This is a genomic window from Nocardia fusca NBRC 14340 (assembly GCF_001618425.1).
In the GTDB taxonomy this organism is placed as follows: Bacteria; Actinomycetota; Actinomycetes; order Mycobacteriales; family Mycobacteriaceae; genus Nocardia; species Nocardia fusca.
On sequence record NZ_BDCU01000052.1, the window covers coordinates 1 to 51,847 of the forward strand.

Below are 51,847 nucleotides of genomic sequence, written 5' to 3' on the forward strand. Positions count from 1 at the left end.
GCGACCATTGAGCACCTTCGGCCAAGGGCGAGACGGGCCTCGACCCTTCGAGGTGCCTCGTAAGACTCGGCTCATGCGGGTTGTGTCTGTTCTGTGCGGCTGCACGATGTGGACGGTGAGCCGGGTCGGGTGCTCGGGGGACCTGCCGCCACCATCGGTGCACGGCGGACGTTCGCTCGGGAAAGAGTGCCCGCCGGCCCCGAGTACGACAGAGAGTAGGACCCGGACGACCCGGGTTCGGCGGACGGTTTACGATTCGAGAAGCGCAAGCTAACCGTTGGCCGCCCGGTTCGCCGGGTAGCGGGCAAAACAGTGGAGCCTGCGGAGCGACCTAAAGGCACCTTCAGGAGGATCAGTGACTGCGGTAGAGCCCAAGCCAGTCCCGCAGGGGGTGGAAGCGACTCGGCCATTTCCGGCGCGAACAGGGCCGAAGGGGTCGTTCATCTACAAGATGGTGACCACCACGGACCCGAAGGTTCTGGGTGTCATGTACTTGACCACCTCGATGGCGTTCTTCCTCATCGGTGGCCTGATGGCCCTCATGATGCGTGGTGAGCTCGCTCGTCCGGGTCTGCAGTTCCTCTCCCCCGAGCAGTTCAACCAGCTGTTCACCATGCATGGCACGATCATGCTGCTGTTCTACGCGACCGCGATCGTGTTCGGCTTCGCCAACATCATCCTGCCGCTGCAGATCGGCGCCCCCGACGTCGCCTTCCCGCGCCTGAACGCCTTCAGCTACTGGCTGTACGCGTTCGGCGCCACCATGGCGACCGCCGGATTCATCACCCCGGGCGGCGCCGCGGACTTCGGCTGGACGGCCTACGTGCCGCTGACCGATATCCTGCACTCGCCGGGTGTCGGCACCGACCTGTGGATCATGGGCCTGGCCGTCTCCGGTCTGGGCACCATCCTCGGCGGTGTGAACATGCTGACGACCGTGGTCTGCCTGCGCGCTCCGGGTATGACCATGTTCCGGATGCCCATCTTCACCTGGAACATCGCCGTCACCAGCGTGCTGGTCCTGCTGGCCTTCCCGCTGCTGACCGCCGCCCTGATGGGCCTGGCCTACGACCGGCACCTGGGCGGCCACATCTACGACCCGGGCACCGGCGGCATCCTGCTCTACCAGCACCTGTTCTGGTTCTTCGGGCACCCCGAGGTCTACATCATCGCGCTGCCGTTCTTCGGCATCGTCTCCGAGATCTTCCCGGTCTTCAGCCGTAAACCGATCTTCGGTTACACCACCCTGGTCTACGCGACCCTGGGCATCGCGGCCCTGTCGATCGCGGTGTGGGCACACCACATGTACGCCACCGGCGCGGTGCTGCTGCCCTACTTCTCGTTCATGACCTTCCTGATCGCGGTCCCGACCGGTGTGAAGTTCTTCAACTGGATCGGGACCATGTGGAAGGGGCAACTGACGTTCGAGTCGCCGATGTTGTTCTCGGTGGGCTTCCTCGTCACCTTCCTCTTCGGTGGTCTGTCCGGTGTCATCCTGGCCAGCCCGCCGCTGGACTTCCACGTCACCGACTCCTACTTCGTGGTCGCGCACTTCCACTACGTGCTCTTCGGCACCATCGTGTTCGCCACCTACGCCGGTATCTACTTCTGGTTCCCGAAGATGACCGGCCGCATGCTGGACGAGCGGCTCGCGAAGTGGCATTTCTGGACCACGTTCCTCGGTTTCCACCTCACCTTCCTGGTCCAGCACTGGCTGGGCGCCGAAGGTATGCCCCGCCGTTACGCCGACTACCAGGCCGGTGACGGTTTCACCACGCTGAACACCGTCTCCACCATCGGTGCGTTCATCCTCGGCGCCTCGATGCTGCCGTTCCTGTGGAACGTCTTCAAGAGCTACCGGTACGGCGAAGTGGTCACGGTGGACGATCCGTGGGGCTACGGCAACTCCCTGGAATGGGCGACCACCTGCCCGCCGCCGCGGCACAACTTCTACGAACTGCCACGGATCCGCTCCGAACGTCCCGCCTTCGAACTGCACTACCCGCATATGATCGAGCGGATGCGCAAGGAAGCGCACGTCGGATTCACGGGCGGTGCCAAGCACCATCCCGAGGAGGCGCTGGTCAAGTCCTGACCTCCCGTTTGTCGCAGGTACACCCGTCGGTTTCGGCCGGCGGGTGTACTTGTTTGTGATGGGTGTCGGGCGGGGGATCCCTGGTTGCCTTGTGAAGGGACTGTGTCCCGGGACGGACGAGAGTGCACTGGCAGGCCAGTTCGTGAAGGTGAGAGATGCCCGCTTGTTCGTGAAGGTGCTGTGTTTTCGGCGCGCTGGCGCGCGCGGGGTCGAGGCCCCTTTGGTCTCGCCGTTCAGGCCTCGAGACTCGCGCTTCGCGCATGCACTTCGAGGCCTGAACGGCGAGACGGGCCTCAACCTTGGAAGTGTCTCGTAAGACTCGACGCATGCGGGTTGCGTCGGCATCAGATGTCCAGGTCGGTATGGGGCCCGGCGAGTGGTGGTGGGCTTCTCAGTGGGGGTGCGGGAAGGGGGCCGTCCGCAGACGAGATGGCGCGTGTACTTACATTGTTGTGGGCAGGCCCGCGAGTCCTGCGATCGTGCGCAGCGTGGCGCTACTTCCTTGTGGTCGACATCCATGGTCGGGGCCCGCCCCCGGTTCTGGAGCGACAGAGCGAAGGAGCGCAGCGACTGAGCGGCGGAGTGAAGAACCGGGGTCACAGGGCCCCGACCCGCGGCGCCGAAGGCGCCGCCAAAGATAGGGGTTTTGTTTTGGCCGAGACCACCGTGCTGGTCACCGTTACCGGACCCGACCGTCCCGGTGTGACGTCGGTTCTGCTGACGGCCATGTCGCGGCACCGGGTGAGTCTGCTCGATATCGAGCAGGTGGTGATCCGCGGCCGGCTCACCTTGGGTGTGCTGATCAGCTGTCCGTCCGACCCCGAGTCGCTGCAGGACGAGCTCGAGGAGGCGATGAACACCGTCGGTATGCAGGTGGACGTCGATATCGACGCCCAGGTCGCGCGGGCCCCGGTGTCCACGCACGCCGTCGTGGTGCTCGGGTCGCCGGTGACGGCGCGGGCGTTCAGTACGGTGTCCCGGGAACTGGCCGGGCTCGGTGCGAATATCGACACCATCCGCGGTATCGCCGACTATCCGGTGACCGGGATGGAACTCATGGTCACGGCGCCGGATCACGGTGGGGATACCGATTCCCGGTTGCGGACCGCGCTGGCCGATGTGGCGGTCATCGAGCGGGTCGATATCGCGGTGGAGCGGGCCGGACTGGCGCGGCGGGCCAAACGACTGATCGTCTTCGATGTGGACTCCACCCTGATCCAGGGCGAGGTGATCGAGATGCTGGCCGCCTACGCGGGCGTCGAGGAACAGGTGCGGGAGGTCACCGAGGCGGCGATGCGCGGGGAGATCGACTTCGCGGAATCGCTGCGGCAGCGGGTGGCGACGCTGGCCGGACTGGACGAATCGGTGATCGGGGAGGTGGCGGCGACGATCGAGCTCACCCCCGGCGCCCGGACCACCATCCGGACACTCAAACGGCTCGGTTTCCGATGTGGGGTGGTCTCCGGTGGATTCCGGCAGGTGATCGACCCGCTCGCCCGCGAACTCGATCTCGATTTCGTCCAGGCCAACGTCTTGGAAGTGGTCGACGGGAAACTCACCGGCCGGGTGGTCGGGCAGATCGTGGACCGCGCCTACAAGGCGACCGCGTTGCGGGCCTTCGCGGCCGAATCCGGGGTGCCGATGGAGCAGACGGTCGCGGTGGGCGACGGCGCCAACGATATCGATATGTTGAACGCGGCCGGCCTGGGCGTGGCGTTCAACGCCAAACCCGCGTTGCGGGAGGTCGCCGATACCGCGCTGTCGCAACCCTACCTGGATGCCGTGCTGTTCATCCTGGGCGTGACCCGCGACGAGGTGGAGGCCGCGGACGCCGAGGACGGGCTGCTGCGGCGGGTACCACTGGGGTGAATGGTATTTGTCTGCGGCCGAGCCGGACTCGGCACCGCGGAGGGTGCGGTGCCGGTGCGTGGGTAGGCTGTCGTCCGGTGAAGCTCGGGTGTTGGGAGGGTTGGCGGAATGCCGGATAGTGGCGTGACGGAAGTAGCGGCGAACGGTCGCGAGATGGATGCGGAGCCGGACTTCCCGGACGACACCGATCCCGAGTTCCTCGCGGACCCAGGGTTTTCCGAACGTCACGCCGAACTCGCCGCGGGATATGGGAAGCTGGGCGATCCCGAGGATCCCGCACAGGTGCAGGCGATGCAGATGGTGCTGCACCTCCCCAAGACCGATCCGCCCGCGCGCAGCGATGTGCTCGCCGCCGCGGCGGCCGCGGCGGTCACGCTGTGCCTGGACCCGCGCGTCGGGTACGAGGGCGAGTGGGAGCAGCGGTACCTGGCGTGGAAGCGCGCCCGGATCAGGAAGGTCGCCCGGCGGGCGCGCGGGGCGCAGTGGGCGGCCGCGAACGAGGTCCCCGGGGTGACCGTCGAAAGCGGCGGCGCGCTGGTGCGGGCCCTGGTACCGGGGCCCGTGGGAGAGGTCGATCCGCGGATCCGGCGCCTGCAGATCGGCGGCACCGATCTGGAATCCGACGATCCCGGGCCGGTGCCCCTCGATGTGCCGGTGTTCTGGGTGAACGCCGAACTCGGTATGACCGTCGGTAAGGCCGCCGCGCAAGTCGGGCACGCGAGCATGCTGTTCGCCGGCGCGCTGCCGGTGGAACAGGCCCGGACCTGGGCGCAGCGCGGGTTCGCCTGCGCGGTGCGTGAGGCCGGCCCGGACGAGTGGCAGATGCTGCGCGCGGCCGTCACCCGCAGCGCGGCGACCGCGGTGCGCGACGCCGGTTTCACCGAGGTCGCGCCGGGCTCGACGACCGTGATCGCCACCCGGCCCGCGCGGCCGGACCAGTGGTAGGAGATGCGCACCGGCGTACGGCCGTGAGTGAACGCGCCGCGGCGGCCGTCGCGCCTGCGCTGCGGTCGTAGATCCCCGCGGCACCGGCGCCGAAGCGTTCTCGCCCGTCCTGTTTGTCGGATACTCCCGGTCTGGGCGGTCTTCCGCGCCGGGGCCGCGGCGAATCGCGGGTGCCCGGTGCCGCGAGCATGTTCGCCTCGAGACAAGATGGAGCGCGTGGCGCACCCCGATCCAGATCTGCTCATCGACTTCACCAATGTTTCCATCCGCCGCAACGGGCACAATCTCGTCGGCCCGGTGACCTGGCAGGTAGAACTCGACGAACGCTGGGTCGTCCTGGGCCCCAATGGAGCCGGTAAGACCTCGCTGTTGCAGGTCGCGGCAGCCGAGACCCACCCCTCCTACGGCACCGCCTACGTACTCGGTGAACGGCTCGGTAAAACGAACGTCAGCGAACTGCGCCCCCGGATCGGCCTGTCGTCCGCGGCGCTGGCCGCGCGTATCCCACCGGAGGAGCGCGTCGCCGATCTGGTCGTTTCCGCCGGTTACGCGGTACTCGGCCGCTGGCGTGAGAAATACGACGACGTCGACACCGACCGTGCGATCGACATGCTGGAAAGCCTGGGCGCCGAACATCTTCTGGACCGTACCTACGGCACGCTGTCGGAAGGCGAACGCAAACGGGTCCTGATCGCCCGCGCCCTGATGACCGACCCGGAGCTGCTGCTGCTGGACGAACCGGCCGCGGGCGTGGACCTGGGCGGCCGTGAGGAACTGGTGGAGAGTCTGGGCGATCTGGCCTCCGACCCCGACGCCCCGGCGCTGGTGCTGGTCACCCACCACGTCGAGGAGATCCCGCCGGGATTCACCCACTGCATGCTGATCAGCGAGGGCGAGATCGTCACCCAGGGTTTGCTAGACGATGTGCTCACCGCCGAGAACCTGAGCGAAGCGTTCCGCCAATCCATCGCACTGGACCGCATCGACGGCCGGTATTTCGCTCGGCGAGCCCGGCGGTTGGGGCGGCACAGATCGCGGTAGGGGATAACGGAATAGCGAAGGACCCCGCAGAACGGTGGTGAGGCCCGTGAGCGAACGACAACCGTTACGGAGGAAGGCGCCGGCACACAGGCGCCGCGCCGTCCGGGCCCAGGCTCTGCGTGGCCGACCAGGAAACGGTGGTCAGCGGCGCAGTCGGGTCCACATGCCGATCCGCACATCGAACTCCGACGTAACCGCATGCGTCGAGTTTTACGAGACACCTCCAAGGGTTGAGGCCCTTCTCGCCGTTTCGGCCTCGAAGCGCATGCGCGAAGCTCGAGTCTCGAGGCCGAACGGCGAGACCCAGGGGGCCTCAACCCCGCGCGCGCCAGCGCGCCAAAAACACAGCACATCCACGAGCAGGTCTACATCTCTCACCTTCGCCACTCGCCAGCCCTCCTCATCTCTGCGAACCGTCGCGCTCATCCCCACGCACCGGCGCACCGACACCACAGCTAGTGTGCGAAGGGTGAGTGAGACGACTGTGCCGGATTCGGCGGCGGGGGTGCCCGAGGCCAAGGACGCCTCGACCGTGATGCTGGTGCGTGACGGCGCCGCCGGCCCGGAGGTTTTCCTGCAGCGCCGGGCCGGTGCGATGGATTTCGCTGCCGGGATGACCGCCTTCCCGGGTGGCCGGGTGGATCCCGTCGATGCCGAGGTGGCGATCGACTGGGCCGGGCCGTCGCCGCGCTGGTGGGGGGAGCGGTTCGGGGTGTCCGAGGCCCGGGCCAAGGCGCTGGTCTGTGCGGCGGTGCGGGAGACCTTCGAGGAGTGCGGGGTGCTGCTGGCCGGGCCCACCGCCGATACGGTCGTCGCCGATACCACCGGTTACCGCGGGGAGCGGGAGCGGATCGAGGGCCGGGATCTGACGCTGTCGGAGTTCCTGGCCGAGCAGCGGCTGGTGTTGCGCGCCGATCTGCTGCGGCCGTGGTCGCGCTGGATCACTCCGACGGTGGAGCGCCGCCGTTACGACACCAATTTCTTCGTGGCGGTGCTGCCCGAGGGGCAGTTGGCCGACGGCGCGACCACCGAAACCGATCTGGTGCTGTGGTCCACTCCGGCGGCGGCGCTCGAGACGTGGCGGGCGGGCGAGCATGTGCTGCTGCCGCCGACCTGGTCGCAGCTGACGTCGCTGGCCGGCTATGCCGATACCGCGCGGATCCTGGCGGCCGAACCGCTGATCGATCCGATCCAGCCGGTGTTCGGTGAGATCGACGGTAAGCAGCTGTTGCAGTTCCCGGACAATATGCGCTACTTCGCCGATCTGCCGGACCCGTCGCGGTTGGTCGGGTCCAAGGGCATGCGCGATACCGATCCGTCGCTGCTGGGCGGCTCCGGGAATGCGGGCGGCGCCGCCGGCGGCCGGTAGCGTAACCGTCCATGGCGGAATTCGTAACTCTGTCCCGTGCCGGCGACGCGAGCGGGTCCGGGCGTGGTGTGGCGGTGCTGCGTATCGCCCGCCCGCCGATGAATCTGTTCGATACCCAGCTGATCCGGGAGATCGCGGAGACGGCCACCGTCTGCGGCGCCGATCCGGAGATCGCCGCGCTGGTGGTCTACGGGGACGAGCGGGTGTTCTGCGCCGGTGACGAGCTGGCCGAGCTGGCCGAGCTGCCCGCCGAACAGGCCGCCGCCATGGCCGGCGATCTGCAGACCGCGCTGGGTTGCCTGGCCGCGGTTCCGCAGCCCACGGTCGCCGCGATCAGCGGCTACGCCCTCGGGTCGGGGCTGGAGCTGGCGCTGGGGGCGGACCGGCGGATCATCGGCGACAATGTGAAGCTCGGATTTCCGCACATCGATGCGGGGCTCATTCCGCTGGCGGGGATCCGGCGGCTGTCGCTGCTGATCGGCCCCGGGGCGGCGAAGGATCTGGTGTACAGCGGACGTTTCGTGGAAGCCGACGAGGCGGCGCGGCTGGGTCTGGTGGATCAGGTGGTCGCGCCCGACGATGTCCTGGGTGCGGCGATCGAGTGGGCCCGCCGGTTCGTCGACGGCCCGGCGCGGGCGCTGGCCGCCGCCAAGGCGGTGTTCGAGGCGGGGCCGCAGGGTCCCGAACGGGCCCGGACCGAGTGGGCGCAGTTGTTCACCACCGCGGACCAGCGCCTCGGAACCCGCTCCTACCTGCGTGACGGGCCGGGGTCGGCCGTATTCACCGGGCGCTGACCGAGTCGCGGGTCACCCGAACCTACCCGGCGGTATCGGAAGTCCGGCCAGGAAAGGATAGGCTCTCCGACCATGACGGTACGCCCCGACGACCCCGCACCCCATCCGCACGCCACCGCCGCGGAGGTCGAAGCTGCATTCGAGGACACCAAGCTCGCCCAGGTGCTGTATCACGACTGGGAAGCCGAGACCTACGACGACAAATGGTCGATCTCCTATGACGAACGCTGTATCGATTACGCCCGCGGCCGGTTCGACGCCGCGGTCGGCACCGACGCGGAGTTGCCGTACGAGCGCGCTCTCGAGCTGGGCTGCGGTACCGGTTTCTTCCTGCTGAACCTCATGCAGTCCGGTCTGGCGAAGAGCGGATCGGTCACGGACCTGTCGCCCGGCATGGTGAAGGTCGCGCTGCGCAATGCCGAACACCTGGGCCTGGATGTGGACGGCCGGGTCGCCGACGCCGAGACCATCCCCTACGACGACGACACCTTCGACCTGGTCGTCGGACACGCGGTGCTGCACCACATCCCGGATGTGGAGCAGTCGCTGCGGGAATGCCTGCGGGTGCTGAAACCGGGTGGCCGTTTCGTCTTCGCCGGCGAACCCACCACCATCGGCAATTTCTATGCCCGCAACCTGGGCAATATCACCTGGAAGGCGACCACCGCCGTCACCAGGCTCCCGTTCCTGCGGGACTGGCGCCGCCCCCAGGCGGAACTGGACGAATCGTCGCGGGCCGCCGCGCTGGAGGCCGTGGTCGACCTGCACACCTTCGATCCGACCCAGCTCGAGGACATGGCGCGCTCGGCGGGCGCGGTGGACGTGGCCGCGCACACCGAGGAATTCGCCGCCGCGCTGTGGGGCTGGCCGGTACGGACCTTCGAGGCGGCCGTTCCGGACGAGAAGCTCACCTGGGGTTACCGGATGGCGATGTATCGCGCCTGGCTCGGGCTGAGCTGGGTGGACGAGAACGTGATGCGCCGGGTGGTGCCGCGGCAGTTCTTCTACAACGCCATGATCACCGGGGTGAAACCGGCCGCCGCCGGAAAATAGTGGGCTACGGTTTCAGCGCGGCCGATATCGGCTACCTCGGCTCGTCCGAGGGTACGGCCGCGCTGGCCGGGGTAGCGGAGCTGGAACTCACCTCCGCCTCGCAACTACGTGATGTGGCCGCGGTGCGCCGGGCCTACGGTGACCGCGCCCCGGCCCTCCTCGAGACCGTCCGCCTACGCCGCCGGGCCGCGGCCAAACTGTCCGGCGCGCAGGATTGGCTGTTGACCGACGACGCGGTGCAGCAGGCCACCCCGACCCTGGTCGCCCGCCACCGCGCGGGCCGGCTGGCGGGTCGCGATGTCCACGACGTCACCTGCTCGATCGGCGCGGAGCTGGCCGAACTGGCCCGCGTGTGCCCGCGGGTGGTCGGCAGCGACCTCGATCCGATCCGGCTCGCCATGGCCCGGCACAACCTGACCCACCCGGTCCCGGCGCCGGCTGCTCCCGCGACAGCGGCACCCGCGCACTCCGGGGGAATCGCTGCGGCCGGTGCCGCCGAAGCGACAGCGCGGAGAGGTGGCGAACCGGGGTCACGAAGGCTCGGCTCCCGCGGTGCCGCGGGGGACGTGGATGAACACAGCTCTCCGGCGCCCCGACCCACGGTGGTGTGGGCGCCGCCGGAGAACACCGTGCTCGTGCGCGCCGACGCCCTGGCGCCGTGCACAACCGGCACGGTCGTCGTGGCCGATCCGGGCCGGCGGGCCGATGGGAAACGCACCCACGATCCGGCCGCGCTGCAACCGCCGCTACCGGATCTGCTGTCGGTGTACGCGGGCCGTGATCTGGTCGTGAAATGCGCTCCCGGACTGGATTTCGACCGGCTGGGCTGGGACGGTGAGATCGAGGTCGTATCGCTGGACGGTGGGGTCCGGGAAGCGTGCCTGTGGTCGGCGGGCCTGTGCGAGCCCGGTGTCGGCCGCCGGGCCACCGTCCTCACCTCCGCCGGCGCGGCCACCACTCTCACCGATGCCGATCCGAGCGAGATCCCGGAACGCGCACCGGGGGAGTGGATCGTGGACCCGGACGGTGCGGTGGTCCGTGCCGGGTTGGTCCGGCACTACGCGGCCCGCCACGGTCTCTGGCAACTGGATCCGCGGATCGCCTACCTGACCGGCGACCGTCCCCCCGCGGGGGTGCGCGGCTTCCGGATCATCGAGCGCTGCGTACTGCGGGAGAAAGTCTTGCGGGCCGAACTGCGCCGCCGGGACTGCGGGCCGCTGGAAATCCTGGTCCGCGGTGTGGATATCGATCCCGATGTCCTCCGGCGACGCCTCAAGCTCACCGGATCCCGGCCCTATACGCTCGTGATCACCCGCATCGGCACCACGGCAACTGTCTTCCTGTGTGAGGCTTCGCGGGCCTGAGCGGATGATCGGGGCTCCGCAACGGGTTACGGGAGTTCGACGTAGCGCGGTGGCTCCCCGTCCAAGGCCTCCAGGATCGGAATGGGTTTGTCCGTCGGTAATCCGTTCTCGTCGAACGAGAGCACCCCGCTGGCCCCGCGGACGGCGGTGACCCCGTGCAGCCGTTTCATCGCCTGTAGTACCTGGTCGGAGTGCACGGTGTTCCCGGCGTACCCGGCCGCCTGCCGGATCGCCTGGACAGCCGTCACCACCGCGTCGTGTTCCATGACGGCGGCGAAGTCGTCCAGGGTGTCGTCGGAGAACGCGCGATAGCAGACCGGGCCCGCGCAGCCGGGCGAGAACTGTTCGACGGAATGCAGGTTGAACCGATCCGGGTGGTCGCGCCAGGCCTGCGGATGGACGAGCCCGGTGTACAGCACCGATACTCCGGTCGTGAGCGCCACCCGGGCGGGGCTCTCCGAGAGGCGGTAGTACGGCATATCGTCACCGGTGACCACCCGGATCGGGAGTTTCCGGCACCGGCGCTCGGCCAGCGCGGTCAGGAAGGTGAGCGCGTGGGCGGCCCGGCCCGCGAAGTAGATGGTGTCCGGGGCGTTCTGGCAGATGTTCGGCATCATGTAGTGGAACGCGTTGGCCACATTGCCGATTTCGGAGTCGTAACCCTCCACCGTGCCGGCGAAGCGCTGCGGATCGTCGGGGAAACTCGCCGCGAACGCTTCGGCGAGGGTCCGGCCGTAGTGGTCGACCGGACTGTCGTCGCGGACGATCAGGATTCGCCGGCTGCGGGTGGCGAGATATTCGGCGGCGGTTCGCGCGTGATCCGCGGCGGACGGGGAGACCCGCAGGAAACCGCGGAGGACCGGCAGATCGCCGGCGGTCAGGGTGGAGCCGACGACCGGGATATCCGATCCGGTGAGACGTTCGATGGCCCGGACCGCGCTCTGGACGCTGAATGCGATGCCGGTGACCGCGACGATCCGATCGGAGTCGCGCCGCGCCTCGATTTCGCCGACCGTGGTTTCCCATTCGGCGAAATCGCTTCCGGGATTGGCCAGCAGCAGTCTGATCTTGGGAGTGTTCCCCCAGATATCGCTCCGGTTCGCCGCGAGCTGTGCCAGATGCGCGCCTTCGAGCCGGTGCCGGATACCCGACATGGTCACGATGCCCTCGGCCTTGTCGCCCGGTGTCATCGGCGACAGCATCACGATGCTCACATACGGATCCGCGGAACTCTCGACCGCGCGGTTCTCGTCGAGGATGCGTTTTTCGATATCGGCGAGTTCCGGGGCGAAGACCACCCCGCCGTCGGTGACTCCGGCGCATTCGCCGTGCGGTCCGCTGTGGACGACGCCCGCACCGCAACTGTTGTCCGCCCGGAAGACCGTGGGTAACCAGATCACCGCGGTGACCACCAGTGCCACCACCACGATCGTGGCGGGAACCCACCACCATTTCCGATAGCCGGGTGGCGGCGGCTGGATCAGCGTGCTCATCGATACCTCTCCGCCCGTTCGTACAGCAGCAGGGCCCCGCGGCCGAGACCCCGGGCCAATTGCCGGAATTCGTTCTCGATGGTGCGATCCAGGGTCCGCTGGGGGTCGCCCAGCGGGTCGTTGGAGACCCACAGCGCGGCGATCAACCACGCCAGTTCGTGTTCGGGTTCCAGGCCGTTGGCCCGGACGATCGCTTCGACCTGTGCGAACGGGGTCCCCTCGTCGTCCGGGCGGCGCGGGGCGCCGGTGATCAGGTCCAGATCGGACAGCCAGGCGGCGGCCGTGGCGCGGCCGAACTCGGCGTGGCCGGGTACGAACGGCCGCCCCAGGTACTCGATGGCGCCACCGAGTCGGCCGAGCGCGAGATCGTGGTAGAGGGCCTCGGCCTCGTCGTCCGGATCGCCTTCGGCGACCCTGCGCCGGTACACCTCCCGGCACAGCGTGTGGGTGCGCTGCCAATCCCGCGGGTCTTCCGGACCGCGGCCGGCGAGTTCACAGAGCAGGATGCGGCGCAACCAGGGATCGAGCACCATCTCCGGTTCCGGCCCGTCGACGGTGCGGATCCACAGCCGATTGCGCAGTTCCTGGAGCAGCGCCTCACCGTCGGACAGGGCGGAATCCAGGATCTCCGGCCGGTAGATGACATCCACGGTGCGTCCCGCGGCGGCGGTCACCAGGTCGCGCATGCTCTCGGTGTCCCGGAAATCGCCGAGCAGCCGTTCCCGGGCACGGTCGAGCACGGTGCCCGGTAGCTCGACCGGTTCCGGCAGCGGATCGTGCGCGGTGCCCACGGTCGCGGTGAGGACGGTGCGCGCGCCGGTGAGCGGATCGTCCGCATCGGCCCGGTCCAGCGCGGCGATGACATCGGCGGTTCCGGCGGCGTTCCCGCCGGTGAGCGACCGGACGAAGGCCGCGACCCGGGAGATCGAACGCATCCGCCGGTCGGCGACGAGGTCACCCGTGGTCTGTTCGCTCAACCGGCTCAGATCCACCAGATACCAGGGAAACCAGGCCGTCGCCGGATTGTCGGCCGCCGCCCAGTCGGCGGGGATATCGGGCGGGTTACGCGGGGCCGGCCAGTCGATACCACCGGTGCGGTGTTCGGGTTCGCGGCGTTCGGTGTCTTCGCTGAAGCGGTGCATTCCGGGGCGGTGCCAGCATTCGCTCCAGGCCGGTAGCCACTGCGCGCTGGTGGCGACGACCACCAGCGGATCGGGTTCGGCGCCGTTGCGCCGGCGCGCCTCGCGCAGGGTCTGCAGGAACTGCCGGCCCGCGGGAGTATGCGCATTGTCCAGTAGCAGTACGGAATTGAGCGTTCGGCGCGCTCCGCGTACGCCGCTGTAGGCCTGGCGCAGATCGTGCAGGAAGGCCATACCGAAGATGGCGTCGGCCTCGGTACGGGACTCGTCGTCGCCGTGCGCCCATTTGGCGAGATCGATGAGCATGTCTTCGCGCCGGATCTGATCGCCGGTCAGCCGTGGGCCCTGTGTGATCCGCCGCCTGATGTTGAGCCGGTTCAGGCTCTGCAGCAGGGTTTCCACGGTCACGGCCACCCACGGGGACAACCCTTCGGGCACCTGACCGGCGGCTTCGAGGATATCGGCCACGCCCTGACTGCGCGCCTCCATCGGCTGGGCGCTGGAGACGACCCGGCGCAGATTCCGCAGCGCCTCCCGGCGGTTGTCCTCGTGCATGTGCAGGGTGCTGCCCACCGCCACCAGGCACAGCCACAGCTGCGGAAAGGCGATCCGGCCGAACTGGCGCCGATACCGGCCCAGCTCGAACGCGAGTTCGCCGAACACTTCGCGCGGCGCGCGTTCACCCTGGCGCAGATCCACCTGGGCGAGTGGAAGTTTCGCGCAGCGTTGCGCGAGTTTCTGCAGTAGAACGGTTTTTCCACTGCCGGGCGGCCCCACTGCCACCACCACCGGCAGCGATCGGCTCCGGCCCTGCGGCCGCTGGACCAATTGTTCGATCAACCCCCCGGTGATCGGCTCCAGCCCATGCAATTTCGGACCTTCTCCAGGCATCGCCCCTCCCGGTTCGGCATCGATATCCGGCATATCGATTTCCCGGCACCTCGTGGACACCCCGGTCATCCCGGCCTGAGCTGGGCAAACCGGTCGAAGATATCGATCGGTACAGCCATCCTATGCAATTATCACGGCGCCGACGGGCGCACTGGAAAAAGCGAAATGTGAAACGGGGACGTACGAATCGGCCACCCGTGATCGATTGCGATGTGCCGGGAACAGCCACGGATATTCGAAAACCGGCAGTCCGGTAACCTCGCGGACTCGGTGGACACCCCCTGCTTCGGCCGCGGCTCGCCGCGAGCGGTCGGCTCTCCCCAGCAGTGCGGCTCGCCCACACCGAGGCCGACAGCGACGACAGTCGGCAGACCGGACTCGGCGGGTACCGCACGGCACACGAGACCGACTCGCCCATCCGATTCGCGACGGCCGGTAGTGGTCGTGGCCCGAGCGAGGGGCCGTAGGACGTGGTGGGGTGGCGCGCACGTTTGCGGCGCAGTCCCCGGCTGCCCGGCCCGTGGTTCTCCGGGCAGCCGGGCCGGCCGGAGTGGGTCGTGGGCCGGTGTCGGAGCGCCGGGGTACGGTCGCTCCATGACCATGTACGCCGCACTGCTGCGGGGGATCATGCCCAGCAATCCGAACATGAGCAACGACAAGCTGCGCGGCGTGTTCAGCGGACTCGGATTCGAATCGGTGTCCTCTGTGCTGTCCAGCGGCAATATCGTCTTCGCCACCGCGGATACCGATATCGCCGAGCTCGAGGATCGTGTCCAAGAGGCCCTGAACGCCGAACTCGGTATTCCGGGCGGCACCATCATCCGCAGCGAGTCCGAACTGCGGGACCTGCTCGATCGCGACCCGTTCGCCGGTTTCACCCACGGCCGCGGCACCTACCTCACCGCGACCTTCTTCAAGAGAACCGGTGAGGCACCGCCCGTCGCGCCGGCCGACGGCGACCCCCTCACCACGGTCATCGGTTACGACGAGCCGGCCCGGGTCTTCCTCGCAGTCGTCGACAACAGCACGCCGAAAACGCCGAATTTCATGGCTTGGCTCGAGCGCGCCTACGGCAAGGACATCACCACCCGCACCTGGCTGACGGTGCAGCGGGTCGTCAAGAAGATCGATGCGGTGAAGTAGCGGCTCACGCCTCCTGCGCGACGCCGCTCTTCTTCCGTGCGATATCGGCCAGCGCCGCCTCCCGCGCCGCCCGCTGGGCCGCACCGGCCTCCCAGGTGGATTTCCGGTTCTTCACCACCCGTGCCGGTGCGCCGACCGCGATGCTGTAATCCGGGATCTCACCCTTGACCACGGCGTGCGCACCGAGCACACAGCCGCGGCCGACCCGGGTCTCACGCAGCACGGTGACCTTGGCCGCGATCCAGGTGTCGGGGCCGATCCGGACCGGGCTCTTCACGATGCCCTGGTCCTTGATCGGCAGGGTGATGTCGTCCATGCGGTGATCGAAGTCGGTGATATAGCACCAGTCGGCGACCAGAGTGGACTCGCCGATCTCGATATCGAGGTAGGTGTTGACGACATTGTCCTTGCCGAACACCACCTTGTCGCCGATCCGCAGCGAGCCCTCGTGGCAGCGGATGGCGTTCCCGTCACCGATATGGACCCAGCGCCCGATCTCGAGCCGGCCGAGTTCGGGGGTCGCGTGGATCTCCACATTGCGCCCGAGGAACACCATGCCGCGCAGGATCACGTGCGGGTTGGCGAGCCGGAATTTGAACAGGCGGTAGTAGCGGACCAGATACCAGGGTGTGTAGGCGCGGTTGGCCAGCACCCAGCGCAGCGAGTCGAGGGTGAGGAACCGGGCCTGCCGCCGGTCGCCGCGCCGGGAGCCCTGCCAGCGTGAGCGCAACGGTGCGCCCCACATGCTCGTCACGAACGTTTCTCCTCGTATTCTGTCCTGCCCAGTACTGCCGAACAGCCTACTTTCGTGCTCGGGAGTCCTGGCCTATACCCTTCCGTTAATCTTCCACACACGTGGGCCCGGGGAGACAGGACGACAGAGGAGACCAGCAGGTGCGTATCGGCAGCGGCGTACGGACCGTGTCCTGGCTTGCGGCGGCGGTGGCCGCCCTGGGGGTGCTCACCGCCTGCGGTACCGATGTCGACGACATCACCGTCGGCCGCGGCCTGGGCTGGCCCGCGCCGGGGCACGAGAGCCGCAACAGCGGCACCACCGCGGTGACCGGTTCGCAGGACCTGAGCCTGCAGTGGTCGCGGCCGGTGGGCGGGCCGGTCGTGCAGCCGCTGACGGTGGGGTCGGACGGGCAGATCTTCGTCACCAGCCGCACCGACGCGGAATGCGATATCTTCTCCTACCAGATGCCCACGGGACGTAAGCGTTTCTGCAATCCGCTGGGTCCCCATGCCATCTATTCGCCCACCCTGCTCGACGGCGCGAACAATGTGTACGTCGGTCTCGACAGCGGCGTGGAATCGGATAACCTGCTCGGCCAGCCGCGCTGGCGGACACCGGTGGCGGGCGTGCCGGTCGGGATGCAGTTCACCGGGGACGGTCATCTTCTGGTGATCACCCAGTCCGGCCAGGTCGACGTGCTGGAACGGCAGACCGGCAAACGGATCGTCCCCACACAGCAATTGCTGCCGCAGCCCGATTTCCTGCAGTCACCGAATCAGGACTGGCCACCGGCCGGCGCCGGCCTGGAGGATTGCCGTACCGGCGGCCCGGACTGCGCGGTCGCCACGGTGGCGGCGATGGATATCGGCACCGGGCGGATCTACGCGACGGTTCGCAAGCCCGGGGCGCCCAAGGCCGCTCTGGTGGCGCTGCGCTATGGCGACGGGAAGGTCCGGCAGGAGTGGAGCCGGGAGATCCTGGCCGGGGGTAGTGCCACCGATCCGGCCCTGTCCGCCGACGGCGCGACGCTCTACGTCGGTGACAACAGCAAACGCCTGATCGCGGTGAACACCGCCGACGGCACCCCGAAGTGGGAGGCGCAGCTGGACTGGGAGCCGCGCCGCGGGATCTCGGTCTCCGACGACGGCCTGGTCATCCCGGCCGGTGACGACGGCTATCTGCTCGCCCTGCGGGACACCGGCAACAGTTTCGAAAGGGTCTGGGAGCGTAAGGATCTCGCGCTGCGGGGCAGCCCGGTGCAGACCGCGGGTGGGATCGGCTACGTCACCGCCGCCATCGGCAGCGGACTGAACCTGGTCACCTTCGATACCGGTACGGGCGCCACCCTCGACTCCGATGTTCTGCCGGGAGCACAGGGCACCACCACCGGCACCGCGGTCGGCGCCGAGGGCGAGGTCGTGGTCGCCACCCGGATCGGGGAGATCTTCGCCTTCGCGGACAACGACTGACACCCCGGCGTCACGCCTGCGCAAGGGGAGTTCGTGCGAACCGGGCGGAGTTCCGCGGCGAGGACCCTCCGCGAGAGCGGATCATCACTCCCGCGGCGGTGCGTACGCTGGGGCTACGTCGGATCCCGTTCCGGTAGCGGGCGTTCCACGATCACCGGACGGCCCAGTGGATTGCGCACCCGCCGTTTCGCGTCCGAATAGATATCGGCTGTTTCGGCCGCCACCACATCCCAGGCGAAATCGGCGGTCAGCCGCTCCCGCGCGGCGAACGCACGCTCCTGGGCGGCCACCGGATCGTCGAGCACCGAGATCACCGCGTCCACCAGACCATGCACATCGGCCGGTTCGAAGGAGGCCCCGGTGACACCGTCGATCACGGCCTCACCGAGTCCGCCGGCGGTCGAGGTGACCAGCGGCGTCCCGGCCGCGGCCGCCTCGAGCGCCACGATCCCGAACGGCTCGTAGCGGCTGGGCAGCACGATCGCGTCGGCGCCGTGCAGCCAGCCGAGCAGTTCCGTGTGATCGAGCTGCCCGGTGAAGTGCACCGCGCGCGCCACCCGGTGCGTCCGGGCGCGTTCGCGCAGCCATTCGAACTGGGTCCCGACCCCGGCCACGGTGAGGACGGTCCCGGGATGGGCCCGGCGGATTCGGGGCAGGGCGGCGATGGCGTCCTGCACACCCTTCTCGTATTCGAGGCGTCCCACGTAGAGCAGCCGGGGCGGGCCGCTGCGCGGCGAGCGGGTGCGGAATGTCCACGCGCCCACGTCGATTCCGTTCCGGATCACGTGCACCGGGATCCGGTCGGGCCGGTAGAGCCGCTCCACCTCGTCCTTCATCGAGGTGGAGCAGGTGATCAGCGCATCGGATTCGTTGGCCAGCCACCACTCCACCGAATGCACCTGCCGGTTGACCCGGCCGGCGACCCAGCCGCTGTGCCGGCCGGCTTCGGTGGCGTGGATCGTCGACACCAGCGGGACGTCGTAGTACTCGGCCAGCGCGATCGCGGGATGGGCGACCAGCCAGTCGTGCGCGTGCACCACATCCGGTGTCCAGCCCTCGCCGATTCCCGGTTTGTCCAGTGCCACCCCCGCGCGCACCATCGCATGCCCCATGGCCAGGGTCCAGGCGAGCATATCCTCGCCGAAATCGAAGATCGGCGGATCCTCGGCGACCGCCACCACCAGCACCCCCTCGGCGATGAACGAATGGGTGGGGTGGGTGGCCGGGCTGGTGCCGGTGGGCCGCCGGGCGAGTACCACCACTTCGTGACCGGCCGCGGCCAGTGATGTCGCCAGGTGATGGACATGTCTGCCCAGCCCGCCGACGACCACCGGTGGGTACTCCCACGACACCATCAAGATTTTCATCGCGGTCCTTCTGCAGGGGTGACGCGTAGCCTACGCGCGTCCAGGGCCGGGAACACTCCGTCGGCCACCGCCCATCCTGCCGCCAGATCGTGCGCTCTGCCGAGTTGACCGGCTTCGACCGCACCGGCGATTTCGCGAACCGCGTGCGCGTGCTGATGGGCTCGGTCGCGGGCGTAACCGGCGGCAGAGTCCTTGCTGACCATGAACGCCCAGTCGCTGGACACGGTCAGGATCGCTTCGCGCAGTAGCTGGTCGGCCACCGGATCGCGACCGGTCGGCGCGCCGGCGCGCATCTTGTCGGCGGTGTCCAGCGCGAGCCGGACGATCTCGGAGTTCAGCTCCACCAGATCGCGGACCTGATCGCCGGCCCAGACCCGCCAGTCCTTCCCGGATCCCCAGGAGGAATCGGCGAGCGGAACCGGGTCTCCGACGAAGCCGCGGTCGCGCGCGTCGGCCAGGGTGCCGACGGTGATCCCGGCTTCCGGCAGCGCCCGCAGCACCTGCGCCAGCCACTGCGGGCCCTCGTGCCACCAGTGCCCGTAGAGTTCGGTGTCGAATGCGGCGACCACCAGCGCCGGGCGACCGATCCGCTCGGATTCGGCGATCAGCCGTTCCCGCACCGTCTGCACGAAGTCCTCGACATCGCGGCCGATCTGTACGGCGGCGAGGTCGGGATCGTAGGGGGCCTTGTCCGGCCCGGCCACGGTTTTCCCGGTGACCCGGGCGGGTTTGAGTCCGGTCGCGTGATCGTAGTGATGGAAATCCCGGTAGGCCCCGTGCCCCGGATAACCCGATTTGGGGGACCACACCCGGTAGCTGACCGTGAGGTCGCGGCCGAACGCCAGAACCGGAGATTCGCGCACCGGGCGGCCCAGGGTCGTATCGCCGCGCAGCGCGGGCCCGTCGACCATGAAATGCGTCACACCGGCGTCCGCGTAGCCCTGTTCCATCCCGGGGGTGAAGCCGCATTCCGGCGCCCAGATCCCGGACGGGGTGTGTCCCCAGCGCAGCCGGGCGTCGGTGAGGCCCTCGCGGAGCTGGAACTCGCGCAGCCGCTCGTCCAGCAGCGGCTGGAACGGGTGCGCCAGCGGACCGCCCAGCAGTTCGATGACGTCGCCGTCGAGCAGTTGCCGCCAGATCGGCGCGGCCCCGTGCCGCCAGTTCTGCTCGAATTCGGCCAGTGCCGCGGCCGCCAGCCGGTGTTCGTGTGCGCCGAGTGCGCGGTTTCCGGCCTTCGCGGCCTCGTCGGCCCGCAACCGCCAATTGCCCAGCCAGTGGTGCATACCCGCCAGGCAGTGCGGATCGTCGAGCTGGGCGGCCAGCACCGGGGTGATCCCGAGGGTCAGCAGATGCGATCGGCCCTCGGCGGCCAGTGTGCGCAGTACTTCGACGACCGGGAGGTAGGACGCGGCCCAGGACTGGTAGAGCCATTCCTCGCCGACCGGCCAGCGACCGTGGTGGGCGAGCCAGGGCAGATGGGAGTGCAGGACGAGCGTGAACTGTCCGGGTACGACGTCGGTTCGCTTGCCGCTCAAGGCTTCACCGCGAGCGCGACGAGATCGAGACTGGTGTCGATGGCTTCGGGGGTCAGCGCGAAATCGTCGACGGTGATACCGGCGACGTCGGCGGTGAGTTCGGCGGGCCAGGGTTCGCCCGCCAGGGCGCGTTCGATCTGGGCATCGATGAACGAGCCGCCGTGCTTGGCGTCGAGCGCGCGCAGCGTCGGCCCGTGGTGCACGCCGGTCATCAGCTCCACCCGGAAGCCGGCCGCTTCGAGGAGTTCGGTGAGTTCGGCCGCGTTCAGTTCGCGGGTGTGGAAGGGGTTGAGCGGGGTATCGCGACCGGGCGAGAAGGTGATCCGGTTCGGGGTGCTGATGAGCAGTTCCCCGCCGGGGCGCAGGACTCGCAGGCATTCGCGGAGAAACTCTGCCTGATCCCAAAGGTGTTCGATCACTTGAAAATTGACCACCGCGTCCACCGCGGATTCCGGGAGGGGGAGCGCGGCGAGATTGCCGCGGACCATATGGACCGCCGGGTAGCGAGTGCGTACATGCGCCGCGGCGGTCCGGTCGTAGTCCAGGCCGACCACCGCTTTCGCGACCGCCGCGATCATATTCGCGCCGTAGCCTTCGCCCGATCCCGCCTCCAGGACGATCTTGTCCGCGCAGCGCGGCAGCAGCCGGTCGTAGACGATCTCGTGCCGGCGGAACCAGTAGTTCTCCTCCGCGATACCCGGCACCGTGCGCTCGCCGGTCAGCGGCAGCGGCTCCGGTGCGTCGTCGGTGGCCGGTGCGGCGGGAATCACAGCCTCGCTCATTGCGACGAGGTTACTGGTACGGCCCGGTACGGGAGACGCCCGGTAGGGCCTCGGAGTGGCTCGACACGTAAGTTACCCACGAGTAACTTAACGTAGGGTAATGTCTCGGCCTGAGCTACTCACATGGACGTACGGCCGCTGGAGATCGTGCGACCGCCAATACAGGTAACCAGAACAGGAGGTCGACGAAGACCGATGCCGAATATCGTCGTACTCATCAAGCAGGTGCCCGATACCTGGTCCGAGCGCAAGCTGACCGACGGTGACTTCACCCTCGACCGTGAAGCCGCCGACGCGGTGCTCGACGAGATCAACGAGCGCGCCGTCGAGGAAGCCCTCCTGATCAAGGAGGCGCAGGGTGGCGAGGTCACCGTGCTGGCCGCCGGCCCCGATCGCGCCACCGAGGCCATCCGCAAGGCCCTGTCCATGGGCGCCGACAAGGCCATCCACATCAACGACCCGGCCATCCACGGCTCCGACGCGGTGCAGACCGCGTGGGTGCTGGCCGGTGCGCTGGGCCAGGTCGAGGGCGTCGAACTCGTCATCGCCGGCAACGAGGCCACCGACGGCCGCGCCGGCGCCGTCCCGGCCATCATCGCCGAGTACCTGGGCATTCCGCAGCTCACCCACCTGCGCAAGCTGACCGTCGACGGCGAGAAGATCACCGGCGAGCGGGAAACCGACGACGGTGTCTTCAAGCTGGAGGCCACGCTTCCGGCCATCGTGAGCGTCACCGAGAAGATCAACGAGCCGCGCTTCCCCTCCTTCAAGGGCATCATGGCCGCGAAGAAGAAGGAAGTGCAGACCTTCACCCTGGAAGATCTGGGCATCGACCCGTCGACCGTGGGTGTCGAGAACGCGGGCAGCAAGGTCACCGCGTCCACCCCGAAGCCGCCGCGGACCGCGGGCGAGAAGATCACCGACGAGGGCGACGGCGGCACCAAGATCGCCCAGTACCTGGTCGGCCAGAAGATCATCTGAGTCCCGCACCCGCAGCAACTTCTAGGAGAACAGACAAATGGCAGAAGTACTTGTGCTCGTCGAGCACGCCGAAGGTGCGGTCAAGAAGGTCAGCACCGAACTGCTGAGCGCCGCCGCCGCCCTGGGCGAACCGGCCGCGGTGGTGCTGGGCGCGCCCGGCACCGCGGACAAGCTGTCGGACGCGCTGGCCGCCGCGGGCGCCGCCAAGATCTACGTCGCCGAATCCGATGACGTGGAGAACTACCTGGTCACCCCGAAGGTCGATGTGCTGGCCGGCCTCGTCGAATCCGCTTCCCCGGCCGCCGTCCTGGTCGCCGCCACCGCGGAGGGCAAAGAGGTCTCCGGCCGGCTCGCCGCCCGCATCGGCTCGGGTCTGCTGGTCGACGTCATCGACGTGAAGGCCGACGGCACGGCCGTGCACAGCATCTTCGGTGGCGCCTTCACCGTCGACGCCCAGGCCACCGGCGACGTGCCCGTCATCTCGGTGCGCCCGGGTTCGATCGAGGCCAAGCCCTCGGCCGGCGCCGGCGAGAAGGTCACCGTCGAGGTCCCGGCGCAGGAAGAAGGCGTCGTCAAGGTCACCAGCCGCGAGCCCGTCGTGGCCGGCGACCGTCCCGAACTCACCGAGGCGAACATTGTCGTCTCCGGTGGCCGCGGTGTCGGTTCGGCCGACAACTTCTCCGTGGTCGAAGCCCTCGCCGATTCGCTCGGCGCGGCCGTCGGCGCCTCCCGTGCCGCGGTCGACTCGGGCTACTACCCGGGCCAGTTCCAGGTGGGTCAGACCGGTAAGACGGTCTCCCCGCAGCTGTACGTCGCCCTGGGTATCTCGGGCGCCATCCAGCACCGGGCCGGTATGCAGACGTCCAAGACCATCATCGCGGTCAACAAGGACGAGGAAGCCCCGATCTTCGAGATCGCCGACTACGGCATCGTGGGCGACCTGTTCAATGTCGCCCCGCAGCTGACCGAAGAGGTCAAGAAGCACAAGGGCTGACCACCCGCGGGCTCGTCCGCAGGCAGTCGTGGCTGTGCCCCGGCCGGGTGATCCGGCCGGGGCACAGCTGTATTCAGGTCCCGGCCCGGGTATACAGTGCGGGCGGAGCCGCGCCGGCCGGGCTCAGCGGCCGAGGGTGTCGCCGAGGAATGTCCGGATCGAGGGTTCCAGTGCCGCGGCCAGATCGTCCGCGGTATCGACTCGGTCGGGGAAAACACCGCGCTCCAGGCGGCCGTTCGGCAGCAATCCGGCGACCTCCTCTGCGAACTGTGCGGGATGACGGTGGTCGACACCCGGGATCACCAGGGTCGGTACGGTCAGCGCGGTGAGGTCGGCCGGTGCGTGGAACGCGCGGTCGCGGCCGATGGCGGCTGCGGCGGCGATACTGGCCGGATCGCTGCGGGGAATCGCCTCCCGGACCAGCGTCCCGATCACCGGGGCCAGCCCTGGCAGGATCGGCGCCCAGGCCGCTTCGATACCGCGGGTGGTGACGGTTTCGGCGAAAGCGTCCAATAGGGCGGTTTCGGCCTGTTTCGCCGTATCGTCCTCGATATCCTCCAGGCTGATCAGGACCGTGGCGTCGAAGCGTTCCGGATGGGCTGTCGCCGCGCGAGCGCTGATGGTCGCGCCGAGGCCTATCCCGCCGATCGACGCCCGTTCGGCGCCGAGGTGGTCGAGCAGCGCCGCGACATCCTCGGCGTAGCGGAACCAGGTGTGAGCGGCCGGATCCGGGCACGGCGACTGCCCGTACCCGCGGATATCGGGAAGGACGACGCGGTAGGTGTCGGCGAGTCGATCGGCAAGGGGGAGCAGACTGCGATGATCCGGCCCGCCGCCGTGCAGCAGTACCACGGTGGCGCCGGCGCCGCGGGCCGCCGCGCGCAGGGGGTGGCCGTCACGGCCGAGATAGGTGAACATGTGAACCTCCGAATTCCTTCTTCTCCGATACGCCGGCGCGACCGCTGATACCGGTCAGCCGGCGCGTCCGGGCGGGGGCAGCAGGAACGCGAGCGCGGCGGCCGCCGCCGGGACCACACAGAGCGTGGTCAGTACCGCCTGCGGACCGTGCTGGTCGGCGAGCCGTCCGAGTAGGGGCATGAACAATCCGCCCGCGCTCACCGCGATGCCGAGTGTGACTCCGGCGGCGGTGCCGGGCCGGGCCGGGAGGTAGTCCTGGCCCAGTTTGACCAGCACCGCGAACGGAATATTGGCGGCCACACCGGCCAGCGCGACCAGTACGACCGCCGGCCGTGGGTCCTCGCACAGCCGGAGCGCGACCAAGGCCGGGACCGCGACGACGCCACCGAGCCGGATGGTCGCCCGCATCCCGATCCGGTCCGCGATGCGCCCGCCCGAGATGGTTCCGACCACGCCACCGACCAGGAACGCGGTGAGCGCCAGCCCGCCCATGAGGCCGCTGGATCCCAGATGCCCGATCCAGTACAGCGCGATGAAGGTGTTCATGCCGAGGAAGAGCATCGAGCGGATGACCGCGACCACGGTGAGTACGAGAAAGGGTCCCCAGCGGTCCCGCCCCGCGGCGGTAACCGCGGTCGCGGTGTGGGCGGTGCGCCGTAGCTGGTGCCGCCACAGCACGAACGCCGTCAGTACCGCCGGTGGGACGAACAGCGCGGTGGCCCCGACACCCAGCGTGGACAGCAGCGGCGTGGCCAGGGCGGGCGCCAGGAAGAACCCGACGCTGCCGCCGGCCGCGAAGAAACTCATCGCCACCGTGCTGTCCCCGGCGGCGCGGCGGGCATCCCGGCCGGCGGCCGGATGAAATGCGGCGATACCGATTCCGGAGATCAGGATCAGCAGCCAGACGACCGGATACGCCGGTGCGAGACCTGCCAGCCCCGCTCCGGCCCCGGCCACCAGCAGCCCGGCCGGGGCGAGCCACAGCACCGACCGGCGATCGACCAGCACCCCCAGCAGCGGCTGGGGTAGTGAACTGCCCAGTGCGGCCGCCAGCGCGAGACCGGACGCGGCGACGTAGCTGTAGCCGCGTTCCAGGACGAAGAACGGGAGAGCGGCGGGGATCAGGCCCTGGTAGAAGTCGTCGACGGCGTGCGCGATCACCCAGTGCCGCATACGGTTCCATACCTTCTCCGGACCCGCCGTGGTGGCGGGAGCGGTCGTCGGGATGTCCACAGCCGGGTCCTCCTGCTCGTCGGTCGTGGACCAGCGTAGGAAGCGACCACCTGTGACTTCTTCCGATAAAATGCCAAGATGTGTCGATAACCCGCCGAACCGTTCCCACCCCTACCCGGGTGCAGGATCTGCCGGGGGGATCGCATATCGATCCGCATCGCCATCCCGACCATCAGCTGATCTACTGCAGCGGCGGGGCGGCGGAGGTCCGCACCGATACCGGCACCTGGATCGCGCCACCGGACCGCGCGATCTGGATTCCCGCGGGATATCGGCACGAGCACCACTTCTTCGGACCCACCCGTTTCCACTGCATCGCTTTTCCGATCGCGCCGGAGGGGGACCGGGAGGCGCCGGTGGTGCTCGCGACCTCCACGCTGGTGCGGGAACTGATCATCGCCTGTTCCGCGCCGGGCGAATTGCCGGACCACGAACTGGGGCGGTTGCGGCAGGTACTGCTCGACCAGTTGGGCCGGATGCCGCATCAGCGCCTGCTGTTGCCGGTCGCCCGGGACGAACGCCTCCGGCGCGCCTGCGCCCTCGTCGAGGCGGATCTGGAAAACACCCGGACGCTGGCCGAACTGGGTCGGCGGGTGGGCGCCGGGGAACGCACCCTCACCCGGTTGTTCCGGACCGAGTTCGCCATGACCTATCCGCAGTGGCGGACCCACCTGCGGCTGCACCGGGCGGTGCGATTGCTCGCCGAGGGGTATTCGGTGACCGCGGTGGCCGGTCGCTGCGGCTGGGCCTCGCCGAGCGCTTTCATCGATGTGTACCGGCATGCGTTCGGACGCACCCCGGGCAGTTCGCGGCGGGGCAACGGTCGATAGCCGCGATTCCCGCCGGGTGATATGCGGCCGACGGATAGGAATACAGGGGTCGAAATGCCGCCGCTTCCGATTCGGTCTATGCCAATTACGTTGTAGGGGAGCGTTTTCCGTGTCGATACCCCTTTCGCCGAGTGCTGTTACGAGCCGAGGAATTGGCTAAGCTGTGCGCGCCGATCGACGAGTCTGCGGTGCGGGGTGATCGGCCGGGGTCGCCGAATTCGGACAATTCAAGAATGGCCGCCGCGGCGGCAGGAAATGGGGAACTGTGCACGGCCGTAGGAGGTTCGGTCCATTACCGGACAGCCGAGTCGTTTCGACAGTGTTCGCCCGGGCGGCGCAATTCCGGACGGTCGGAGCGGCCGATTTCGGCTGCCCCATGCTCACCTCCGTCGCGGGCCTGGTGGACGCCCATCGGCGCCTGGCTGCGACGCGGCCGGACTGGGACGAGGTGGTGATGACCTGGATCCCGGGCCGGTTCGAACCGGAACTGCCCGGGATGGACCTCGCCGCCGACCCGTTCACCGGAGCCTGGAGGACGCGCAGCGGCATCTTCTCGTCATCGACTTGGAGGCACACCGCGTTCTCGGTGCACCGGGCAGCCGTGCGGTGGAACATCACGAGGGCTTGGGCGCGGTTTTCGGCCGCCTGGCGCATCTGTACACGATTTCGTTCGACCGCTACATCCGGGACGGGCCGGAGGCGGCACACCGGCGGCAATTGGCGCGCGCGTATTTCTCCTACGAAAGCCTCGCGCGTGAGCTGGCCTGCGGGGAAAAGTGTCTGCCCCCGCCGCCCGGCGGGTCCGCCACCGGCTCTGGGGATCGATAACCGGCCGGGCGCACGGTGTGGCCGGACCACCGGTCTGCGCACCGCAACCCGTGTACGACAGTGCTTCTCGTACTAGGGGGTGGCGTGCGCCCTTCGGGTCGCCACCCGTGACCGTCGAGAAATCACTCCGTGGGTCGATGCGGTGGTCCGACGTGAGGGTGAGGATGGTTCCGTCCGCCACAGGGTGGACAGGGTGGAGTGGAGGTTTTATGAAATTGGAAGCCGGGCAGGTCGCTGTCGTCACCGGAGCCGCGAACGGCATCGGCAGGGCTGTGGCCGCCGCGCTGGTCGATCGGGGGCTACAGGTGGTTGTGGCCGATGTCGAGGCCGGGACACTGGCGGGGACCGCCGCGGAACTCGGTGGCCAGGTGCTCGCCGTGCCGACCGACGTCGCCGATATCGATCAGGTCCGGGCCCTCGCCGACCGCACACTCGCCGCCTTCGGCCGGGTGGACCTGGTCGTCAACAATGCGGGTGTGGGTGCGGGCGGGCCGAGCTGGGATATCGCCCCCGCGGAATGGGACCGGGTCTGGTCGGTGAACGTGGGCGGCGTGGTCAACGGTATCCATGTGTTCACTCCGCATCTCATCGCCGGCGGTGGCGGCCATATCGTCAACACCGCTTCGCTCGCCGGGCTGACCGTCGGCCTGTTCGGGGCGCCGTACGCGGCGAGCAAGAGCGCGATCATCTCGATCTCGGAATCGCTACGAGGCGAACTGGACATCATCGCCCCGAATATCGGGGTGACCGTGGTGTGTCCGGGCCCGGTGGATACTCGGATGTTCCGAGGTCTGGCGGAGATGGCCGCACCGCCTGCGAACGGGGCGCCGGAGGCGGAGACGCTGTCCCCGGAGCTCCTGACCGCACTCGCACCCATGCGGGAGGCTGTGGGTGAGATGGCGAAGGAGATGCTGCCCACCGCGCGGGCGGCCGAGATCATCCTCGCTGCCGTGGAGGCCGGAAAGCTGTACGAGACCACGCATCCGGTGATGGCGCGCGCGGCGCAGGAACGCATCGAGGCAATTCTGGAATCGTTCGGTTCCTCCGCCGCATAGCGAGGAACGATCGGTGAAGAGAGGCGGTGGTATGACACAGCCCGAAGCGCTGGCCCGACCCGCATGGCGCCGCACCGGAAACGCGCGTTTCCCGCTGGCCGCCGACGTAGGTGGCCGCTGGTGGATCCTGCGCCTGAATCCCTTTCCCGATCACTGCCTGTGGACGCTGTTCGTCGACGCGGCGGTCCGCTACGACATCGAAGAAACACCTGCCGCCTGGGGGAAGCTGTCTCCGCGGTCGGCCCCACCACTGGATCCGGCCGTCGCCGAGACAGTGCTGGCTCCGGTGCGCCACCTGGCCGTCTACGGCAGTGAGGTGGGCCGGCCCTGTGATTGCCTGTTCTGCGACGGCTGAACCGGCCCGATTCCCAGCAGACTCCCAGCTGTCTCACCGGCCTGGGCACAGCGATACGAACTACTGTCGCCGTTATCCGAGGTCCGATCCGGTGTGGTCGGCAAAAACGCGGTATGACAAGGAGTTTCACGGTGAAGCTGAAACCTGCGAGTAGAGCTTTCGCGGCCCTGGTCTGTGGAGTAGGAGTAGCGGGCGCGGCTGTGGCCGGCGCCGGCGCGGCCGGCGCCGACCCGGGACTCGACAAAAAGATCATCATCAACGGGCAGGAGCGGTCCGATATCGACCGGGTGATCCTGCGCGAGAACATCGAGCGGGAGCTGCCGGGTTACCAGCTGCCTCCGGGCAGCCCCGGGGTGATCATCCTGAAGAGCGGCGAGGTGCAGCCGGTGCCCGAGGGGGCGGTGCTCCGGCATCGTGACGATCGGGTGCCCCCACCGCGGTAGTACTTTCGCCGTCCTACGACGGCAGCCCGAACCGACCCGAGCCGGGCCCCTCGCCACTCGGGTTGCCGGTGGACCGCCGAGCCGAACCGGCGATGCCACCGATGTTCCGGTAGCCACTGCCCGGCTGCCGGAGCCCGTCGGCCCGGTGCGCAGCGTGCGTGCCGGGCCGACGGCGTTTCCACCCCCTGGGTGGACGGCCGGGACGACCCCGACCGGTGGGGGCTGTGGCTAAGCGCAGTGCAGGCCCGCGAGCAGCGAATCGAGGATGGGGGTCCGGCCGGTGTCGGCGCGCAGGACGGCGGAGACGGGGATGCGGAGGCGGTGGTCGGCCAGCGGGAGCGCGGCGATGCCCTCGGTGGAACTGTTGGCGTAGAGAACCGTCCAGGCGTCGGGGTGGTTGATCAGCTCCATCGTCGCGGTGTGGTCCGGCGGGATGGGCGGGCCGAAGGTCGGGCCGGTGGGCAGATCGGCGAAGGCGGTCCGGATGACGTTGTGCAAAAGGAACTGCTCGGACTCCGGAGGGAGGAGCAGCGGGTAGGCGCTGAGTTCGGCGAGGGTGACGTCGGTGCGGCCGGCCAGCGGATGCGCGGGAGCGGTGGCCAGCGTGAGGTCTTCCACCCACAGTTGCTCGACGACGAGTCCGGCCTGCTGCACACTGCCGCGGATCAGCGCCAGATCGCAGTCTCCGTCCGCGACGGCCGCGACCCGCTGACGGAACGGTTTGATGACGAATTCGATCTCCGCGCCGGGATGCGCCTCGCGGGTGCCGGCGATGGCCGACAGCGATCGGGTGGCGAACGACATATTCGCCGCGAGCCGGATACGGGGACCGGTGGTACGAATCGAGGCGCGGATGGCCGATTCCAGACCTAGCATCTGCTTGGCGAGCGGTAGTAGCCTGGTGCTCGCGTCGGTGGGGACGACCGAACGGGTCGAGCGCTCGAAGAGCTGGACGCCCAGGTCGTGTTCGAGCCGGGCGATCTGGTGGCTGATCGCCGATTGCGAGATGAAGCACCGGGCCGCCGCCCGGCTGAAGCTGAGCTCCTCGCACACCGCGACGTAGTACGTGAGCTGGCGAAGTTCCACCTCGATCTCCATTCATGACCAGAATAGATAAGAGTCATCTCAATTATGCGCCCTGAACCCTGAAATATCTTCCTTACGGATGACGGTTCCTAATGAGTGAAGGAGGCTGTCATGCACAAGGTCACTGATATCGGCGCCGGCGTCGAGTACGCGGACGTCGTGATCATCGGTTCGGGGTTCGGCGGACTCGCCGCAGCCAAACAACTGGCCAAAGCGGGAGTGGACTATGTCCTGATCTCGAGCACGCCGGAACACCTGTTCCAGCCGCTGCTCTATCAGGTCGCCACCGGGGTGTTGGCGTCCGCGGAGATCGCACCCCCGATCGCGAACATTCTGCGCCGGCACAAGGAGGCCGACGTCCGGCTGGGCGAGGTCACCGCCATCGAGCCCGACGCCGCCGTCCTGACCTACCGCACCGGCGAAGAGGTCCGCCGGATCCGTTACGGATCGCTGATCGCGGCCACCGGGGCGAGCCAGTCGTACTTCGGTCGCGACGACTTCGCCGACAAGACCTACTCGCTCAAGACCATCGACGACGCCAAGCTGCTCCGGGCCCAGATCTCGCGGGTGTTCCGCGAGGCGGCCCAGGCCGACGAGGAGACCCGGCGGCGGCTGCTGTCGTTCGTTGTGGTCGGCGCCGGGGCCACCGGTGTGGAGGTCGCGGGACAGCTGAAGGAACTGGCGAAGCGGTACTACCACGAGGAAGTCTCGGTGACCCTGGTGGAGGGCGCCGGTGCGGTCCTACCGCCGTTCGGCGGCGGGCTGTCGGAGTACGCGAAGAAATCGCTGACCCGCAGCGGGGTCGAAGTGCTGCTGGGCACCTTCGTCACCGATATCGAAGACGGGCACGTCACGGTCAAGGACAAAGAGGGCGCCGAGCGGCAGATCGACGCCGAGACCATCGTGTGGTCGGCGGGCGTACAGGCGGGCGGTTTCGCGAAACTGCTGGCCGAGGCCACCGGTTGCGAGACCGACCGCGCCGGACGGCTACTGATCAACCCCGACCTCACCGTGGGCGGCTATGCCGATATCTATGCGATCGGCGATATGACCTCGCTGAACGGCTACCCGGGCCAGTCGCCGGTCGCCATGCAGGAGGGTCGGCACGCGGCCGACATCATCAGCCGCGACAAGCACCCGGGCACTCCGTTCGTGTACTGGGACAAGGGCAGCATGGCGGTGATCAGCCGGTTCAGCGCCGTCACCAAGCTGAACGACAAGATCACCTTCCGCGGTGTGTTCGCGTGGTTCATCTGGCTGGCCGTGCACCTGTTCTATCTCGTGGGCTTCCGGAACCGGTTCGCCGCGGTGCTGTCGTGGCTGGTGGCGTTCATCGGTACCGGGCGGCCGGGGTTCGAGGAGGTGGACCGGCGACACCTGGAACGGGTGCGCGAACCCGAACGTTTCGTCGCGTAGCGCCGCGTGTGGCGGGCCCGTCGGACGGGCCCGCCCGCGGTGCGTCCGAGCGGCGAACTCCAGGTTGCGCGCAGTCCAACGGCGGGGCCTTTTTCGCTGTTCACGCGAACGCGCGGGGACCGGTCGGTGAACGTCCGGTGTGACCTGCGTCTCGTTAACCGAACCGGCATGTCCGCGACACGTGACGGACGCCCGGACGCCGTGTCGGGCTGGCCTGCTTGGCATCATGGCTATTACGTCCGTGCTGACGGCTCCGGCTCGACCGGCCGCCGGCGAGGATCACCGGTCCCGATACGCACTGATCGTCTCCTCCGACACCGACCATCGCATCGCGGCGCAGCGATTGCGGTACAACGTATTCGCAGGCGAGCCGGGTTTCCGGATCCCCGACGACGGCACGGGCCTGGACGCGGACCGGTTCGACGAACACTGTGACCATATGCTCGTCCGCGACGAGACCACCGGCGAATTCGTCGGGTGCTACCGGATGTTGCCGCCGGACAGGGTCGCCGCCGCCGGCGGGTACTACACCGCCACCGAGTTCGACCTCACGAATCTCGACCCGGCGGGTTTGCGGATCGTGGAGATGGGCCGGGCCTGCGTGGTCCCCGATCATCGCAACGGTTCGGTGCTCACCCTCATGTGGGCGGGAATCCTGCATTACATCCAGCTCACCGGTTACGACCGGGTGATGGGATGCGCCTCGGTCCCCATGCAGAACAGCCCCGGTGACCCGGCCGGGGTCAATGTGCGCGGCGTCCGCGATTTCCTGCTCGGCAAACACGCCTGCGCCCCCGAGAAGCGCGTCCGCCCCTATCGTCCTGTGGTGGTCGACGGGGTGGCCCTGGACGATCTGCCCGCCCCCGGACGCCCCAAACTGCCGCCGCTGCTGGGCGGTTACCTGCGGCTCGGCGCCGAGATCTGCGGAGAGCCCGCGCACGATCCGGATTTCGCCGTGGCGGATTTCGTGGTGTTGCTGGGGCTCGACACCATCAACACCCGATATCTGGATCGGTTACGCGGCGCGGCCGCGAATTTCGAGGGCGGGCGGTGACATCATGGAAGCCGTCGCGCAGCAGGTGGACCAGGCGCAGGTGAAGGCTGCCGCCCCGCACGCCTGGATGCCGGTGAGTCCGTGCGGGACCGGTTGTGTGCAGCAGCGCCCCGAGCTCGGTGTCGCCCGGGCCGGGTTGCGGGCGGCGGGGGCCGTATCGGTGCTGCTCGCCTATCCATTCGTGCACCTCGTCACGCCGCCGTCCCGGCGTTCCGGGGCGCAGCGGCGGTTCGCCCGGACCCTCCTGCGTGCGTGCGGGATCCGGCTGCGGGTGGTGGACCGGCGCGCGGGAGCCGCGGCGATCGGGCCGCGGTACGCCGCACCGGGCACGGGAGTGCTCGTCGCCTGTGGGCATATCGGCTGGGCGGATATCGTCGTGCTCGCCTCGGTGCAGCCGCTCGCGTTCGTGGCGCGGGCGGATCTGATCGATTGGCCGGTGCTCGGCACGCTGGCCCGGGTGATGCGGGTCATCCCGATCGAGCGGGAACGCCTGCGCCGTCTGCCGGATGCGATCGAGCAGGTCGGGCACCGGCTCGCCGCGGGGGAGCGGATCGGATTCTTCCCGGAGGGCACCACCTGGTGTGGCCGTGCCTACGGGTCGCTGCGGCCCGCGCTGTTCCAGGCCGCGGTCGATACCGCGACCCCGGTGCAGCCGGTCCGGCTGCGGTACCTGGACGCGCACGGTAACCGGTCCACCGTCCCGGGTTTCGTCGGGGACGACACCCTGGTCGATTCGATCGTGCGCGTGCTGCGTGCCCGGAATCTGACCGCTGAGGTGGTCTTGGCGCCGGTGGAACAGGCGGGCACCGACCGGAAAGAGCTGGCCCGGCGGTGTGAGCGAGCCGTGCGTGCGGAAGAGCTCTCGGACGCCGCGCACGCGGTGCTGGCGGCAGCGGACCGGCAGCTGACGAAAGCGGCGGTCACCTCGGTCTGATCCGAGCGGTTCCGGCCGGGCCCACCCGGGGCGGACCCCCCTTCCTGCTGCTGGATATCGACTCGCTCATCTATGTACCGCTAGGCAACGGCTCCTTGCCCGCTGTATCAGCGTGCGCTGCCCGTACCCGGCAGGGCGGGGAGGCCCGGCAGTGCGAAGGGCAGCGGCGGCAGGACCGGCAGCAGGACCTGCGGCAGCAGGCTGGGCGGGGGCGGCGGGATGTAGGGGTTGGGCATATTCCAGTTCGGCGGCGCGCCTCCGCCGCCGCGCGGATTCTCGTGGCGATCCCAATCGGCGGGCCGGTCGTAATCGCGGCCGCGGTCGTTGTGTGAATCGCGGTCGGGGTACCGATTGTCGCCGCTGTTGAGGTGGTCCTGCCAGCCGTCGTAATCCTGCCGGTGGTGGTCCTTATAGCCGTAGTGGCCGTTGTCGTCCCAGCCGAAACCGTCGTTGTCGCCGAAGTCGTCGCCGTCCCAGGCCTGATGATCGTTGTCGTCCCAGCCGTTGCTGTCCCAGCCGGAGCTATCGCCGAAGCTGTCGCTGGAATCGCTGCTGACGTGGGTCGCGCCGATCTGATCGGCGAGGGCGGGGCCGGCACCGGCGGCCAGCGGCGCGAGGGTGATGACGGCGAGCGCGGCGATCCGCGCCGCGAGACGGCGGACGCGCTGTTCGTGGTTTCGGTTCATCGGTGGGGTCCTCACTCGGTCACGCCCCCGTTCGTCATCCGGGGCGGGTCGCACTCCGCGAGTGCTTATTGATACACCAATTACCGTACCGCTGAATAACGGTACGTTCAATAGGTTGGTGTAAAGTGGGGTGATCGGCGCGACACCGGTCGGGGTGCCGCCCGTCGGCCGCGGGCCGCGCCGCCACACGGGTTTGGGGCGTGCGGGACACAGCGGTGACATATAACGGCTACGGTGGTGAGGAAACCGTCGAGCAGCCGTCCGGCTGCCGAATCCGCGGACCCGGCCGCGACTCGCCCCCGGGCCCACGGAAGCTCCGCTCGGCAGCCCGGCGCCGAGTGCCACGGGTTTCGGATGGGTATTCCCGAAAGGACCCGGCCCCGATCCGACCGGACCGCCGGCGCGGGACCCCACCCCTTGACCTCTGCCGTACGGAACTCGTGCCGGCAGCGCACACCGAAGATCGGAGCACCACCATGTACGACGACCATCCCGGCCTGTTCAGTCACGTCCCCGCCGAACCCGAGCCGTATTCGTTACCGGCCGACGATCACCGGCCGGTCTTCCTCACCGCGGCCCCCGAGACCGACGGCCCCTCCGGGCCGGACGCCGGAACCAGGTAGCGGTGTCCGGCCGGGCGCAGGACCTCGGCTATGCGGTGGGCTGGCGCCTGGTACGGGCCCTGCCGCACCGCTGGGCGGTACGCCTGTTCGACGCGGCCGCCGACCGGATCGCGCGCCGCGACGGCGGTCCGGTCCAGTTGCGGCGCAACCTGGCCCGGGTCCTCGGCGTCGACCCCGCGCAGGTTCCGTCGGAGCTGGTCCGGGCGAATCTGCGCTCCTACGCCAGGTATTGGCGGGAGGCCTTCCGACTGCCCGCGATGGATCCGTACGCGCTGGCGGACACCATCGAATCCTCGGCCACCGGCCTCGACCGGATTCGGGAGGCGTACGCCGCCGGTCGCGGGGTGGTGATCGCCCTGCCGCACAGCGGGAACTGGGACCTCGCCGGTGTCTGGCTGGTGCAGCGGGTCGGTACACCGACCGTGGTCGCCGAACGCCTGCGGCCGGAGTCGCTGTTCCGCCGGTTCGTCCGCTTCCGGGAGGGGCTGGGCTTCGAGATCATCCCGCTCACCGGCGGCAACACACCCCCGTTCCGGCTGCTCACCGACCGGCTGCGCGCGGGTGGTGTGGTCTGCCTGCTCGGTGAGCGCGATATGTCCGGCCGGGGCGTGCCGGTGACCTTCTTCGATGCGCCGGCGCGGTTACCCGCCGGTCCCGCCCGGCTGGCCATCGATACGGGCGCCCCGCTGCTGCCCGTGCACTGCTGGTTCACGGCGGACGGATGGGGATTCTCGGTCGGGGATCCGATCGATACCTCCCGCGGGGTCCGGGAGGCCACCCAGGAGCTGGCCGACCGGTTCGCCGCCGGTATCGCCGCCCATCCCGCGGACTGGCACATGTTGCAGCGGGTCTGGACGGACGGATAAGGGGGCGCCGCCGGAGCCGTTCGGCCGGGCGCGGCAGCTGCCCACGTCGGCCGCTCCGGAGCCGGGGGAATAAGCGCCGACTCCTGACAGCTATGCGTGTCCGATCCGACGATCGCGACGATCGAGTCGGTCGGCTGACCGCGCGTGTCGTAGTCTCGACAGGTAGAAGCCCGGCTGCGGCGAGTGTGCGGAGAATGACCTGCCGTTCACAGATGGACATGCGCTCGAATCTGTCACCCGCACCGGAGGTCTCGGCCCGGCATGATCGGTGCAGTGACGCGGGGCGTGCGCCGACGACGCTGGTCGCAGATTGGATTTTCGACCGGGAGGCACGCGGCGGGGGCGGATGGGGCTACTCTAGTGAGGAACACCGTCGAGCAGCCGATCGGCTGCCGAATCCGACAGGACCTCTTTCGAACTGTCGCAGTCCCGCTACCTCAGGGCGAGGGGTCGCTCCACTCGGGATTCCGGCGCGGAGTGTCTCCGGGTTCGGATGGGTACCCCCGGAAGGCCCGGACCGCCGGTCGGCCGGACCACACCACCACGGGACGCGGATCTCGACCCTGCGTGCCGCGACTCTCACCGGCAGCGCACACCGAAGATCGGAGCACGAACATGCACGACGACAACCCCGGACTATTCAGTCACGTCCCCGCCGAACCCGAGCCGTACTCGATATCGGCCGATGCTCCGCAACCGGTGTTCCTTACCGCGGTGCCCGAGCCGGACACCGCCACCCGCCCGGACGCCGGATCCAGGTAGGCCGGTTCTGGCTGCGGCCCCGAGCATCGCGTTCGCACGGAACGAGCAGCAGACGTGGCTTACGCAGCAGACGTGGCTCACCTCGAGCGAAGTGAGCGAGGTCCGAGCGCCATGCCGCCGTCCACTGGTAGGACGACGCCGGTGATGTAGTCGGCGGGCGGCGAGGCCAAAAACAGGCAAGCTCCGGCGAGGTCGCGTGGTGTGCCCCACCGGCCGATCGGCACGGCACTGGTGAAGATGTCTCTTGCCTCCTGGGTTGGGGCGAGACGATCCATACCTTCGGTTCCTTCGACCGCGCCGGGAACCACCGAATTGACCCTGACGCCGCTGGCGCCCCATTCCAGGGCCAGTACGCGGGTGAGCATGTCGGCACCCGCCCTGGCCGCGCACACATGAGACTGCATCGCCATAGGCAGGAAGGCCTGGGGTGCAGAGACGTTGATGACCAGCGCGCCCGGACGACGCAAGAGTGGATATGCACTCCGTAGTACGTGGTAGGTGCCCAGCGGGTCGATGTCGACCACCGAGCGGAACCCATTGAGAGACATGTCCCTGGCCGCGGCCGGAAAGTTCCCGGCTGCGCCGGACACAAGCACATCGATGTCGCCGAATGCGGCGTGAACGCTGTGTAGTACCGCGTTCGTTGCCTCGTGGCCTCGTGGCCTCGTGGCCTCGGGGTCACGCACGTCAGCGGCTGCGTGTCCGCGTGGCATGTCGCCACCTATGGGGCCGACCGTGGGTGCCGCCGATTGGGGGCAGCGGCAACATCTGCCGCCGTAGTGGACCGGTTAGCCCGGGGCGCCTGGTTGTGCTGATTCGTTGCGAAGCGCGGCCTTGTGCACCTTGCCGGACGGAGTCAAGGGCAAGTTCGGCCTGATGATGATTTCTTTGGGAACCTTGTAATCCGCGATTTTGTCGGCGCAGAAATGCTCGAGGTCGCCTTCGGCGAGCTGAGCGTCTGGTGTGAGGACAACGTAGTAGCGGCCGATCTCGCCGAGCACCGGATCGGGTACGCCGATGCCGGCCGCCATGAGGACCTGGGGGTGCTCCGCCAGTACGTTCTCGACTTCGATCGGGTAGATGTTGTATCCACCTTGGACGAACATGTCCTTGGCCCGGCCGTGCAGGGTGATGAAGCCGTCGTTATCGGTCCAGGCGATGTCGCCGGTGCGCAGCCAGCCGTCGACACTGATGGCGTCGGCCGTTTCCGCGGGCATGTTGTGGTAGCCCGCCATGACCGAAGGGGTTCGGATCAGGAGTTCGCCGGTTTCGCCGACGGCGACTTCGGTCCCGTCTGCATCGGCGATCTTGATCTGCACGGTCGGAAGCGGCCGACCGATCGCGCGCACGGTCGTTTCTGTGTCGGCGCCCCAGGGGGTCATCACGACTGCACCCGAGGACTCACTGAGCCCGTAGAGGTTCATCACGGTGGCGTTCGGAAAGGAGCTGGTCAAACGTTCCAGCAAGGCTGGTTCCGCGTTGGCGCCGCCGGTGACCACGAGCCGGACCGCAGCGGTGTCGACGGTGGTGAACCGGGATTGGTTGAGTAGCAGTGTGTGCATGGTTGGTACTCCGACCCAGATCGTGAGGTCAGTTGTGTGGAACAGGTCGGCGGCGGCTGCGGCCTCGAAGGTCGGCAGCAGCACAGTGCGGGCGCAGGTGACCAGCGCGGCGAGTACGCAACAGGTGATGCCGCTGACGTGGTTGAGCGGTACGGCGACCGGTAGCGTGTCGCCAGGGCCGAGCCGCATATGCCCCGCTTGCGCGGTAGCGGCCGCGAGCTGGCCGCCATGCGTCAGAACTGCTCCTTTGGGCCGCCCGGTTGTCCCGGACGTATAGATGATCATGACCGGATCGTCTTCGCGGACCGCATCCTTGGCTTCGGCGAGCAGCACGGTGTCCGCCGGCGTGGACCAAAGCTCATCGAGCAGGTGGTCGCCGCCCGCGCCGAAGGTCACCACGGCTTCCAGCTGTGGAAGACGATTTCGCAGGCCGGCCAGCATGCCCAGAAAGTCGATGTCCTCGCTGGACGGCACGGTGACCACCACACGCGTCCCGGAATCGCTGAGGATACGGGCGAACTCGTTTTCCCGGTATCGGACACTGAGCCCGACCACCACCGCGCCGATCTTGGCCGCCCCGAAGTACACAGCGAGCCAGTCGGGTGTGTTGGGCCCGTTGACGGCGATGCGATCACCTCGCCGGATGCCCAGCCGCAGCAATCCGCCGGCGACCCGGTCCGACCATGCATCCATCTCGGCGAACCGGATTTTCCGGTCGTCCACTATCCAGCCCACAGTGTCGGCGGCAGTGGTCGCCGCCCTGTGGAGGACATCGTGAATACGCTCCACGGCAGTACTCCTCTCGTTACGCGTTCGACGCGAGATGTGTGGTCAGAAAGTCGATCTGATCTGCAACGATCTGCTCGACGGCCGGCGGATGGTAGACCGTGAAGTGGTCGGCGTCGTAGTGTTTCAGGATGGCCCCTGGTGCGGTGGCGGCCACCCGCCCCGCGATGGCGGGGTCGATCAGATTTTCTTGCTCGCAGGCGGACACCATCAGTGGGCAGCGCACACGTGGTGCGGAGGACGCGGCGTTGTAGAACAACATGCCCAGTCCCGAGGCCGCCGTGATCCGGTTATCGAAGCGGTAACCAGGTGGTGTCACCGACTGCCACCCTTCGAGGGCGCCGGGCTGGTTCACGAACGCCAGGTCCCCGGGCTTTCCGACCAATGGGACGTAACGGCGCGGCCGACCGAGAGCGGCGCGGACCAGGTCGGAAACGATCGGAACCGTGAACCGCAGCAGATGCCGTACCCCCGCTCGTGACACGACGGCACGCCCGCTGAAGACCGGACACTGAACCACCGCGGCGCGAAGGTCATCGTGGCGGGCGGCTGCCGCCAGGACGTGGCTGGCGCCGAATGAGGTGCCCCACAGCGCGATCCGGTGTGCGTCCAATTCCGGGCGGGAGCGGGCGAAGGCCAGGGCGGCGTCGACATCCTCGGCATAACGGCGCTGACTCACCAGCTGGCGCGGCTGGCCACCGGATTCTCCGAGGTGGCGGAAGTCGAAGGCCACCACGGCGAGACCCGCTTCGGAGAACCACTTCTCGTACTGGGCGAGCATCATCTCGTGGGTTGCGCCACCGCCGTGGACGAGCACCACAACCGGATGCGGACCTGGGCCCTCCGGCAGGGTCAACCACGCCGCGCACTGGTCGCGGCCGGAAGTGAAGGTAGTGCGAATGGTCATGACACCTCGATACGGGTACGTTGTACGTGAACGAGCTCAGTTAAACACGTACCTTGTACTTAATCAAGGAGGAGTATGCCCGCGCCCAGAAAATTCACGCGTGAGCAGCTGCAGGTTGCCGCACTGGCCTTGGTCGACGACCAAGGCCTGGCCGGCTTGACCATGCGCAGTCTCGCGTCGGTGCTGGGCACCGGTCCGATGACGATCTACAACTACGTCGATGGACGTGAGGGCCTGGAGCAGCTCGTCACCGAGGCCGTGATGGCCGAAGTACGCTGGGACTCCGCGCCGTCCATCGACTGGGACGACGAGGTGCTCGCCGTCGCCGAGGGAATGTGGCGCGCCGTGCGCGCACATCCCCACGCGATCCCACTGATTCTCACCCGGCGCAGCCTCGACCTGGCGACACTCCGGCCGACCGAAGCCCTATTGCAGGCGCTCGCGCGTAGCGGTAGATCAGGGACTGAATTGCTGGTGGCGTTCCGCGCAGTGTCCGGCTTCATCACCGGATACGCGCAAGCCGAACTCGTAGGCCCCCTATCTGTGGCGCGCGATGAGGACCTCACGACGATCACCGACCGGATCGCAGCCTTGCCGTCCGAGCAGTTCCCCAAGCTCATCGAGATCGCGCACGCCGCCGCCTCGAGCGACCCAACAGCCGAATTCCGCTCCGGGGTACGCATAATCCTGACAGGACTCAGGGCGTAGGCATCGCGCCCGCCGAGGTTGCGGCATCCCGGTCCAGGACGAGGTCCACGATCTCGATGCCGTTCTGGCGCCTCCCCTTGCACAGCGACCACGCCCCCGGTTTCTCTACCAATCCCTGCCGCTGGATCGTCGAGGGTGCCGCGCTCGAACGCGCACTCACGTCATAACTCAGCACGTGGTTGCCTCGATTCAGCTCGGTGGTCTCCGGCGCGACGGGCTCGAGGGCCCGGGGCGGCGGGTTACTCCGCGTCGGAGGAACGGGAGAATCACGAACGACGAAACGCCGTGGCGCCCGGTTCTGCCGAGCTGACCGAGATCATGGCTCAGGTCGACTTCGCGGGGTGTGCGACTTCTTTCGGGAGCGCGGTGTGCCGCAGGGTCGTTCGCTCGTGATCGCACCGCCGTTGCTATCACCGGATCGGGCCGCCACCGCCGCGAAACCCGCCTCGCCGAGAGCACTGCGAACCATGCAGCCTGGCAACACGGGACCACGAGAGCCGTGAGCGTGCCTGCTGCCATCGTTCAGATCGCCGGGTCCGGACCCCTCGCCTCAACTCGACCCGGCTCACCACTACAGGTGCCTGGACTCCCTCGAGGTGGCCACCCGAGCGCCCCATCCCGGCCTGGACAGTCAGCTCTTCGCCGGCCGGGGCCCTTGTGGCTACGAGACGAGCGCGGGCCTCCATGTCTGCGGATAGTCTCCTGCTGCAGGCTATCTTATGAATCGAGGGAAGTCGGTAACCCCGCGCCTGGAGTCCTCTACGATCATGGTCGACAGTGTTCTCGCAGGACGGTAAGGGCATTCGGATATGGCTGACGATATCGTAGGTGTGGATCCCTCGAAGCCGAGTATCGCGCGTGTCTACGATTACCTCCTCGGCGGGCAGGACCACTACGAAGCCGACCGCAAGATAGGCTCCTACTTCACCCACGACCTGCCCGGCTCGGTCACCATCGCCCACACCAACCGGCAAGCGCTCATCCGCGCCATCGGCGATATCGCTGACGACGGTATCGGCCAGTTCATCGACATAGGCAGCGGGTTACCGACTGCCGACAATGTCCACCAGGTCGCCCAACGTCACAATCCCGACGCGCGCGTGATCTATGTCGACAACGACCCGATCGTCCTCGCGCACGGCCGCGCCCTGCTCGAAACCGACGAGCGCACCGCCGTTGTCCAGGCCGACCTGCGCAACCCGGAGCAGATCCTGCAATCCCCGGCCGTGCAACGGCTGATCGATTTCAGCGAACCGATCGGCCTGATATTCAGTGCGATCCTGCACCACCTCAACGACGACGAACACCCAGGTGATCTGGTGCGCTGGTGGGTCGATCGGCTGCCTTCGAGCAGTCAGATCTATATCTCTCACTTCCGTTCCGGCAACAACGCCGAAACCCGGGTCGCCGAGCAGAAACTCCAGGAGACCTTCGGCCGCGGCCGCTGGCGCACCGATACCGAAATCCTCGCCCTGTTCGGCGACGGCCTCGAAATACTGTCGCCGGGTCTGGCTTACTGCTCGCAATGGCGACCGCCATCGCCGGCCGAGGGTGTGACCGCGATCGGAGTCGAGTACCGCGACCCGAGTGTCTGGGAACAACTCATCTCCTGCGCACTGGCCCGCAAACCATAGTTCGGTGAGTCGCTCCAGGAGCTGGTCGAGGGCGGCCTGGCCGTCGTCGACGGCAGCGCGTTCGTCGTCGGTGAGGGGGATGCGCGCGAGCATCTTCTGCAGGTTCTCCTTCGCCTCCAGCAGCTGGCCCTTGCTGGAGTTCTTGGGGGTGTAGAAGTCGCAGCGTGCGCAGCCCATGCGGTGCGGGCATTGTTCGAAGAAGGTGTAGGTGCAGTAGCCGTGGCCGAGGTCGTAGTGCTGCCAGGGCTCGGTGTGTCGTGCTGCCGTCGGGCGCAACCGACTCGCAGCCGGACGATCGGCCGGGTCCGGCACGCGGCGATCGATACCGGCGTTCTGCACACCGACGCCCGCGGCAACAATTTGCCCGCGATCGAGCGACTGCGCCCGCTCGCCCGCGCCGGGCAGCAACGGATGGTCGACGATCGGCGAGGTACTCGAGATCGCCCGTATTCCGCACGAGAAGTGGCCGGGCGAGTTCCGCCGCGAGGGGTGAAGCGAGCGGGTATTGCCGAGGCGGTCCGGTCAAAATATGAGCACAGACAGTGCTGTGGAGATGACGAGTCCGGTGATCACGGGCAGGAAACACCGGCGTGCCAGTTCGAGGACGGGCACCCGGGCGAAACCGGCCACCGCGATCAGTGACGACCAGGCCACGAATGTGCCGCCGCCGGACCAGATATTGCCCATCTGGCCTATCGCGGCCAAGGTGGCGGGGTCCATTCCCACCGCCGGCCCGAGCGCGCCGGAGAGGGAACCGGTCAGTGGCAACCCGCTGAAGCCGGAGCCCTCGAGTCCGGCGATGATTCCGATGGCGAGAATTCCGAACGAGCTGACGAAAGCGTTCTGCGGTAGATGGGATTGTGCCGCGTTCACGAGATCGAACAGCAATGTCGGACCGGCGGTTTCGGGTGGGAGTCCGAGAATGGTGGCGGCGAAGTCGCCGTTGCCGATGAAGAAGAAACCGGCAATCGGGATGACGATGCCCATGGCCTTGAACGCGAAGACCAGGCCGTCGATCAAGTGCTCCGACGTTGTTTCGAGAAAACCTTGTTTGTCGTTGGTCGCGGCCGCGGCGAAAAGGATGAGGGCGGCGATACCGCCGACCATGGCCGCCGCGTCGCCGCCTTCCAGGGCCGGCACCAGATCGGTGAATTTCCCGATCAGCAGGTAGCCGATGAACACCACATACGCGACGGGTACGAGGACCGCGAAGGTCTTCGCCGCTCGAATGCTCTTGAATGTATCGTCGATGACCTGCCGTGCCGAGGTGGTCACCGGTTCGGTGAGCAGCGCCGTCGACGCTGCGGTCGCGGCGGCGCCGGACCCGCCGGAAAGGGGCGCTTCACGGCGAGCGTCATCCGGTGTGGCCGAACTATCCTCGGCCGCAGCGCCGGTGGGCGGCCCGAAGCCGGTCTTCGCGCGCGACTCCCAGTCGGTGAGCAGTTCCGGTGCCGGGCGGCGCATATGCCGTCGCTGGGTGAGGTAGGCGGCGAACAGTGCGATCACACCGACGATCAGCGACATCACCAGTGCACGGTCCGCGACGACATCCGGATCCACCCCGGCCGACTTCGCCGATAATCCCGGAGCGACCTTGATGATGTAATCCGAGGACAGTGCCATGCCCTGCCCACAGATCGCGATCGCCATACCAACCGCCATGGGCGGCAATCCGGCGCGAATGGCGACCGGTATGAGAACGGCTCCGATGAGGGGCACGGCCGGGGTGGGCCAGAAGAACAACGAGATCGCATAGGTGACGAGCGCGAGTACGAGAAAACTGCTGGTGGCGCCACGCATAACGCGCCGGAACGGGGCGACCATCAACCGATCGGCACCCATCTGCCGCAGGGCACCGAGCATTGCCGTCACCAAGGCGATGATGAGGAAGATGTTGAACAATTCGCGGGCGGCGACGAGGCTTGCGTTGAAGATCGAGGCGAGTCCGGTGGCGAAGCTGTCCGAGAATACGAAAGCAGTGAGAAAGGTACTGATGACGGCGGGGACGACGATGTTCTTCCGCATGAGCATGGTCGCGAGGATGACCACGATCCCCCCGAGATAGACCCAATGTGCGGCGTTGAGACTGACATTCACGAATGCGCCCCTTCGAGATAGTTACTCGGGACCAGTGCGACCGGTCACAGTCCAGACATAGTGGGCAGGGCGGTTTACCAGGGTCAATGTCCACTTTGCACATCGGGGGTCAGATTATCCGTGCAGTGTGCCCGGCATCTTTCGGCGATATTTCGAGTTGTCACCCGGGCGTAAAGAAAATGCCCGGCGGAAACCACTGCGCGCCGATCCTGTGCTGATAACAAGGCTTGCCTTACCGGAACGGTGAGCGGCCCATCAGGGTTCGGTAACGGTATCGCCGGCGACGGACACTCGGAGGGAAGTGGGTTGAATGAAGACGGTGATCGACCGGGCCGGCAGCGGAACCGCGGTGGACGAGCACGGGCCGGGTACCCCGGTCGCGCTGGCGGCCCTGCTCGCCGGAACATTCGTCGGCACTGTTGGCAACAACATCGTCAATGTCCCGTTGCAGGCGATCCTCACCGATTTCGATGCCGGGCTGGGCAGCGGGATCTACGTCGTGGTGGGGTTCCTGCTGACCTTCGCGGCAGCCATGCCGATGGCCGGGTGGATCGGGGATCGTTTCGGCCGCCGGCGGGTGTACTGCGCCGCTCTGCTCGGCACCGCTGTCTGCGCGCTCGGTGCCGCGCTCGCGCCGTCGCTGCCAGTCCTGGTGCTCTGGCGCTCGCTGGGCGGGGTTGCCGCCGCCGCGTTCGCGCCGGCGGTGATGGGGTTGATCGCGTGGCTGTTCGGTCCGGCGCGGCGGGCACGCGCTGTCGGCGCGTGGGCGGCCGTGAACGGGATCGGTCAGGCGGTGGGCCCGTCCATGGGCGGGATCGTCAGTGATTGGTGGGGCTGGCGGTGGGCCTTCGTACCGCTGGTGCCGGTGGCGCTGATCGGCTTCGCCGCCACCCTCCGGTACATTCCCCGCTACCCCGGCCGGTCCATGCCGCTGGATACCGTCGGAGCGTTCACCGTGACATTCGGTGCCGTCCTGCTGATTCTCGGTATCGCCACTGTCTCCCAGGACAGTCTGCCCACCTGGGTAAGTCTCGCCGCGCTCGGTGCCGGTTTCGTGGTCACCGCGGTGTTCGTCGTGCATTGCCGGCGGGTATCGAACCCGTTCGTGCAGATCGGCCTGGTGCTCGAATCCCGGTTCCTGCGTAGTGCGTTCGCCGCCTTCACACAGATGTTCGCGCTCGGCGCGGTGCTCCTCGCGCTCCCGCTGTATCTGACCGGATCCGGCAGTTCGACCACGCAGGCCGGGCTGATGCTGTTCGTGCTGCCGGTCGTCATGACCTGTGTCGCCCCCGTCGTCGGAGGTCTGGTGGACCGGATCGGTGCCCGGCTGGTGATGCGGGCCGGTCTGCTGGTCCTGATCGCCGCCCAAGCGGCACTGGCGATCACGCTGTCCGCCGGTGTCGTCCACCCGCTCGCCCTCGGCGCGGTGCTGGTCGGCGCGGGCCTGGGAACCGGGATGGTGCAGACACCGGCCGCGGCCGGTTCGACGCGCTCGCCCGCCGGGGCGTTGGGTACGGGGCTGGGTCTGTTCAATCTCATCCGCTTCGGCGGTTCGGCGGTGGGTGCCGCCTGGGTGGGGATCGCGGCGAATCTGTCGGCCGACCCGTACGGATTGCTGTTCACCGTCGCTGCGGTGGTGGTGCTCGCCGGTTTGGCGGGTACGTTCGCCGGCGCGGACCCGGAAAGGCGAGTGGCCGGCTACCGCGGCACGATCTCGTGATCCACGGTGCCTTGCACCTGGGAGAGCAGGTCGAGGCGCAGTGCCAGCCACAGGGTGAACTGGTTCTCCGGTTCCCGCAACGGCATGCCCAGGAGCCGGGAGATGCGGTCGAGCTTGGCGATCATTGTGTTCCGATGCAGCCGCAGCCGGCGCGCGGCCGCGTTGATATTGCCGCCTTCTTCCAGGTAGGTGAACAGGAGTGCCTCGCTGCCGGCCGGTGAACCCGGTGCGCGGAGAGGTCCCAGAACATCGCGGACGAGCCGTCGGCTCTCCTCGGTATCGGCCGCACGGGCGAGCACCCCGAACGCGCGCAGGTCGTTGTAGGCCACCGAGCCGGACAGTCCGAGTCGCTGCGCGATACCCAGGGTGATCCGGGCCTCGCGGTAACTCTCGCCGATCTTGCGGGCGCCGGCGGCGGGACGTCCGTGGGCTACCGGAATCCGCTGCTCCAACCGAGTTTCGAGGTCGAGCGACATGGCATGCGCGTACTCCTCGATCTCGCTGTCGACGCCGGGTGAGCCGGCGCCACTCAGCGACCGGATCACCACGAGCACATCGCCGATCACCGTGACATGCGACCGGATGCCGGGGCGGGGCAGCACATCGGCGGCGTACCGGGCCAGCCGAACCATACTCGCGCCCGGCTGTCCGGCCGCCCGGTCCACCAGCCCCGGGGCGACGAAGACGATGTAGTGCAGATCCAGGTCGATTTCGTGCAGCGCGGCCCGGGTGCGCAGGTCGAGATCGTTGGCGAAGTTGCCGTGCACCAGCGCCTGGACGAAGTCACCGCGGGCCCGCTCTTCGGCCTCGTCCACGCTGCGCTGCCGCAGCATTTCGGTGCCGATGATCGTGCCGGCCTGTTCCACGACCACCCGGTACTGCGCGATATCGTGCCGGCGTGGCTCGGTGCCGGGTACGACAACCACTACCCAGCCCTCGCAGCGCCCGGCCAGTCGCATGATCCCGGCCACGGCGGTGGCCGGTGCGAACTGTACGTCCGGATGCTGCAGGCGGTACATATTCACGGTGTGGGCGGCGGCCGGTGGCGCGTCCTCCAGGTTCGGCAGAACCTTCGCGAGAGCTTCCAGTACTGCGGTACTGCCCGCAGTATCGGCATCCAGGGCTCCGGCATGGGCGAGCAGCCGTCCCCGGTTGTCCAGGGCGAGTGCGATATGCCCGGTCAGCACGGCGACCTCGCGGATCAGCATCGGCAGGCCCGCGCCGCGGTGCAGCAGCCCGGCGAGTGACTGGTGCACGGTGAGCGCGTAGCGCATCACATGCGCTTCCTGGGTCAGTGTGCGTTCGGCGAGGAGCCTGTTGAGTGCGGTGAAACCGACGGGAAAGCTCAGCTCGACAACCGTGAGCCCGTCCGGCCAGACCATCCCGGTCGGCGCGGATCCGTCGACGATCAGGACACGGGCGCCCCGTGCGACCAGCGAGGCGAGTTCCCGGCCGGGTGCGGGCAGGGTCTCCGGCCGGGTGTAGACCGCGGCCCCCGCGAGGGAGTCGGGCCGGCTCATCACCTCGCCCCACGGCAGGCACCAGCTCACCGGTCCCGCCGCGGTGTCCGGGCCGGTGCCGGAGAGTATCCGAGCGGAAGCGAGCAGGGGTTCTTCCAGGAGGCCGCGTAACGACAGCCGGTGGTCGTCGGGATCCGGTGGTGGGATGTCGTCCATGTGGAGCCCTCCTCGGGTGGCATCCGAAATCGCATTATCGCCGGGTGCATGCCGACGTCACCCATGCACTATGCCCTGATTTCGGCCTGGCTGCCGTGCAATGTGACCATGGTCCGGCTGGCTCGAGCGGTGATAGAAACCGGTGCATCACGTCCGCTCGGCACGCAACGGAGAAGAACAATGCACCAGGTTCATCGGATCACTCTCGACGACGCGCTGCCCCTGCTGGCCGCCGGACGCGCGAAGGCGGCCGAAATCGGTGTCCGGCAGACCCTGTGTGTCTGCGACGACGGCGGCAACGTCGTGGCCCTGCACCGACTCCCCGGCGCCCGCCTGACCGGTGTCGACATCGCGATCGCCAAAGCGTTCACCGCCGCCGGCCACGAACGGGCCACGCACCTGTTCAACGAGCCGCCGGGCGGGCCCGCGCTGCCCGGAAACGAGGCGTTCGGAATCAGTCATATGCTGCCGGGGAAATTCGCGGTCTTCGTCGGTGGTTTTCCCCTCGAATTCGACGGGCAGATCGTCGGCGGTATCGGTATCAGCGGCGGAAACGGTAAGCAGGACAAAGCGGTCGGGGCGGCGATGCTGGCGGAATTCGAGACCCGTACCGCCGCGTACTCCGGGCACCTAGCGGACTGAAGGCACAGTGCACACCGGAAAGCGTTCCGGGACAGTCATTTCGACCATGGCGGTGACGCAGGCGGGCCGATAACGTCGAATCGACTCCACTCGGAGCAGCCGATCCGTTCTCATTTCAGGAATACGAGGCATATCATGACCGAACTGTTGGGCCGGGAAGAATTCCGCACCGCTCTGGAGAACGCCATCAAGGGCCGCGAGGCGAAGAACGCGTCCTTCAGCAAAGCGTGGGCCGAAGGCAAACTGGAGAAGCATCATTTCGCGCGGTGGGCGGAAAACCACTATCACTACGTCGGGCCTTTCGCCGACTATCTGGCGAACATCTACGCGAACACACCCGACGCCTACACCGGCGCCAAGGATTTCACGCTGCAGAACATGTACGAGGAAGAACTTGCCGATATCCGGCACACCGACCTGCTCATCAAATTCGCCGAAGCGTGCGGTACCACCAGGGAACGGGTCGAGGATCCGAACAATATGAATGCGATCACCCGCGGGCTGCAGTCCTGGTGCTATGCGGTATCACAGCGTGAGCATTTCGTCGTGGCCACCGCGGCGCTTGTGGTCGGACTCGAATCGCAGGTGCCGAGCATCTACAAGAAACAGATTGTTCCGCTGCGCGAGGTATACGGGTTCACCGAGGACGAGATCGAATTCTTCGATCTGCACATCACCTCCGATGTCGTCCACGGCGAACGCGGATACCAGATCGTGCTCGACCATGCGGATACCCCGCAACTGCAGCAGCGGTGTCTGCAACTCGTCCGCTGGGGCGCCGAAATGCGCTTCGCGTATACGAAGGGTCTCTACGACACCTACGTGGCCCCCGACCGCGAGCTCGCAAACGCCTGATCCGCGACCGGAGGGGCCCGGTCATGGACCCCTCCGGCTCCGGGCCCATCCGACAGGAGAGACGATGGATACGAACTGGACCCCGTTGACGACCGTGCGTGAGCTCGGCCGCCACCGCAAGCTCCGGGTCGAAGTCGGTGACACCGCGATCGCGTTGTTCCGGGCCGGCGATCGTTTCTACGCCTTTCGCGATTTGTGTATCCACCAGGACCGGTCCCTCGCGAAAGGCACCCTCCTGCACGGCCGGGTCATCTGTCCGGGCCATCAGTGGGCATTCGACCTGGACACCGGATACGAGCGCGATCAGGACCGGTGCCAGCCGACCTATGCAGTGAAGGTGGAAGACGAGGTGATCTACGTGGATCTCACGCACGCCCCCGACTACGCCGGGACTGCGGTGACCGCATCCGACCGAGAGAACGGATGACATCATGACGCTCGACACCATCGTTACCGTCGGTGCCGGCCAGACCGCCGCCGTCGCCGCGCGTACGCTGCGGCGGCGCGGTTTCGAGGGCCGGATCCTGCTGGTGGGCGACGAACCTCATCCGCCCTATCAGCGCCCGCCGCTGTCGAAGGAATTCCTGGCGGGGCAGCAGGATCGTGACTCGCTGCTCCTCCTGCCGGAGCAATGGCGGGAAGAACAGTCCGTCGAATTGCTCACCGGCGCGGCGGCGACCCGGATCGACGCGGGTACCGGATCGGTCGAATTGGCCGACGGACGCCGGCTCGCGGCGGATGCGGTGCTCGTGGCGACGGGTGGCCGCCCGCGTACCTTGCCGGTACGTGGGCCGGAACCGGATCGTGTGCACTATCTGCGCACGATCGACGACGCCGAAGGTCTCGCCACCCGGTTACATCCCGGCGCGCGTCTGGTCATGATCGGCGGCGGCCTCATCGGGTTCGAGATCGCCTCCACCGCACAGACGCTGGGTGTGGAAGTGACCGTCGTGGAAGCGGATCCCTTGCCGCTTGCCCGGATCTTCGGTGCCGAGATCGCCGAAATCTGTGCTTGCACAGCGCAAGCGAGCGGAGTCACGCTGCGCTGCGGTGTGCCCATCGATAGCGTGGCGGCCGGGCGAGGCGAGGTCGTGGTCACTCTCGCCGACGGCGCAACCGTAGCGGCGGACATTGCGGTGGTGGGTATCGGGATCGTCCCCAACACCGAGATCGCCCGCACCTCCGGTCTGGCCGTCGACGGCGGGATCCTGGTGGACGCGCAAGGACGGACGTCGCTGCCCCAGGTCTACGCGGCCGGTGATGTGGCAGCCCGCTTCTCCGATGCCGCCGGAACCCATCTGCGTGTCGAACATTTCGACAATGCGAACAAACAGGGGATGGCAACGGCGAACCGGATGCTGGGGCGCACCGGTGTGGTCGATACCCCGCACTGGTTCTGGTCCGACCAGTTCGGTGCGAACCTCCAATTCACCGGCTCCGCCCGCTACAGCCAACTGATTTTCCGAGGCAGCGCCGACGCCGGCGAGTTCACTGCTTTCTACCTCGACAACGGTGTCGTGCGAGGGGCGTTCGCGCGCGACCGCGGCGGCGAAATCGGTGCGGCCCGGGAACTCATCGGCCGGGCTGTCCCGCCGGCCCGGCTGGCCGACGAATCGACCGATCTGTTCGATCTGATGGACGAGGTGACGGTGTCGTGATCGAAGGATTCAACCTGATCGGCGGGCAATGGGTTCCAGCGTCATCCGGGGCGACGTTCGAGCGGCGCAATCCCGCCGACCAGGACGACGCGATCGGGGTGTTCCCGGATTCCGCCGCCGACGATGTCGCCGCCGCTGTCGGCGCGGTCGCCGCCGCCGCACCGCAGTGGGCGGCGACACCACCCGAGCGCCGCGCGGCAATCCTGGAAGCCGCGGCCGTGCACCTCGAAGCGCAGGCGGCCGAACTGGTCGAGGAACTCGTCCGAGAGGAGGGAAAAACCCGGGCCGAGGCGGCCATGGAAGTCGGTCGCACTCCGATGAACCTGCGTTATTACGCCGGTGAGGCGCTACGTACCACCGGCAGTACGTTTCCGAGCCCGGGGGAGGGGCTGGTCCTCACTCTGCGCGAACCCGTTGGCATCGTCGCGGCGATCACCCCGTGGAACTTTCCGCTGAACATTCCCTCCCGCAAACTCGGGCCGGCTCTGGCCGCAGGTAATGGCGTCGTGTTCAAACCGTCGGAACTGACCCCGTTGCTGGCGCAGCGCCTGGTCGAGGCATTGCTGGCCGGCGGGCTTCCGGCCGATGTTCTCGCGCTGGTCCAGGGGAATGGCCGGGCCGGTGCCGCACTCGCCGCGGATGAACGGGTCGACGCCGTGACATTCACCGGTTCCACCGCGGTGGGCCGGGCGATCCACGCGGCTGTGGGGTCGGCGCGGCGCAGTCAGCTCGAAATGGGCGGTAAGAATCCCGTGATCGTCCTCGAAGACGCCGATATCGCCGCCGCCGCCGCGCTGATCGTCAAAGGCGCTTTCGGTTTGTCGGGTCAGGCGTGTACCGGGACCAGCCGGGTGATCGCGGTGGACACGATCCACGACCGGCTGCTGGGTCGGGTGGTGGAACTGGCCGAAAAGATCATCGTCGGGCCGGGCGCGGACCCGGCCGTGGGTATGGGCGCCCTCGCGAGTGCGGCGCAACTGGACAAATTCCTCGACTATGTGCGGATTGCGCGTGCGGAAGGCGCCGAACTGGTCTGTGGCGGAGAGAGCCTGGATATCGGCAAGGGATACTTCGCTGCCCCGACCGTGTTCGCCGGCGGCCGGGCGGATATGCGCGTGGCCACCGAAGAAGTGTTCGGGCCGCTGCTGGTGTTCCTGCGCGCCTCCGATTTCGACGAGGCCGTCGCGCTCGCCAACCGCACGGAATACGGGCTCAGCGCGGGAATCGTGACCAACGACCTGACGCGGGCGCTCGCGTTCGCCGGCCGTTCCGAATCGGGGCTCGTGAAAATCAACCAGCCCACCACCGGAATGAGCATGAACGCGCCGTTCGGCGGCTACAAGGCCTCGAGCACTCAGAACCACAAGGAACAGGCCGGGGATTCGATGATGCGGTTCTACCAGGCCGAAAAAACCGTTTACCTCAGCACTTCGGCCTGAGCCGCGCTGCCGAC

At 68.0% G+C, this 51,847-nt stretch carries 45 protein-coding genes; 29 read left to right on the top strand and 16 right to left on the bottom strand.

Annotated elements, in window-relative coordinates; translation table 11 throughout:
• Positions 1-355: 355 nt before the first annotated feature.
• From ctaD to NF4_RS30535, 8 genes are all read left to right on the top strand, one after another.
• Positions 356-2,095: an aa3-type cytochrome oxidase subunit I gene (ctaD, locus tag NF4_RS30500; protein ID WP_084533677.1), complete on the top strand. Its 1,740-nt coding sequence runs from the start codon at positions 356-358 to the stop codon at positions 2,093-2,095.
• Between the two features lie 651 nt (positions 2,096-2,746).
• The gene (serB, locus tag NF4_RS30505) at positions 2,747-3,964 is read left to right on the top strand and encodes a phosphoserine phosphatase SerB (RefSeq protein WP_063130857.1); all 1,218 of its coding nucleotides are present in this window, start codon (positions 2,747-2,749) and stop codon (positions 3,962-3,964) included.
• Positions 3,965-4,117: 153 nt separating this feature from the next.
• On the top strand, positions 4,118-4,909 hold the full coding sequence (locus NF4_RS30510; protein ID WP_063130893.1) for an aminoacyl-tRNA hydrolase: 792 nt from the start codon (positions 4,118-4,120) through the stop codon (positions 4,907-4,909).
• A 207-nt stretch (positions 4,910-5,116) separates the two neighbouring features.
• Complete coding sequence (locus tag NF4_RS30515) at positions 5,117-5,950, top strand: ABC transporter ATP-binding protein (protein WP_063130858.1); 834 nt, start codon at positions 5,117-5,119, stop codon at positions 5,948-5,950.
• 469 nt (positions 5,951-6,419) lie between these two features.
• Entirely contained in the window at positions 6,420-7,319 is a 900-nt protein-coding gene (locus NF4_RS30520; protein ID WP_063814755.1) for an NUDIX hydrolase, read from the top strand.
• Between the two features lie 11 nt (positions 7,320-7,330).
• Positions 7,331-8,113 (top strand): enoyl-CoA hydratase-related protein, encoded by a 783-nt coding sequence (locus tag NF4_RS30525; RefSeq protein WP_063130859.1) that lies wholly within the window; start codon positions 7,331-7,333, stop codon positions 8,111-8,113.
• 72 nt (positions 8,114-8,185) lie between these two features.
• On the top strand, positions 8,186-9,166 hold the full coding sequence (locus NF4_RS30530; protein WP_063130860.1) for a class I SAM-dependent methyltransferase: 981 nt from the start codon (positions 8,186-8,188) through the stop codon (positions 9,164-9,166).
• Entirely contained in the window at positions 9,166-10,530 is a 1,365-nt protein-coding gene (locus tag NF4_RS30535; protein ID WP_063130861.1) for a THUMP-like domain-containing protein, read from the top strand. The genes NF4_RS30530 and NF4_RS30535 overlap by 1 nt, the downstream gene beginning before the upstream one ends.
• A gap of 26 nt (positions 10,531-10,556) precedes the next feature.
• Here the strand turns inward: NF4_RS30535 and NF4_RS30540 are convergent, their stop codons facing one another.
• The gene (locus NF4_RS30540) at positions 10,557-12,023 is read right to left on the bottom strand and encodes a type 1 periplasmic-binding domain-containing protein (RefSeq protein ID WP_063130862.1); all 1,467 of its coding nucleotides are present in this window, start codon (positions 12,021-12,023) and stop codon (positions 10,557-10,559) included.
• A complete protein-coding gene (locus NF4_RS30545) occupies positions 12,020-14,053 on the bottom strand; it encodes an ATP-binding protein (RefSeq protein ID WP_157120687.1) in 2,034 nt (677 codons plus the stop codon). The genes NF4_RS30540 and NF4_RS30545 overlap by 4 nt, the downstream gene beginning before the upstream one ends.
• 594 nt (positions 14,054-14,647) lie before the next feature.
• Here NF4_RS30545 and NF4_RS30550 point away from each other — a divergent pair.
• On the top strand, positions 14,648-15,196 hold the full coding sequence (locus NF4_RS30550; protein WP_063130864.1) for a DUF1697 domain-containing protein: 549 nt from the start codon (positions 14,648-14,650) through the stop codon (positions 15,194-15,196).
• Positions 15,197-15,200: 4 nt separating this feature from the next.
• Here NF4_RS30550 and NF4_RS30555 read toward each other — a convergent pair whose 3' ends face one another.
• A complete protein-coding gene (locus tag NF4_RS30555; protein WP_063130865.1) occupies positions 15,201-15,950 on the bottom strand; it encodes an acyltransferase in 750 nt (249 codons plus the stop codon).
• A gap of 140 nt (positions 15,951-16,090) precedes the next feature.
• Between NF4_RS30555 and NF4_RS30560 the strand changes: the two genes are divergently transcribed.
• Positions 16,091-17,401, top strand: a complete 1,311-nt coding sequence (locus NF4_RS30560) for an outer membrane protein assembly factor BamB family protein (protein ID WP_232330714.1) — start codon at positions 16,091-16,093, stop codon at positions 17,399-17,401.
• 113 nt (positions 17,402-17,514) lie between these two features.
• Here the strand turns inward: NF4_RS30560 and NF4_RS30565 are convergent, their stop codons facing one another.
• The 3 genes from NF4_RS30565 to NF4_RS30575 are packed head-to-tail and all read right to left on the bottom strand — an operon-like array spanning position 17,515 to position 21,085.
• Positions 17,515-18,768, bottom strand: a complete 1,254-nt coding sequence (locus tag NF4_RS30565) for a glycosyltransferase family 4 protein (protein ID WP_063130866.1) — start codon at positions 18,766-18,768, stop codon at positions 17,515-17,517.
• Entirely contained in the window at positions 18,765-20,303 is a 1,539-nt protein-coding gene (locus tag NF4_RS30570; RefSeq protein ID WP_063130867.1) for a 1,4-alpha-glucan branching protein domain-containing protein, read from the bottom strand. The genes NF4_RS30565 and NF4_RS30570 overlap by 4 nt, the downstream gene beginning before the upstream one ends.
• Positions 20,300-21,085: a class I SAM-dependent methyltransferase gene (locus NF4_RS30575; protein ID WP_063059547.1), complete on the bottom strand. Its 786-nt coding sequence runs from the start codon at positions 21,083-21,085 to the stop codon at positions 20,300-20,302. Before NF4_RS30575 ends, NF4_RS30570 begins: the two co-directional genes overlap by 4 nt.
• Before the next feature lie 195 nt (positions 21,086-21,280).
• On the opposite strand from NF4_RS30575, the gene NF4_RS30580 reads away from it, so the two are divergent.
• Together NF4_RS30580 and NF4_RS30585 are read left to right on the top strand one after the other, a co-directional pair.
• On the top strand, positions 21,281-22,066 hold the full coding sequence (locus NF4_RS30580; RefSeq protein ID WP_063039853.1) for an electron transfer flavoprotein subunit beta/FixA family protein: 786 nt from the start codon (positions 21,281-21,283) through the stop codon (positions 22,064-22,066).
• A gap of 37 nt (positions 22,067-22,103) precedes the next feature.
• On the top strand, positions 22,104-23,060 hold the full coding sequence (locus NF4_RS30585) for an electron transfer flavoprotein subunit alpha/FixB family protein (RefSeq protein WP_063059548.1): 957 nt from the start codon (positions 22,104-22,106) through the stop codon (positions 23,058-23,060).
• A 123-nt stretch (positions 23,061-23,183) separates the two neighbouring features.
• On the opposite strand, the gene NF4_RS30590 is transcribed toward NF4_RS30585, so the two are convergent.
• Together NF4_RS30590 and NF4_RS30595 are read right to left on the bottom strand one after the other, a co-directional pair.
• Positions 23,184-23,978: an alpha/beta fold hydrolase gene (locus NF4_RS30590; protein ID WP_063130868.1), complete on the bottom strand. Its 795-nt coding sequence runs from the start codon at positions 23,976-23,978 to the stop codon at positions 23,184-23,186.
• A 54-nt stretch (positions 23,979-24,032) separates the two neighbouring features.
• Positions 24,033-25,151 carry an MFS transporter gene (locus NF4_RS30595; protein WP_063130895.1) on the bottom strand — a complete coding sequence of 373 codons (1,119 nt, stop codon included), beginning with the start codon at positions 25,149-25,151 and terminating at the stop codon, positions 24,033-24,035.
• Between the two features lie 140 nt (positions 25,152-25,291).
• Here NF4_RS30595 and NF4_RS30600 point away from each other — a divergent pair, with 140 nt between their 5' ends.
• The 4 genes from NF4_RS30600 to NF4_RS30620 all read left to right on the top strand — a co-directional run bounded on the left by NF4_RS30600 (position 25,292) and on the right by NF4_RS30620 (position 28,722).
• A complete protein-coding gene (locus NF4_RS30600; RefSeq protein WP_063130869.1) occupies positions 25,292-26,041 on the top strand; it encodes an AraC family transcriptional regulator in 750 nt (249 codons plus the stop codon).
• A gap of 1,037 nt (positions 26,042-27,078) precedes the next feature.
• Positions 27,079-27,924 (top strand): SDR family oxidoreductase, encoded by an 846-nt coding sequence (locus tag NF4_RS30610; RefSeq protein ID WP_063130871.1) that lies wholly within the window; start codon positions 27,079-27,081, stop codon positions 27,922-27,924.
• Between the two features lie 31 nt (positions 27,925-27,955).
• Positions 27,956-28,279, top strand: coding sequence for a hypothetical protein (locus tag NF4_RS30615; protein WP_063130872.1), 324 nt, complete (start codon positions 27,956-27,958; stop codon positions 28,277-28,279).
• 131 nt (positions 28,280-28,410) lie between these two features.
• The gene (locus NF4_RS30620; protein WP_157120689.1) at positions 28,411-28,722 is read left to right on the top strand and encodes a hypothetical protein; all 312 of its coding nucleotides are present in this window, start codon (positions 28,411-28,413) and stop codon (positions 28,720-28,722) included.
• Between the two features lie 228 nt (positions 28,723-28,950).
• Here NF4_RS30620 and NF4_RS30625 read toward each other — a convergent pair whose 3' ends face one another.
• Positions 28,951-29,808 (bottom strand): LysR family transcriptional regulator, encoded by an 858-nt coding sequence (locus NF4_RS30625; protein WP_063130896.1) that lies wholly within the window; start codon positions 29,806-29,808, stop codon positions 28,951-28,953.
• A 111-nt stretch (positions 29,809-29,919) separates the two neighbouring features.
• On the opposite strand from NF4_RS30625, the gene NF4_RS30630 reads away from it, so the two are divergent.
• The 3 genes from NF4_RS30630 (at position 29,920) to NF4_RS30640 (ending at position 33,212) form a co-directional block, all read left to right on the top strand.
• A complete protein-coding gene (locus NF4_RS30630) occupies positions 29,920-31,224 on the top strand; it encodes an NAD(P)/FAD-dependent oxidoreductase (protein WP_063130874.1) in 1,305 nt (434 codons plus the stop codon).
• Between the two features lie 226 nt (positions 31,225-31,450).
• A complete protein-coding gene (locus NF4_RS30635) occupies positions 31,451-32,278 on the top strand; it encodes a GNAT family N-acetyltransferase (RefSeq protein WP_063130875.1) in 828 nt (275 codons plus the stop codon).
• Positions 32,279-32,282: 4 nt separating this feature from the next.
• Positions 32,283-33,212 (top strand): lysophospholipid acyltransferase family protein, encoded by a 930-nt coding sequence (locus NF4_RS30640; RefSeq protein WP_063130876.1) that lies wholly within the window; start codon positions 32,283-32,285, stop codon positions 33,210-33,212.
• 107 nt (positions 33,213-33,319) lie between these two features.
• Here the strand turns inward: NF4_RS30640 and NF4_RS30645 are convergent, their stop codons facing one another.
• Positions 33,320-33,898 (bottom strand): hypothetical protein, encoded by a 579-nt coding sequence (locus NF4_RS30645; protein ID WP_063130877.1) that lies wholly within the window; start codon positions 33,896-33,898, stop codon positions 33,320-33,322.
• A 440-nt stretch (positions 33,899-34,338) separates the two neighbouring features.
• Between NF4_RS30645 and NF4_RS38215 the strand changes: the two genes are divergently transcribed.
• Together NF4_RS38215 and NF4_RS30650 are read left to right on the top strand one after the other, a co-directional pair.
• Positions 34,339-34,521 (top strand): hypothetical protein, encoded by a 183-nt coding sequence (locus NF4_RS38215; RefSeq protein ID WP_198165529.1) that lies wholly within the window; start codon positions 34,339-34,341, stop codon positions 34,519-34,521.
• A 2-nt stretch (positions 34,522-34,523) separates the two neighbouring features.
• The gene (locus NF4_RS30650) at positions 34,524-35,387 is read left to right on the top strand and encodes a phosphatidylinositol mannoside acyltransferase (protein WP_063130878.1); all 864 of its coding nucleotides are present in this window, start codon (positions 34,524-34,526) and stop codon (positions 35,385-35,387) included.
• Positions 35,388-36,226: 839 nt separating this feature from the next.
• On the opposite strand, the gene NF4_RS30655 is transcribed toward NF4_RS30650, so the two are convergent.
• The 3 genes from NF4_RS30655 to NF4_RS30665 all read right to left on the bottom strand — a co-directional run bounded on the left by NF4_RS30655 (position 36,227) and on the right by NF4_RS30665 (position 39,404).
• Positions 36,227-36,862: an SDR family oxidoreductase gene (locus tag NF4_RS30655; RefSeq protein ID WP_084533681.1), complete on the bottom strand. Its 636-nt coding sequence runs from the start codon at positions 36,860-36,862 to the stop codon at positions 36,227-36,229.
• Between the two features lie 75 nt (positions 36,863-36,937).
• Positions 36,938-38,500: a class I adenylate-forming enzyme family protein gene (locus NF4_RS30660; protein WP_063130880.1), complete on the bottom strand. Its 1,563-nt coding sequence runs from the start codon at positions 38,498-38,500 to the stop codon at positions 36,938-36,940.
• Between the two features lie 16 nt (positions 38,501-38,516).
• Entirely contained in the window at positions 38,517-39,404 is an 888-nt protein-coding gene (locus NF4_RS30665; protein ID WP_063130881.1) for an alpha/beta hydrolase, read from the bottom strand.
• Positions 39,405-39,479: 75 nt separating this feature from the next.
• On the opposite strand from NF4_RS30665, the gene NF4_RS30670 reads away from it, so the two are divergent.
• Positions 39,480-40,112 carry a TetR/AcrR family transcriptional regulator gene (locus NF4_RS30670; RefSeq protein ID WP_063130882.1) on the top strand — a complete coding sequence of 211 codons (633 nt, stop codon included), beginning with the start codon at positions 39,480-39,482 and terminating at the stop codon, positions 40,110-40,112.
• On the opposite strand, the gene NF4_RS30675 is transcribed toward NF4_RS30670, so the two are convergent.
• The gene (locus tag NF4_RS30675) at positions 40,102-40,272 is read right to left on the bottom strand and encodes a hypothetical protein (RefSeq protein WP_157120691.1); all 171 of its coding nucleotides are present in this window, start codon (positions 40,270-40,272) and stop codon (positions 40,102-40,104) included. The genes NF4_RS30670 and NF4_RS30675 overlap by 11 nt on opposite strands.
• Before the next feature lie 649 nt (positions 40,273-40,921).
• Between NF4_RS30675 and NF4_RS30680 the strand changes: the two genes are divergently transcribed.
• Positions 40,922-41,746, top strand: coding sequence for an SAM-dependent methyltransferase (locus NF4_RS30680; protein ID WP_063130884.1), 825 nt, complete (start codon positions 40,922-40,924; stop codon positions 41,744-41,746).
• A 522-nt stretch (positions 41,747-42,268) separates the two neighbouring features.
• Here the strand turns inward: NF4_RS30680 and NF4_RS30685 are convergent.
• Positions 42,269-43,843 (bottom strand): hypothetical protein, encoded by a 1,575-nt coding sequence (locus tag NF4_RS30685; RefSeq protein ID WP_063130885.1) that lies wholly within the window; start codon positions 43,841-43,843, stop codon positions 42,269-42,271.
• 310 nt (positions 43,844-44,153) lie between these two features.
• Between NF4_RS30685 and NF4_RS30690 the strand changes: the two genes are divergently transcribed.
• Positions 44,154-45,563, top strand: coding sequence for an MFS transporter (locus tag NF4_RS30690; protein WP_063130886.1), 1,410 nt, complete (start codon positions 44,154-44,156; stop codon positions 45,561-45,563).
• Here NF4_RS30690 and NF4_RS30695 read toward each other — a convergent pair.
• A complete protein-coding gene (locus NF4_RS30695; RefSeq protein ID WP_063130887.1) occupies positions 45,542-47,239 on the bottom strand; it encodes a PucR family transcriptional regulator in 1,698 nt (565 codons plus the stop codon). The two genes, NF4_RS30690 and NF4_RS30695, sit on opposite strands and share 22 nt — an antisense overlap.
• A gap of 180 nt (positions 47,240-47,419) precedes the next feature.
• Between NF4_RS30695 and NF4_RS30700 the strand changes: the two genes are divergently transcribed.
• The 5 genes from NF4_RS30700 (at position 47,420) to NF4_RS30720 (ending at position 51,833) form a co-directional block, all read left to right on the top strand.
• Complete coding sequence (locus NF4_RS30700) at positions 47,420-47,881, top strand: GlcG/HbpS family heme-binding protein (protein WP_063130888.1); 462 nt, start codon at positions 47,420-47,422, stop codon at positions 47,879-47,881.
• A gap of 135 nt (positions 47,882-48,016) precedes the next feature.
• Positions 48,017-48,736 carry an iron-containing redox enzyme family protein gene (locus tag NF4_RS30705; protein ID WP_063130889.1) on the top strand — a complete coding sequence of 240 codons (720 nt, stop codon included), beginning with the start codon at positions 48,017-48,019 and terminating at the stop codon, positions 48,734-48,736.
• 64 nt (positions 48,737-48,800) lie between these two features.
• Positions 48,801-49,163, top strand: a complete 363-nt coding sequence (locus NF4_RS30710; protein WP_063130890.1) for a Rieske (2Fe-2S) protein — start codon at positions 48,801-48,803, stop codon at positions 49,161-49,163.
• A 4-nt stretch (positions 49,164-49,167) separates the two neighbouring features.
• Positions 49,168-50,394 (top strand): NAD(P)/FAD-dependent oxidoreductase, encoded by a 1,227-nt coding sequence (locus NF4_RS30715; RefSeq protein ID WP_063130891.1) that lies wholly within the window; start codon positions 49,168-49,170, stop codon positions 50,392-50,394.
• Positions 50,391-51,833, top strand: a complete 1,443-nt coding sequence (locus NF4_RS30720) for an aldehyde dehydrogenase family protein (RefSeq protein WP_063130892.1) — start codon at positions 50,391-50,393, stop codon at positions 51,831-51,833. Before NF4_RS30715 ends, NF4_RS30720 begins: the two co-directional genes overlap by 4 nt.
• Positions 51,834-51,847 lie beyond the last annotated feature (14 nt).

Coding starts and splice junctions, on each gene's coding strand:
- NF4_RS30510 (WP_063130893.1), top strand. CDS start 4,118: ATGGATGCGGAGCCGGACTTCCCGGACGACACCGATCCCGAGTTCCTC.
- NF4_RS30515 (WP_063130858.1), top strand. CDS start 5,117: ATGGAGCGCGTGGCGCACCCCGATCCAGATCTGCTCATCGACTTCACC.
- NF4_RS30525 (WP_063130859.1), top strand. CDS start 7,331: ATGGCGGAATTCGTAACTCTGTCCCGTGCCGGCGACGCGAGCGGGTCC.
- NF4_RS30530 (WP_063130860.1), top strand. CDS start 8,186: ATGACGGTACGCCCCGACGACCCCGCACCCCATCCGCACGCCACCGCC.
- NF4_RS30540 (WP_063130862.1), bottom strand. CDS start 12,023: ATGAGCACGCTGATCCAGCCGCCGCCACCCGGCTATCGGAAATGGTGG.
- NF4_RS30545 (WP_157120687.1), bottom strand. CDS start 14,053: ATGCCTGGAGAAGGTCCGAAATTGCATGGGCTGGAGCCGATCACCGGG.
- NF4_RS30550 (WP_063130864.1), top strand. CDS start 14,648: ATGACCATGTACGCCGCACTGCTGCGGGGGATCATGCCCAGCAATCCG.
- NF4_RS30565 (WP_063130866.1), bottom strand. CDS start 18,768: ATGAAAATCTTGATGGTGTCGTGGGAGTACCCACCGGTGGTCGTCGGC.
- NF4_RS30575 (WP_063059547.1), bottom strand. CDS start 21,085: ATGAGCGAGGCTGTGATTCCCGCCGCACCGGCCACCGACGACGCACCG.
- NF4_RS30580 (WP_063039853.1), top strand. CDS start 21,281: ATGCCGAATATCGTCGTACTCATCAAGCAGGTGCCCGATACCTGGTCC.
- NF4_RS30585 (WP_063059548.1), top strand. CDS start 22,104: ATGGCAGAAGTACTTGTGCTCGTCGAGCACGCCGAAGGTGCGGTCAAG.
- NF4_RS30590 (WP_063130868.1), bottom strand. CDS start 23,978: ATGTTCACCTATCTCGGCCGTGACGGCCACCCCCTGCGCGCGGCGGCC.
- NF4_RS30595 (WP_063130895.1), bottom strand. CDS start 25,151: ATGCGGCACTGGGTGATCGCGCACGCCGTCGACGACTTCTACCAGGGC.
- NF4_RS30610 (WP_063130871.1), top strand. CDS start 27,079: ATGAAATTGGAAGCCGGGCAGGTCGCTGTCGTCACCGGAGCCGCGAAC.
- NF4_RS30615 (WP_063130872.1), top strand. CDS start 27,956: ATGACACAGCCCGAAGCGCTGGCCCGACCCGCATGGCGCCGCACCGGA.
- NF4_RS30630 (WP_063130874.1), top strand. CDS start 29,920: ATGCACAAGGTCACTGATATCGGCGCCGGCGTCGAGTACGCGGACGTC.
- NF4_RS30635 (WP_063130875.1), top strand. CDS start 31,451: ATGGCTATTACGTCCGTGCTGACGGCTCCGGCTCGACCGGCCGCCGGC.
- NF4_RS30640 (WP_063130876.1), top strand. CDS start 32,283: ATGGAAGCCGTCGCGCAGCAGGTGGACCAGGCGCAGGTGAAGGCTGCC.
- NF4_RS30645 (WP_063130877.1), bottom strand. CDS start 33,898: ATGAACCGAAACCACGAACAGCGCGTCCGCCGTCTCGCGGCGCGGATC.
- NF4_RS30655 (WP_084533681.1), bottom strand. CDS start 36,862: ATGCCACGCGGACACGCAGCCGCTGACGTGCGTGACCCCGAGGCCACG.
- NF4_RS30665 (WP_063130881.1), bottom strand. CDS start 39,404: ATGACCATTCGCACTACCTTCACTTCCGGCCGCGACCAGTGCGCGGCG.
- NF4_RS30670 (WP_063130882.1), top strand. CDS start 39,480: ATGCCCGCGCCCAGAAAATTCACGCGTGAGCAGCTGCAGGTTGCCGCA.
- NF4_RS30680 (WP_063130884.1), top strand. CDS start 40,922: ATGGCTGACGATATCGTAGGTGTGGATCCCTCGAAGCCGAGTATCGCG.
- NF4_RS30690 (WP_063130886.1), top strand. CDS start 44,154: ATGAAGACGGTGATCGACCGGGCCGGCAGCGGAACCGCGGTGGACGAG.
- NF4_RS30695 (WP_063130887.1), bottom strand. CDS start 47,239: ATGGACGACATCCCACCACCGGATCCCGACGACCACCGGCTGTCGTTA.
- NF4_RS30700 (WP_063130888.1), top strand. CDS start 47,420: ATGCACCAGGTTCATCGGATCACTCTCGACGACGCGCTGCCCCTGCTG.
- NF4_RS30705 (WP_063130889.1), top strand. CDS start 48,017: ATGACCGAACTGTTGGGCCGGGAAGAATTCCGCACCGCTCTGGAGAAC.
- NF4_RS30710 (WP_063130890.1), top strand. CDS start 48,801: ATGGATACGAACTGGACCCCGTTGACGACCGTGCGTGAGCTCGGCCGC.
- NF4_RS30715 (WP_063130891.1), top strand. CDS start 49,168: ATGACGCTCGACACCATCGTTACCGTCGGTGCCGGCCAGACCGCCGCC.